General features: G+C 29.4%; 46 protein-coding genes, 16 tRNA genes, 2 rRNA genes and 1 riboswitch (2 of these 65 cut by a window edge). Of the genes, 58 read left to right on the top strand and 6 right to left on the bottom strand.

Annotated elements, in window-relative coordinates; genetic code table 11:
* The 15 genes from HH195_RS09320 to HH195_RS09250 form a co-directional block, all read left to right on the top strand.
* A protein-coding gene (locus tag HH195_RS09320) for a tagaturonate reductase (RefSeq protein ID WP_196370930.1) crosses the window boundary here: on the top strand, window positions 1–1,065 show its 3' portion. The gene continues 390 nt to the left of window position 1, outside the view; only the last 1,065 of its 1,455 coding nucleotides appear in the window; its start codon lies beyond the left edge, outside the window; its stop codon occupies window positions 1,063–1,065.
* Window positions 1,066–1,145: 80 nt separating this feature from the next.
* Entirely contained in the window at window positions 1,146–2,633 is a 1,488-nt protein-coding gene (locus HH195_RS09315; RefSeq protein WP_196370929.1) for a UxaA family hydrolase, read from the top strand.
* Window positions 2,634–2,750: 117 nt separating this feature from the next.
* The gene (gene uxaC, locus HH195_RS09310; protein WP_196370928.1) at window positions 2,751–4,151 is read left to right on the top strand and encodes a glucuronate isomerase; all 1,401 of its coding nucleotides are present in this window, start codon (window positions 2,751–2,753) and stop codon (window positions 4,149–4,151) included.
* A 302-nt stretch (window positions 4,152–4,453) separates the two neighbouring features.
* A complete protein-coding gene (locus tag HH195_RS09305) occupies window positions 4,454–5,461 on the top strand; it encodes a LacI family DNA-binding transcriptional regulator (RefSeq protein WP_196370927.1) in 1,008 nt (335 codons plus the stop codon).
* A 287-nt stretch (window positions 5,462–5,748) separates the two neighbouring features.
* Window positions 5,749–6,399, top strand: coding sequence for a bifunctional 2-keto-4-hydroxyglutarate aldolase/2-keto-3-deoxy-6-phosphogluconate aldolase (locus HH195_RS09300; protein WP_196370926.1), 651 nt, complete (start codon window positions 5,749–5,751; stop codon window positions 6,397–6,399).
* A 13-nt stretch (window positions 6,400–6,412) separates the two neighbouring features.
* Window positions 6,413–7,432 (top strand): sugar kinase, encoded by a 1,020-nt coding sequence (locus HH195_RS09295; protein WP_196370925.1) that lies wholly within the window; start codon window positions 6,413–6,415, stop codon window positions 7,430–7,432.
* Between the two features lie 76 nt (window positions 7,433–7,508).
* Window positions 7,509–8,576: a mannose-1-phosphate guanylyltransferase gene (locus tag HH195_RS09290; RefSeq protein WP_196371930.1), complete on the top strand. Its 1,068-nt coding sequence runs from the start codon at window positions 7,509–7,511 to the stop codon at window positions 8,574–8,576.
* 174 nt (window positions 8,577–8,750) lie between these two features.
* Window positions 8,751–9,323 carry a DUF3867 domain-containing protein gene (locus tag HH195_RS09285; protein WP_055260046.1) on the top strand — a complete coding sequence of 191 codons (573 nt, stop codon included), beginning with the start codon at window positions 8,751–8,753 and terminating at the stop codon, window positions 9,321–9,323.
* A gap of 150 nt (window positions 9,324–9,473) precedes the next feature.
* A complete protein-coding gene (locus tag HH195_RS09280; RefSeq protein ID WP_196370924.1) occupies window positions 9,474–10,058 on the top strand; it encodes a zinc dependent phospholipase C family protein in 585 nt (194 codons plus the stop codon).
* 448 nt (window positions 10,059–10,506) lie between these two features.
* The gene (locus tag HH195_RS09275; protein ID WP_055260077.1) at window positions 10,507–11,136 is read left to right on the top strand and encodes a redox-sensing transcriptional repressor Rex; all 630 of its coding nucleotides are present in this window, start codon (window positions 10,507–10,509) and stop codon (window positions 11,134–11,136) included.
* A 363-nt stretch (window positions 11,137–11,499) separates the two neighbouring features.
* Window positions 11,500–12,390, top strand: a complete 891-nt coding sequence (locus HH195_RS09270) for a sulfide/dihydroorotate dehydrogenase-like FAD/NAD-binding protein (RefSeq protein ID WP_196370923.1) — start codon at window positions 11,500–11,502, stop codon at window positions 12,388–12,390.
* Entirely contained in the window at window positions 12,390–13,781 is a 1,392-nt protein-coding gene (gene gltA / locus HH195_RS09265; protein WP_196370922.1) for an NADPH-dependent glutamate synthase, read from the top strand. Before HH195_RS09270 ends, gltA begins: the two co-directional genes overlap by 1 nt.
* Before the next feature lie 108 nt (window positions 13,782–13,889).
* On the top strand, window positions 13,890–14,189 hold the full coding sequence (locus HH195_RS09260; RefSeq protein ID WP_055260050.1) for a hypothetical protein: 300 nt from the start codon (window positions 13,890–13,892) through the stop codon (window positions 14,187–14,189).
* A 20-nt stretch (window positions 14,190–14,209) separates the two neighbouring features.
* Window positions 14,210–14,635 (top strand): C-GCAxxG-C-C family (seleno)protein, encoded by a 426-nt coding sequence (locus HH195_RS09255; protein WP_112365373.1) that lies wholly within the window; start codon window positions 14,210–14,212, stop codon window positions 14,633–14,635.
* Window positions 14,626–15,561 carry a DNA-3-methyladenine glycosylase family protein gene (locus HH195_RS09250; protein ID WP_055260052.1) on the top strand — a complete coding sequence of 312 codons (936 nt, stop codon included), beginning with the start codon at window positions 14,626–14,628 and terminating at the stop codon, window positions 15,559–15,561. Before HH195_RS09255 ends, HH195_RS09250 begins: the two co-directional genes overlap by 10 nt.
* Here the strand turns inward: HH195_RS09250 and HH195_RS12720 are convergent.
* Window positions 15,558–16,199 carry a TIGR01906 family membrane protein gene (locus HH195_RS12720; protein ID WP_196370921.1) on the bottom strand — a complete coding sequence of 214 codons (642 nt, stop codon included), beginning with the start codon at window positions 16,197–16,199 and terminating at the stop codon, window positions 15,558–15,560. The genes HH195_RS09250 and HH195_RS12720 overlap by 4 nt on opposite strands.
* Window positions 16,200–16,605: 406 nt before the next feature.
* Between HH195_RS12720 and groES the strand changes: the two genes are divergently transcribed.
* The 16 genes from groES (at window position 16,606) to HH195_RS09165 (ending at window position 38,592) form a co-directional block, all read left to right on the top strand.
* Complete coding sequence (gene groES / locus HH195_RS09240) at window positions 16,606–16,890, top strand: co-chaperone GroES (RefSeq protein WP_055260054.1); 285 nt, start codon at window positions 16,606–16,608, stop codon at window positions 16,888–16,890.
* Between the two features lie 44 nt (window positions 16,891–16,934).
* Window positions 16,935–18,560: a chaperonin GroEL gene (gene groL, locus HH195_RS09235; RefSeq protein WP_058993824.1), complete on the top strand. Its 1,626-nt coding sequence runs from the start codon at window positions 16,935–16,937 to the stop codon at window positions 18,558–18,560.
* A gap of 437 nt (window positions 18,561–18,997) precedes the next feature.
* Window positions 18,998–20,080 (top strand): TRAP transporter substrate-binding protein, encoded by a 1,083-nt coding sequence (locus tag HH195_RS09230; protein WP_196370920.1) that lies wholly within the window; start codon window positions 18,998–19,000, stop codon window positions 20,078–20,080.
* Between the two features lie 47 nt (window positions 20,081–20,127).
* Window positions 20,128–20,679, top strand: coding sequence for a TRAP transporter small permease (locus HH195_RS09225; protein ID WP_070101207.1), 552 nt, complete (start codon window positions 20,128–20,130; stop codon window positions 20,677–20,679).
* The gene (locus HH195_RS09220) at window positions 20,679–21,974 is read left to right on the top strand and encodes a TRAP transporter large permease (RefSeq protein ID WP_196370919.1); all 1,296 of its coding nucleotides are present in this window, start codon (window positions 20,679–20,681) and stop codon (window positions 21,972–21,974) included. Before HH195_RS09225 ends, HH195_RS09220 begins: the two co-directional genes overlap by 1 nt.
* Window positions 21,975–22,090: 116 nt before the next feature.
* Entirely contained in the window at window positions 22,091–22,855 is a 765-nt protein-coding gene (locus tag HH195_RS09215; RefSeq protein ID WP_196370918.1) for a prepilin peptidase, read from the top strand.
* A gap of 135 nt (window positions 22,856–22,990) precedes the next feature.
* Window positions 22,991–23,413: a type II secretion system protein gene (locus tag HH195_RS09210; RefSeq protein WP_196370917.1), complete on the top strand. Its 423-nt coding sequence runs from the start codon at window positions 22,991–22,993 to the stop codon at window positions 23,411–23,413.
* A 166-nt stretch (window positions 23,414–23,579) separates the two neighbouring features.
* Window positions 23,580–23,677, top strand: a riboswitch (purine riboswitch).
* A gap of 216 nt (window positions 23,678–23,893) precedes the next feature.
* Window positions 23,894–25,348, top strand: coding sequence for an IMP dehydrogenase (guaB, locus tag HH195_RS09205; protein WP_196370916.1), 1,455 nt, complete (start codon window positions 23,894–23,896; stop codon window positions 25,346–25,348).
* Between the two features lie 53 nt (window positions 25,349–25,401).
* Window positions 25,402–26,931 (top strand): glutamine-hydrolyzing GMP synthase, encoded by a 1,530-nt coding sequence (gene guaA, locus HH195_RS09200; protein ID WP_196370915.1) that lies wholly within the window; start codon window positions 25,402–25,404, stop codon window positions 26,929–26,931.
* 276 nt (window positions 26,932–27,207) lie between these two features.
* A complete protein-coding gene (locus HH195_RS09195; RefSeq protein WP_055260062.1) occupies window positions 27,208–28,557 on the top strand; it encodes a glucose-6-phosphate isomerase in 1,350 nt (449 codons plus the stop codon).
* A gap of 371 nt (window positions 28,558–28,928) precedes the next feature.
* On the top strand, window positions 28,929–30,938 hold the full coding sequence (locus HH195_RS09190) for a triple tyrosine motif-containing protein (protein ID WP_196370914.1): 2,010 nt from the start codon (window positions 28,929–28,931) through the stop codon (window positions 30,936–30,938).
* A gap of 114 nt (window positions 30,939–31,052) precedes the next feature.
* Window positions 31,053–31,781 (top strand): pseudouridine synthase, encoded by a 729-nt coding sequence (locus tag HH195_RS09185; RefSeq protein ID WP_196370913.1) that lies wholly within the window; start codon window positions 31,053–31,055, stop codon window positions 31,779–31,781.
* Window positions 31,782–32,166: 385 nt separating this feature from the next.
* On the top strand, window positions 32,167–34,458 hold the full coding sequence (gene pcrA / locus HH195_RS09180; RefSeq protein WP_196370912.1) for a DNA helicase PcrA: 2,292 nt from the start codon (window positions 32,167–32,169) through the stop codon (window positions 34,456–34,458).
* Between the two features lie 14 nt (window positions 34,459–34,472).
* Window positions 34,473–36,473, top strand: coding sequence for an NAD-dependent DNA ligase LigA (gene ligA, locus HH195_RS09175; protein ID WP_196370911.1), 2,001 nt, complete (start codon window positions 34,473–34,475; stop codon window positions 36,471–36,473).
* Between the two features lie 108 nt (window positions 36,474–36,581).
* A complete protein-coding gene (locus HH195_RS09170) occupies window positions 36,582–37,055 on the top strand; it encodes a hypothetical protein (protein ID WP_196370910.1) in 474 nt (157 codons plus the stop codon).
* Between the two features lie 67 nt (window positions 37,056–37,122).
* Complete coding sequence (locus tag HH195_RS09165; protein ID WP_196370909.1) at window positions 37,123–38,592, top strand: ABC transporter substrate-binding protein; 1,470 nt, start codon at window positions 37,123–37,125, stop codon at window positions 38,590–38,592.
* A gap of 225 nt (window positions 38,593–38,817) precedes the next feature.
* Here the strand turns inward: HH195_RS09165 and HH195_RS09160 are convergent, their stop codons facing one another.
* Window positions 38,818–40,281 (bottom strand): hypothetical protein, encoded by a 1,464-nt coding sequence (locus HH195_RS09160; protein WP_196370908.1) that lies wholly within the window; start codon window positions 40,279–40,281, stop codon window positions 38,818–38,820.
* Between the two features lie 293 nt (window positions 40,282–40,574).
* Between HH195_RS09160 and HH195_RS09155 the strand changes: the two genes are divergently transcribed.
* The 18 genes from HH195_RS09155 to HH195_RS09070 all read left to right on the top strand — a co-directional run bounded on the left by HH195_RS09155 (window position 40,575) and on the right by HH195_RS09070 (window position 45,067).
* Complete coding sequence (locus HH195_RS09155; protein WP_196370907.1) at window positions 40,575–41,210, top strand: XTP/dITP diphosphatase; 636 nt, start codon at window positions 40,575–40,577, stop codon at window positions 41,208–41,210.
* Window positions 41,211–41,220: 10 nt separating this feature from the next.
* Window positions 41,221–41,697, top strand: a complete 477-nt coding sequence (locus tag HH195_RS09150) for a metallophosphoesterase (protein WP_196370906.1) — start codon at window positions 41,221–41,223, stop codon at window positions 41,695–41,697.
* 276 nt (window positions 41,698–41,973) lie between these two features.
* Window positions 41,974–42,049, top strand: a tRNA-Pro gene (locus HH195_RS09145).
* Between the two features lie 15 nt (window positions 42,050–42,064).
* Window positions 42,065–42,138, top strand: a tRNA-Gly gene (locus HH195_RS09140).
* A 27-nt stretch (window positions 42,139–42,165) separates the two neighbouring features.
* Window positions 42,166–42,242: transfer RNA gene (locus tag HH195_RS09135), tRNA-Arg, on the top strand.
* A 4-nt stretch (window positions 42,243–42,246) separates the two neighbouring features.
* Window positions 42,247–42,322 (top strand) — tRNA-His (locus HH195_RS09130).
* A 3-nt stretch (window positions 42,323–42,325) separates the two neighbouring features.
* A tRNA-Gln gene (locus HH195_RS09125) sits at window positions 42,326–42,400 on the top strand.
* Between the two features lie 6 nt (window positions 42,401–42,406).
* A tRNA-Lys gene (locus HH195_RS09120) sits at window positions 42,407–42,482 on the top strand.
* Window positions 42,483–42,488: 6 nt separating this feature from the next.
* Window positions 42,489–42,572, top strand: a tRNA-Leu gene (locus tag HH195_RS09115).
* A gap of 23 nt (window positions 42,573–42,595) precedes the next feature.
* A tRNA-Gly gene (locus tag HH195_RS09110) sits at window positions 42,596–42,670 on the top strand.
* A 3-nt stretch (window positions 42,671–42,673) separates the two neighbouring features.
* Window positions 42,674–42,747 (top strand) — tRNA-Gly (locus HH195_RS09105).
* Between the two features lie 27 nt (window positions 42,748–42,774).
* Window positions 42,775–42,851, top strand: a tRNA-Arg gene (locus HH195_RS09100).
* Between the two features lie 3 nt (window positions 42,852–42,854).
* Window positions 42,855–42,930: transfer RNA gene (locus tag HH195_RS09095), tRNA-Pro, on the top strand.
* A 14-nt stretch (window positions 42,931–42,944) separates the two neighbouring features.
* A tRNA-Gly gene (locus tag HH195_RS09090) sits at window positions 42,945–43,018 on the top strand.
* A gap of 43 nt (window positions 43,019–43,061) precedes the next feature.
* Window positions 43,062–43,138, top strand: a tRNA-Arg gene (locus HH195_RS09085).
* Window positions 43,139–43,364: 226 nt separating this feature from the next.
* Window positions 43,365–43,685: a helix-turn-helix transcriptional regulator gene (locus HH195_RS09080; protein ID WP_196370905.1), complete on the top strand. Its 321-nt coding sequence runs from the start codon at window positions 43,365–43,367 to the stop codon at window positions 43,683–43,685.
* 1 nt (window position 43,686) lies between these two features.
* Window positions 43,687–44,286: an ImmA/IrrE family metallo-endopeptidase gene (locus HH195_RS09075; RefSeq protein WP_196370904.1), complete on the top strand. Its 600-nt coding sequence runs from the start codon at window positions 43,687–43,689 to the stop codon at window positions 44,284–44,286.
* 40 nt (window positions 44,287–44,326) lie between these two features.
* Window positions 44,327–45,067 carry a Fic family protein gene (locus HH195_RS09070; RefSeq protein WP_196370903.1) on the top strand — a complete coding sequence of 247 codons (741 nt, stop codon included), beginning with the start codon at window positions 44,327–44,329 and terminating at the stop codon, window positions 45,065–45,067.
* A 41-nt stretch (window positions 45,068–45,108) separates the two neighbouring features.
* Here the strand turns inward: HH195_RS09070 and HH195_RS09065 are convergent, their stop codons facing one another.
* A complete protein-coding gene (locus tag HH195_RS09065) occupies window positions 45,109–45,639 on the bottom strand; it encodes a site-specific integrase (RefSeq protein WP_196371929.1) in 531 nt (176 codons plus the stop codon).
* Window positions 45,640–46,124: 485 nt separating this feature from the next.
* Here HH195_RS09065 and HH195_RS09060 point away from each other — a divergent pair.
* The 6 genes from HH195_RS09060 (at window position 46,125) to HH195_RS09035 (ending at window position 52,071) form a co-directional block, all read left to right on the top strand.
* Window positions 46,125–47,634: ribosomal RNA gene (locus HH195_RS09060) — 16S ribosomal RNA — on the top strand.
* A 93-nt stretch (window positions 47,635–47,727) separates the two neighbouring features.
* Window positions 47,728–47,803 (top strand) — tRNA-Ala (locus tag HH195_RS09055).
* A 3-nt stretch (window positions 47,804–47,806) separates the two neighbouring features.
* Window positions 47,807–47,883, top strand: a tRNA-Ile gene (locus HH195_RS09050).
* Window positions 47,884–47,987: 104 nt separating this feature from the next.
* Window positions 47,988–50,891, top strand: a 23S ribosomal RNA gene (locus HH195_RS09045).
* Together the 16S and 23S rRNA genes with 3 tRNA genes alongside form the textbook arrangement of a ribosomal RNA operon.
* Before the next feature lie 61 nt (window positions 50,892–50,952).
* A tRNA-Asn gene (locus HH195_RS09040) sits at window positions 50,953–51,027 on the top strand.
* A 78-nt stretch (window positions 51,028–51,105) separates the two neighbouring features.
* A complete protein-coding gene (locus tag HH195_RS09035) occupies window positions 51,106–52,071 on the top strand; it encodes an NAD(P)/FAD-dependent oxidoreductase (RefSeq protein ID WP_196370902.1) in 966 nt (321 codons plus the stop codon).
* A 34-nt stretch (window positions 52,072–52,105) separates the two neighbouring features.
* Here the strand turns inward: HH195_RS09035 and HH195_RS09030 are convergent, their stop codons facing one another.
* On the bottom strand, window positions 52,106–52,699 hold the full coding sequence (locus tag HH195_RS09030; RefSeq protein WP_196370901.1) for a GDSL-type esterase/lipase family protein: 594 nt from the start codon (window positions 52,697–52,699) through the stop codon (window positions 52,106–52,108).
* Window positions 52,700–52,790: 91 nt separating this feature from the next.
* Window positions 52,791–53,417 (bottom strand): RusA family crossover junction endodeoxyribonuclease, encoded by a 627-nt coding sequence (locus HH195_RS09025; RefSeq protein ID WP_195926662.1) that lies wholly within the window; start codon window positions 53,415–53,417, stop codon window positions 52,791–52,793.
* Between the two features lie 129 nt (window positions 53,418–53,546).
* On the opposite strand from HH195_RS09025, the gene tsaD reads away from it, so the two are divergent.
* Together tsaD and HH195_RS09015 are read left to right on the top strand one after the other, a co-directional pair.
* The gene (gene tsaD, locus HH195_RS09020) at window positions 53,547–54,566 is read left to right on the top strand and encodes a tRNA (adenosine(37)-N6)-threonylcarbamoyltransferase complex transferase subunit TsaD (RefSeq protein ID WP_055259602.1); all 1,020 of its coding nucleotides are present in this window, start codon (window positions 53,547–53,549) and stop codon (window positions 54,564–54,566) included.
* A 141-nt stretch (window positions 54,567–54,707) separates the two neighbouring features.
* Entirely contained in the window at window positions 54,708–55,868 is a 1,161-nt protein-coding gene (locus tag HH195_RS09015; protein ID WP_196370900.1) for a S1C family serine protease, read from the top strand.
* 70 nt (window positions 55,869–55,938) lie between these two features.
* Here the strand turns inward: HH195_RS09015 and HH195_RS09010 are convergent, their stop codons facing one another.
* Window positions 55,939–57,078: a glycosyltransferase family 4 protein gene (locus tag HH195_RS09010; RefSeq protein ID WP_196370899.1), complete on the bottom strand. Its 1,140-nt coding sequence runs from the start codon at window positions 57,076–57,078 to the stop codon at window positions 55,939–55,941.
* A gap of 119 nt (window positions 57,079–57,197) precedes the next feature.
* Between HH195_RS09010 and HH195_RS09005 the strand changes: the two genes are divergently transcribed.
* A protein-coding gene (locus HH195_RS09005; RefSeq protein ID WP_196370898.1) for a CotS family spore coat protein crosses the window boundary here: on the top strand, window positions 57,198–57,671 show its start. Its footprint extends 519 nt past the window's final position; the window shows 474 of its 993 coding nt (coding positions 1–474); the start codon lies at window positions 57,198–57,200; its stop codon lies off the right edge, out of view.

Here is a 57,671-nt window from a genome sequence, read left to right as displayed (position 1 = left end):
GATAAATTGGAAGATAAACCTCAAAATACTTATCCAGCAAAGTTAACAGCTCTCTTATATCATAGGTTTAAATTTTTTAATGGAAATAAGGAAAAGGGATTAATAATTATCCCATGCGAGCTTATAGATAGAAATGGTGAAAAACTTAAAGAGATGGTTTATAAGTATGTTGATCTTTGGAACTTGGAAAGTGAATTTATAAACTGGCTTGATGAGGCAAATATATTTTGTTGTAGTTTAGTTGATAGAATAGTTCCTGGATATCCAAGGGATAATATTTCTAAAATAACAGAGGAATTAGGTTATGAGGATAATCTTATAGATGTTGGTGAACAGTTCTATCTTTGGATAATAGAAGGACCTAAGGAAATAGAAAGAGAATTTCCAGTGGGAAAAGCTGGCTTGAATATAAAATTTGTTGATGATATGACACCTTATAGAACTAGAAAAGTTAGAATTTTAAATGGAGCACACACATCTTTAGTTCCAGTTGCTTATCTTTGTGGATTAGATACTGTTAAAGATTCGGTTGAAGATAATTTAGTTGGTCAATATTTAAGAGAAATAATATTTGATGAAATTATTCCAACATTAGATTTACCAGAAGATGAATTAAAAGAATTTGCAAATGATGTTTTAGAAAGATTTAGAAATCCGTTTATAAAGCATTATTTAATGAGTATAGCATTAAATTCTATGTCAAAGTTTGAAACAAGAGATTTGCCATCATTATTAGAGTATCTAGATAGAAAAGGAACTCTTCCTAATAAATTATGTTTTTCTTTAGCTGCATTAATAGAATTTTACAAAGGTAAAAGAGGAGATGAAGACATTGCTCTAAAAGATGGACAAGATGTTTTAGGATTTTATGAATCTTTATGGAGTAAATATGATGGAAATGATAATAGCTTAAGAGATATAGTTATAAATGTTTTAGGATATAAAGCAATTTGGAAAAAGGATTTAAATGAAATACCAGGATTAACAGATAAAGTTTCTGATTATTTGATAGATATTGAAAACTTAGGAATTAAAAATGCTGTAAGAAAAGTAATGAATAAATAGAAAGGAGTGCAAGGATAATTTAATTATAGTAATTAAAAATTGTACTGAGTTTTAAAATTATTGATATCCTTGCTAATGTTATGGAAAGTATCATTAAAATAAATGAAAATGACAATGTATGTGTAGCATTAGAAGATTTAAAGAAGGGGGATATTATTGATGTTAGTGGTAGAAAAATATTAATAAAAGATAATATAAAGATGGGGCATAAGGTAGCTATAAAAAGTATTAAGAGCAATGAAAATGTGATAAAGTATGGTTTCCCAATTGGGCACGTATTTTTGGATGTTGAGGAAGGAAGTCATGTGCATACACATAATTTAAGAACTAACTTAACAGGGGTTAGGAATTATAGTTTTCACCCTAAATTAATAGTAAATAATATAAAAAATGAGAATTTAACTTTTAAAGGGTATAAAAGAGAAAAAGGTGAGGTTGGTATAAGAAATGAAATTTGGATAGTGCCAACTGTTGGTTGTGTAAATGGTATAGCTGATAAAATAATGGAGAGATTCAAAAAAGAAATTGGAGAACTAAAGATAGATAACACTTTAGTTTTAAAACATAACTATGGATGTTCTCAGTTAGGTGATGACCATGAAAATACAAGAAATATTCTTAAAGATGCTATTAGGCATCCAAACGCTGGTGGGGTTCTAGTCTTAGGTCTAGGGTGTGAAAATAATAATATAACTGATTTTAAGAAATTAGTTGGAGATATTAATAGTTCTAGAATAAAATTTTTAATTTCTCAAGAGGTTTCAGATGAAATAGAAGAAGGAGTAAAGATTTTAAAAGAAATCTATGAAGTTGTAAAAAATGATGAGAGGGAAGATGTTAGATTATCAGAGCTTAAGATAGGTTTAAAGTGTGGAGGCTCTGATGGATTTTCGGGGATAACTGCTAATCCTCTTTTAGGAAGATTTTCAGATTTTTTAATAGCGCAAGGTGGTACAACTGTTTTAACTGAAGTTCCTGAAATGTTTGGGGCTGAAACAATTCTTATGAATAGATGTAGAGATAAAGAGGTATTTGATAAAACAGTTAATTTAATTAATGATTTTAAGAAATATTTTATTAAATACAATCAACCAATTTATGAAAATCCATCACCAGGAAATAAAGAAGGTGGAATAACAACTCTTGAGGATAAATCATTAGGATGTACGCAAAAGGCTGGAAATGAAAAAATAGTTGGTGTTTTAAATTATGGTGATAGATTAGAGCAAAGAGGATTAAATCTTTTAAGTGCTCCGGGAAATGACTTAGTAGCAGCATCAGCTCTTGCATCATCTGGTTGTCAAATGGTTTTATTTACAACAGGAAGAGGAACTCCGTTTGGAAGTTATGTTCCTACAATGAAAATATCAACTAATTCTAGACTTTATGAGTTTAAAAAAAATTGGATAGATTTTAATGCGGGTGAATTAGTTGAAGGGAAATCTTTTGATGAGGTTTTAAAGGGTTTTATAGATTATATTATAAAAGTTGCAAGTGGAGAATTAGTTAATAATGAAAAAAACGATTTTAGGGAGATAGCTATATTTAAAACAGGAGTTACTTTATAAAACTATAGTATAAAATTAGTGCTGTTCAAAATATAAAAATAGATGAGATAACATGGAATTGTTAGAAGTATAAGAAAAAATGCTAGTAGGCAAGTTAAAATTAGGGGGAATTATATTATGAAAAAATTTATGGATGAAAATTTTTTATTGTCAAATGATACAGCAGTTGAGCTTTATCATAAATATGCTAAGGAAATGCCAATAATAGATTATCACTGTCATCTAAATCCACAAGAAATATATGAAAATAAACAATTTAAAAATATAACAGAGGTATGGTTATATGGAGATCATTATAAATGGAGAGCTATGAGAAGTAACGGTATAGATGAAAGGTTCATGACTGGAGATGCCACAGATTATGAAAAATTCATGGCTTGGGTAAAAACACTTCAAATTGCTATAGGAAATCCACTTTATCATTGGACACATTTAGAGCTTCAAAGATTTTTTGGTATTCATGAACCTTTAAATGAAAAAACAGCAGAGGGCATTTGGAATAAGTCAAATGAAATGTTACAAAGAGAAGATTTTAGAGTAAGAGATTTAATAAAAAAATCTAATGTAAAAGCTTTATGTACGACAGATGATCCTGTAGATTCTTTAGATTATCATATAAAGCTTAAAGAAGATAAAGATTTTGATGTTAAAGTATTGCCAACCTTTAGACCAGATAAAGCTATTAGAATAAATAAAGAAACATTTATTCCTTGGATAAATAAGTTGGGAGAAGTTACTGGAAAAGAAATTCAATCTTATGATGATTTATTAAAGGGTTTAAGAGAAAGAGTTGAATTTTTTCATAGTGTTGGATGTAGAATATCAGACCATGCATTAGATAGTGTATTTTATAAAGAGGCGTCTTATGATGAACTAAATAGAATATTTATAAAGGGATTAAGTGGAGAAGAAGTTTCTAAAGATGAAGAAAAGGCTTATACAACTGGAATTTTAAAATATTTAGGGGAAACTTATTCAGAGTTTGGTTGGACAATGCAATTGCATATTGCTGCAATGAGAGATAACAATACTAGGATGTTTAATAAAAAAGGAGCGGATATAGGTTTTGATTCTATAAATGATGAGGAAATTGCATATCCCCTTTCAAGACTATTAGATTCATTAGAAAGTGAAGATAAGCTTCCCAAAACCATATTATACACTTTAAATCCAAAGGATAATTATGTTATTGGAACTATGCTTGGAAATTTTCAAGGAACTACTGCAAAAGGAAAAATTCAATTCGGCTCAGCATGGTGGTTTGTTGATAACAAACTTGGGATGGAAGAACAAATGTCGACACTTGCTAACTTAGGTCTTTTAAGTAATTTTGTTGGTATGTTAACAGATTCAAGAAGCTTTTTATCATATCCAAGACATGAATATTTTAGAAGAATCCTTTGTAATTTAATTGGAACATGGGTTGAAAATGGAGAATTTCCAAATGATATGGAGATATTAGGAAGGATAATTAGTGATATTTCTTATAACAATGCAAAAAATTATTTTAATATGTAAATAAAATAATTTGATTGTTAGGTGTGTTTGTCTATTTTAAATAAGAATTAAATTTATTTTTAAATATATATAATCATTTAGTAGAAAATAAACGCTATGAATTTATTAATTTACGGTAAATTCATAGTGTTTTATACAATATGTGTATTTTTTATGTAGTTTGATATGGAAAAATGTGATAACATAAGATAAAACTTAGTTTAAAATATATTAGTATTTGTTAAGAATATATAGATTAATAAAATTAAAAATGTATTTAGCTATTAATTTGTATTACTTAAATAATAGAAAGGTGAAGAAAGATGAGTGTAACTATAAAAGATATAGCTAAATTAGCAAATGTATCACATACGACAGTATCTAGAGCTTTAAATAATAGTTCTTTAATAAATGAAGAAACAAAGAAAAAAATAAAAGAAATAGCAAAAGAACTTAATTACGTTCCAAATTATAATGCAAAGAGTTTAGTTTTGCATAAATCATATACAATAGGTTTGTTTTTTACTAGTATAACTCAAGGAACATCTCCTAATTTTTTCTTTGATGCTATAAAAGGGGTAAATAAATCTATTACAGATCAATACAATTTAGTTGTGAGAGCAATTGATAGTTATAAAGAATTTTCATCAATTAATAATAAAAGATTCGATGGAATAATATTAATGAGTCAAAGTGATGATGATAATGCATTTATATATCATGTTATTGCTCAAGGGATACCATTAGTTATATTAGATAGAGATATAGATATAGAATCAAATAATGTAGTAAATATCTTATCTAATGATAAAGAAGCTGTATTTAATGCAGTAGAATATATAATTAAAAATGGACATAGGGATATTGCGATATTAACAGGAAAAAAAGAATTTAAATCAACAGCAAAAAGAAAAGAAGGCTTTGTTAATGCACTCATAAAAAATAAGGTTCAAATAAATGATGAATATATAGTTTCAGGAAATTATAGTTTAGACGGAGGATATAAGGCTATGCAAAAACTTATAAGTTTAAGCAAACCTCCAACAGCGGTTTTTTGTTCAAATGATGATATGGCAATTGGAGCTATCAAAGCTATAATAGATGCCAATTTAAGTATTCCAGAAGATATATCTATAATTGGGTTTGATGATATAAAATTTTCAGCCTATACAACTCCATCTTTAACTACAATAAAGAGAAAAATTGAAAAGATAAGCGAAATAGGTGGAGAAAAAATTTTGGATATGATAGATAAGAAAGACATAGAAAAAGAAAAGATTTTTGTTGAAACTGATTTTATTATTAGAGATTCAGTTTTAGATTTAAGGTAGATATTTTAAAATATTGTTTTGAATTTTATAAGATTGCTAGTTTCTAGGATTTATGTTATTTAAATATTAGAAATTTATAGCAATTTTATTTTTAATATAATAAAAGTAATTAATTTTAATAATAAAAAATTAATAATGTATTAATTCGGTAGTAATATTTTTTTATTACTTGTTCACGTGTGCAAATAATGATATAATAAAAATAGGAAATATTAAATAGATTTACAAATAAAATGAAAGAAAATGTTTAAATCAACACGAAATAATTTAATTTGGAGGGGAAATTAATGATAGAGAAGATAAGGACATTAAATAAAATTACAGATGTTGGAGTTGTAGCAGTAGTTAGGGCAAATAGTATAGAAGAGGCTGAAAAAATATCAGCAGCTTGTATAGAAGGGGGAATATCGGCGATAGAAGTTACATTTACAGTGCCAGGAGCAGATAAAGTTATAGCTAGTTTAAAAGAAAAGTTTTCAGAGAAAGAATTAGTAGTTGGAGCAGGAACAGTTTTAGATAGTGAAACAGCTAGAATTGCAATTTTAGCAGGTGCTAAATATATAGTAAGTCCAGGGTTTGATTTAGAAACAGCAAAGCTATGTAATAGATATCAAATTCCATATATGCCAGGTTGTATGACGATTACTGAAATTATAAAAGCTATGGAGGCTGGGGCTGATGTGATAAAAGTATTTCCAGGAAGTGCTTTTGGACCAAGTATAATAAAAGATTTTAAAGCACCTCTTCCACAAGCACCTATTATGCCAACAGGTGGTGTCGATTTAGAAAATGTTGGTCAGTGGATAAAGAATGGTTGTATTGCAGTTGGTGTTGGTGGAAAATTAACAGCTGGAGCTAAAACAGGAAATTATGTTGAAGTAACTAGAATGGCAAAATTATTTGTAGAAAAAGTTAAAGAAGTTAGGAGAAGTTTATAGGAGGAATTTTAAGGTGAAAAAAGTTGTTACAATTGGTGAAGTTTTATTAAGACTATCTCCACCAGGATATGAAAGATTTCTTCAAGCAAGTACATTGGAAATGGCATATGGTGGAGCTGAAGCTAATGTTGCCATAGCACTTGCAAATTGGGGAATTAATTCTTGTTTTGTTACACAATTGCCTAACAATGATATTGGACAATCTGCAATTAATAATTTAAGGAAATATGGTGTAGACACCAGATATATACAAAGAAAAGGAGATAGGATTGGACTTTATTATTTAGAAAAAGGAAATTCAACAAGAACTTCTAATGTAATATATGATAGGGCTAATTCTGCTATGGTAAACGTAAACCCAGATGATTTTGATTTTGAAGAAATATTTAAAGATGCTGATTGGTTTCATGTATCTGGAATAACTTTGGCTTTAGGGGAGAAGTGTATAGCTTTAGTTGAAAAAGCTATAAATGAGGCTAAAAAAAGAAAGATAGGCATAAGTGTAGACTTAAATTATAGGAGTAAACTTTGGACTTTAGAAGAATTTGAGAATGTATTACCAAGATTTTTGGAGGATATAGATGTATGCTTTGGGTGGCTAAGTAGTATCGAGGGAAAACAAAAGGAATATAATGTAGCTAATTTTGCTAAAGATAAGTTAGATGAAGAGATGTTTACCAACATATTTTCTAAGATGAGAGAAAAATTTCGTATAAAATATGTAGTATCAACTTTAAGAGAAACTTATTCAGCATCGCATAATGCATTATCTGCCATAATTTATGATGGAAATGAACTTTATAAATCTGCAAGATATGATTTTTCGGTTCATGATAGAGTTGGAGCAGGAGATTCTTTTGCGGCTGGGCTTATATATGGATTAGTAAATGGAGAGAATCATAAAGAAGCATTGGAATTTGGAGTTGCAGCAGCTGTTATAAAGCATAGTATAGAGGGAGATGTTGATTTAGTATCAGCAGATGAAGTCTTAGCACTTAAGAATGGAAAAGGTATACAAAGTGTAAACAGATAATGTATATACTGTATATTTCACAAAGCTTTAAGTTGATACATAAAATAAAGAAAAGTATTGAGTGGAGCTGACAAGTGTGATATATGGGCTTATTTTAGCTGGTGGAAAGGGGACAAGGTTATATCCTCTTTCAAGGCAAAAGGAACCAAAACAATTTTTAAAAATTATAAATAACAAAAGTTTTTTACAAAATACTGTTGATAGATTGAGGCTTTTAGTTGATACAGACAATGTATACATTGTTACAAATAGTGATTATCAAGCTAAGATAAAAGATGAAATTGAACATATAAATGAAAAAAATATATTTACAGAACCATTAAATAAAGAAACTGCGACTTGTATAGGATTATCAGCTGTAAAATTTTTAAAAAAGGATAAAGATGCAATCATGGTAATCTTACCATCTGATCATTATATAGAGGAAAATGATAAGTTTATACAAACGTTAAAACAAGCTGTAGAAATAGCTGAGAGAAAAAGAGGAATTGTAACAATAGGGATATCTCCTACTAGACCAGAAACAGGATATGGATATATTGAAATGGGAGAGCGTATAAACGGAAAAATTCCAAGTTATAAAATATCAAGATTTACAGAAAAGCCTAATATAGAGGTAGCTAAAGATTTTTTGTCTAAGGGAAATTATCTTTGGAATAGTGGAATATTTGTATTTAGGGCAGATATAATATTAAGAGAAATAGAAAAGTATATTCCAAAGATGTATAAATCATTAATGGATATATATGTTCATTTAGGCGAAGAAACTGAAGAAGAAATTATTACGCAAGAATATAAAATGATAGAAGGTATATCAATAGATTTTGGGATAATGCAAAAAACTAGAAAAGCTTATGTTATAAAAGTGGATTTTTTTTGGGATGATATAGGTAGTTTTTCAGCATTAAGTAGATTTTTAAATCATGAAGAAAGTAATAATATATCTAAAAAAGTTTTTTTAGAAGAATGTAATAATTGTTCTATATTTGGAGGAAAAAGATTAATTGTTGGTCTTGGAATTGATAATTTAGTTATAGTAGATACAGATGGAGTCTTACTTGTTATGGATAAAAATAGAGAGCAAGAAATAAAACAACTTTTAAAGGATATGGAGAAAAACAAAGAATTAGAAGGGTATTTGTAATATTTAAGCTATAACTCAATTTTAGAGTTATAGCTTATTTTTGTAGCGGATTTCTATGGAAATAAAATAATAATAGTATTATAATTATTTTAATATAAAATTGTATCTAGGGTTTTAGAATTAATAAGATTGGGAATAATAATTTTAGTGTTATTGATGGAGGATATAGATAAAATGGATGATAGAGTAGTTGATTTTAATGAACTTAAAAATAAAGTCAGAGATAAAGATATAGATAAATTTGAATCATATATATATGACCTTTACTATTCAGTAGCAACAGGTGGAATGTCAATGGCTGACTTTACTAAAAAAGTAACAGAATATATGAATGACAATAATATATCTCAAGAAAAATTTTTTAACATTCAAAAAGAAATGTTAAAAAGATATGGTTTTGATTTAGGCGACATAGAGCAACAAATGAAGGGATTTGGTATGAATATGGGAATTCCTAATATGATGCCTTCAGAAGAAAGTTATGAAACATTTAGAAAAAATATCGGTTTTCAAGAAAAATATAAAAATCAATTAAATATAAAAAATATAAATGTTTGCAAAATAAAAAATGATTTAAATGATTTAGAAATATTTCTAAATGAAAAAGAGTTGATTATTAAGAGTGATAAGAAGGTTAATTTTAAAGATTTAGAGTTAAATGATTTTATATGTTCTTATAAAAAAACATTAGATGATGATAAAATTAAAGTAAGAGTATGTGATAGTGAAACAACTTATGAATATTAAATAAATTAGACTCCATTAGGAAAGGAATAAGCTATTTATAGATTTCTTAGTGGGGTTTAAATTTGTTTTTATTGATAAAATTTATATTAATTTTTATTTGATTTTATATTAAAATCTTATAAGCAAAGTGGTTAAAACTAAGGAGAAAAAATGTTAATAGGCACACATATGTTAATGGCAAAAAATATTTTGAAAAACATGAATGAGAATAAAAAGAATATGTTAAGTAATTTCAATTTCATATATGGGAATATAAAACCAGATATATTATCAAAATATAAATTAAAAAAACATTATGCAAAAGAATCTTATTCTATGGTATTAAATAAAATAATAAATCTTTCAAAACTTAGTATTATGGATATAGAGAAAAATATAGCTATTATTAAGTTTAGTCAGGAACTTGGAGTCATTTGTCACTTTTTATGTGATTTTTTCTGTATAGCACATAGTGAAACTTGGAGAGAAAAATATAAAATATTTACGCATATTAGTTATGAAAAAAAACTAGCTAGCAAAGCTAAAAAATTTAATTTTGATAATGCTATAGCTCAAATGCAGATATGTGATATAGGATTATTTATGGAAAATTGTTTTAGGCAACATGAAAAAGAGAGTAATTTTAATAATGATATAAGCTTTGCATATTATGTATGCAGTAATATTATTGATTATATTTTAGAATGTATAATAAATAATAGCTTTAATGGAAAATATATTAGTAAAATAATATAATTTTTATTTTGTTAGCAGGGTATTTTATTAATTAGGCTTAAATAAATATAGTTTTAATAAATAAATAAGTGAAATTTTAATATACATATAAGGAAAAATGTCAAAAGGTGTTGACAGAAAAAATCAGATTTTATATAATAGAAGAGCAAGAATACTTTCAGGCAGAAGTATGGATTGTGGGATTTATTCCCAAGCTTAGATTAATATTCTCTTTTAGAGTAAAAGGCTTTGTGTACGTAGTTATAGTGTTACACCAAGCCTTATTTTTTTAAGAGGTATATATTAATAAGGTGAAAAATTTATAATTATAACATAAAGTTATAAGTAATGTTAAAATATAGATAAATTTTATGTAAATATGATAAAATAGAAATAGGATAAATAAATTTATAACAAAGTTTGCAAAATAAGCTTTATAAAAATAATGTAAAAGAGGTGTTTAATTGTGATAGAGAAAAAGAAAAATATATCTATGGCTGTAATTAAAAGATTACCTAAGTATCATAGATATCTTCAAGAGCTTATAAATAATGATGTTGATAGAATATCTTCGAAAGAATTAAGTGAAAAAATAGGTTTTACTGCATCTCAAATACGTCAAGATTTAAATTGTTTTGGTGATTTTGGGCAACAAGGTTATGGATATAATGTTAAAGACCTATATAATGAAATTGGAGTAATTTTAGGGCTTGATAAAAGGTATAATACAGTAATAATAGGGGCTGGGAATATAGGGCAAGCAATTGCCAATTATACCAAATTTGATAAAGTTGGTTTTGAATTAACAGGTATATTTGATGCAAATCCTAAAATGCTTGGAATTAAAATAAGAGATGTCGCTATAAGAGATATTGATGATTTACCAAAGTTTTTGGAAGAAAATAAAATAGATATAGCTATAATATGTGTGCCTAGAATTAGTGCTCAAAGGGTTTGTGACGAGGTATTAAGAGGTGGAATAAAAGCTATATGGAATTTTGCCCCTGTTGATTTAGATGTTCCTGAAGATGTTACAGTAGAAAATGTTCATTTAAGTGAGAGCTTATACACATTAGTGTATCAATTAAATGATAAATAATTTCGTTGAATTTAACATAATATATTTTTAATGAAGTATTATACAAAATACTTCATTTTTTTTTGTTTATTTTGTTAACTTTATAACTAAAAATTAAAAAAATATTTATATAAATAACTAAAAAAATAAAAATATAGATATTTTAATAAAATAAATAGTGAATTTAATTAATTAAATTAAAAGTAAATTTTAAAATATAAACTAAAATAAATTGTAATTATTATCTAAATGAATTAATAGAGTTAAGTAGAGTTATCAGTTTTTAAATTTTGTGGAGTTTAAATGTTTGCTGAAAAATATTTATTGTACTTTAAATTTTTATAAAATAAAGTATTAGCTTGTGAATTATTTGGAGGGAATTGCATGTATGAAATAGTTGAGAAGAAACAATTAGCTGAAAGTATTTATTTTATGAATATAAAAGCTCCTAGAGTAGCTAAAGCTGCAAAACCAGGACAATTTATAATAGCTAAGATAGATGAAAAAGGGGAAAGAATACCTTTAACTATATGTAATTATGATAAGGATAAAAAAATAATAACAATAGTGTTTCAAGTTGTTGGTGAATCAACTAGAAGAATGTCATTGCTTAATAAAGGTGATTATTTTAGAGATTTTGTTGGACCTTTAGGTGTTGAATCACAATTTGTAAATGAAGATATAAGTTGTTTAAAAAATAAAAGGATACTTTTCGTAGCTGGAGGTGTTGGAGTTGCACCAATTTATCCTCAAGTTAAATGGTTAAATTCTAAAGGGATAAAAGCAGATGTCATTATTGGGGCTAAAAATAAAGATATGTTAATTTTTGAAAATGAAATTAAAAATGAGGTAGGTAATCTTTATATTACAACGGATGATGGTTCATATGGAATGAAGGGACTTGTAACAGATAAAATAAATGATTTAGTAAATATTAAAAATAAAGAATACGATTTAGTGGTTGCCATTGGACCTATGGTAATGATGAAATTTGTAGCACGTCTTACAAAAAAATTGAATATTCCTACGGTTGTGAGTTTAAATCCAATAATGCTTGATGGGACAGGTATGTGTGGTGCTTGCAGAGTAACTGTTGGAGGAAAGGTTAAATTTGCATGTGTTGATGGTCCAGAGTTTGATGCTCATAAAATAGATTTTGATGAAGCAATGAAAAGACAAAGCATATATAAAACTGAAGAAGGAAAAAAATATTTAAAAAATATTGAGGGAAAAACTCATAGTGGGGGATGTGGAATGTGTGGAGGTGATAAATAATGATAAATTCTAAAAGAATTCCCTTGAGAGAACAAGATTCTAAAATTAGAGTTAAAAATTTTGAAGAAGTATGCTTAGGGTATAGTAAAGAAGAAGCACTGCTTGAAGCTAACAGATGTTTAGGATGTAAAAAGGCTAAATGTAAGGAAAAATGTCCAGTGAATATAGATATTCCAGAGTTTGTTAAACAAATTAAAATTGGAAATATAGAAGAAGCTGCTAAAATAATAGGGAAATCATCATCACTTCCAGCAATATGCGGTAGAGTTTGTTCGCAAGAACTTCAATGTGAAAGTCAATGTGCTTTAGGATTAAAAGGCGAAGCGCTTGCGATTGGAAAATTAGAAAGATTTGTTGCGGATTATATGATAGAGAATAATATTTCAATAACTTATGATATAAATAAAAATAATAAAAAAGTTGCTATAGTTGGAAGTGGACCATCAGGTCTTACTTGTGCTGGAGATTTAGCTAAGTTTGGATATGATGTAACTATATTTGAAGCCTTACATGAAGCTGGTGGAGTTTTAGTATATGGTATACCAGAATTTAGATTGCCTAAGAATAAGATAGTTAAACGTGAAATAGAGAATGTTAAAAAATTAGGTGTAAAGATAGAAACAAACGTTATTGTTGGAAAAACGGTTAGTATTGAAAAACTTTTTGAAGAAGGATTTCAAGCTGTATTTATAGGGTCAGGGGCAGGACTTCCTAAATTTATGGGAATAAAAGGAGAGAATGCTAATGGGGTTTTTTCTGCTAATGAATTTTTAACTAGAAATAATTTAATGAAAGGTTTTGATGAAAATTATGATACTCCTATAAAAATTGGGAAAAAAGTAGCTGTAGTTGGCGGAGGAAATGTAGCGATGGATGCAGCAAGAACTGCATTAAGGCTTGGAGCGAAAGTTTCAATAGTTTATAGAAGAAGCGAAAATGAACTTCCAGCTAGAGCTGAGGAGATTTATCATGCTAAGGAAGAAGGAATAGACTTTAAAGTTTTAACTAGTCCAATTGAAATAATACAAGATGATAAAGGTTGGGTTAAGGCAATGAAATGTGTAAAAATGAGACTTAAGGGTGCGGATAGTTCAGGAAGAAAAAGACCAGTAGAGATTGAAGGATCTGAGTTTATTTTAGATGTCGATACTGTGATAATGTCCATAGGTACATCACCTAATCCAATTATTACATCTAATACTAAGGGATTAAATGTAAGTAAGGGGCAATGTATTGTAGCGTGTGAAGAAACAGGGCAAACTTCAATAAATGGTGTATTTGCAGGAGGAGATGCGGTAACTGGTGCAGCTACAGTTATATTGGCTATGGGGGCTGGAAAAAAAGCTGCAAAAGCTATAGATAAATATTTAAGAGGAAACGGTATTAAGTAGTTTTTTTGTATATTTGAATAGTGTAATTATTGGTGTATAATATATAAAACATTAATAATTGCATTATTTTTGTTTTATAAACCTATTTTTTTAGGGAGGTTTTATTAAATGGTAAATAAAATTAAAGAAAAATATAATGTTTTAAAAGTTAATACTAAAAAATATATTGATACTGCTAAAGATGTTGTGCATATGGCAAAAGAAACCATAGATACTGCAAAGGTTGGGTATAAAATTGTTAAAGAATTTAATGATTTAAACAATAGAAACATTCATGATAAAGCTAACAGTAATAATTATAATAAGGGTTATTATAAAACAAGAAATTCAAAAAGTGGTTCATACAAGAAAAGTAATATAGATATTAATAATAAAGATGCAATAGATGTTGAATTTGAAGAAGTTTAATATAGAGAAGGAAAAGAAAGATGTTAATAGATTTAATAAATAAATATTGGGATAAAAAATATGATTTAAACTGTGCTGAGTGTATGCTTTATGCTGCTAATGAAGAATACGATTTAGGGCTTTCTAAAAGAGAATTTAAAATAATGGCAGGATTTGGTGGAGGAATGGCGATAGAGGGAGTTTGTGGGGTAGCTTCTGGAGCAGTAGCAACGATAGGTATTATGTTTACAAAGGATAGAGGTCATGAAAGTGTCATAGTTAAAGAACTTACAAAAGAATTTATGCAAAGGTTTCATGAAACTTTAAAAACGTATAAATGCGATGAACTTAAGGAAAGATATAAAAAGAATGATGATAGAAGATGTATTTACATTTTAGAAGAGGCAGGAAAAATTTTAGCAAGGATAATTGAACGTGAAAGGAAAAATATAGTGAAATGGGATTAGATATACACTATTTAGATAACAAAGTAGTAATAAATAATATTAAAAACTTTAATATAAAGCAAATTTGTGAGTGCGGACAATGTTTTAGGTGGAAAAAAGAAAAAGAAAATAATTATATTGGAGTGGCTTATGGAAGAGTTATAGAAGTTCTTCAAGAGGATGATACAGTAACTATATATAATGCAAGTGAAGAAGATTTTAAAAATATATGGATTAAATATTTTGATTTAGAGAGAGATTATTCAAAAATAAAAGACATTTTATCTCAAGATGAAATTTTAAAAGTTGCACTCGAATATGGATATGGAATAAGAATTTTAAATCAGGATCCTTTTGAACTTGTAATATCATATATAATATCAGCTAGAAATAGTATACCTGTAATATCAAAAACGATAAATAATATATGTGAAGCTTATGGGAAAAAATTAGACTATAAAGGAAAGATATATTATGCTTTTCCAACAATAGAAGAGCTTTCTAAAGCTAGTGTAGAGGAAATAAAAAATTTAGGAGGCTCTTTTAGAAGTAAATATATAGTAGATACAACAAATAAGATATATATGTGCAACCTTGCTAAAGAAAAAAAATTGGATGAATCAAAAGAAATTATTGAGGAGTTGCTAGAAAAATATGATTTAGAAAAAATAAAAAATATGTCAGATAATGATTGCCATAAAGCACTTCAAGAATTTAAGGGAATTGGTGCAAAAGTTTCTGATTGTATAATGTTATTTTCTATGCAAAAATATTCTGCATTTCCTGTAGATATATGGGTAAAAAGAGCAATGATTCATTTTTATGGAGCTAATGATACATCATTAAATAAAATAAGGGTATTTGCTAGAGAAAAATTTGGGGAATTGTCAGGGTTTGCTCAACAGTATCTTTTTTATTATGCTAGAGAAAAAGGGATTAAATTTTAAAATCCCTTTTTTATTTTTATCTTATGATAATATAGTTTTAATATAAAAGAAATAAGTAAAATGATTGCTAATATAAAATATACACATATCATAAAAAATTCCTCAGGGAAGATTAATATTACAGAATCTTTTATCGGATTAAAAATCCAGTAATTATTGTTAAATAATATATTATGAAAAATAGTGAAAGATGAAGAAAAATTAGTGAACAAGGAAATAAAAAGGATGAAAATAAATAAAATAATAAAATAAAAATAATAATTAAAATTTTTAATTAAATTCATAAAAAATGATTTTTCATAAAAATAGTAGAGGATTATTGAGATAAAAATAATAATAAAAGCAATTATAAAAATTATTGAAAAAATATTTTTTACTTCTTGAAAATGAATGTAGGCAGTATTACTTATAGAAAAGTAATCTAATTCTAAATTGTTTATCCAAGGAAATCTTAAATAGTTTATAATATTTTTATAATCTGAGCATATATATTTAGAAGGTAAGTTTATTTTTAAGTTTAAATTTGTAGATTTTACAAATAATTTGTGCATAAGTATTGATGAATTCAAAACCCAAATAATAGAAAATAATATTGATGAAGTAAATAAATATATTATAAATCCAATTTTTTTTATCAAAATTAATTCTCCTTTTGTACATAAGATAAATTTATAAATAAAAAATTTTTTATTTAGTAATAATAAATTAATATGATTAGTATAAATAGAAATAGCTGTTAAAGTTTATAAGCTTTTTATGTTTGTTAATATTGTGAAAAATTAATAATAATATTATTGACATAATTTACAAAAAATATAATAAAATTATTAATTTTCTTTTAAATAGAAAAATGGAGTAAAAATAAGATAATAGGAGATAATCAATGGATTTGATTAAAAATAAAGATTTAAATTAATAAAATGCAAATCTTTACTGTTGAAATTAATTCATAAATTGTCTATTATAATATTAAATATTAGCACTATTGATTAGTGAGTGCTAAAAACTTTATGTTTAATTTGTAAATTTGAGGAGGAGTTCTGAATGAATATCAAACCACTTGGAGATAGAGTTGTTATAAAAAAATTAGAAGCTGAGGAGACAACAAAAAGCGGTATTGTTTTAACTGGTGCAGCTAAAGAAAGACCACAAGAAGCTCAAGTTGTAGCGGTAGGGCCTGGAGCTATGTCTGATGGGAAAAGAGTAGAAATGGAAGTAAGAGTAGGGGATAAGGTTTTATACTCAAAATATTCAGGAACAGAAGTCAAGGTAGAAGGTAATGAATATACAATTTTAAAACAAGATGATATATTAGCGATTGTAGAGTAATTAAAATTTAAAATAAAATTAAAGTAAATGGAGGTTTTTTATTTATGGCTAAAACAATATTATTTGGTGAAGAATCAAGAAGAGCTATGCAAGAGGGTGTTGATAAGCTAGCTAATACCGTTAAAGTGACTTTAGGACCAAAGGGACGTAATGTTATATTAGATAAAAAATTTGGTTCACCACTTATAACAAATGATGGTGTAACTATAGCACGTGAAATAGAACTTGAAGATGCATATGAAAATATGGGAGCACAACTTGTTAAAGAGGTTGCAACAAAGACTAATGATGTAGCAGGAGACGGAACAACTACAGCTACTCTTTTAACTCAAGCTATAATGAGAGAAGGATTAAAAAATGTTACTGCTGGTGCAAATCCAATGCTTATAAGAAGTGGAATAAAAATGGCAGTAGATAAAGCAGTAGAGGAGATTAAATCTATATCTAAACCAATAGAGGGTAAAGAGGACATAGCAAGAGTTGCAGCAATTTCTGCGGCAGATGAAAATGTAGGTAAGCTAATTGCAGATGCTATGGAGAAAGTGGGTAATGAAGGTGTTATAACGGTTGAAGAATCAAAATCTATGGAAACAGAACTTGATGTTGTTGAAGGTATGCAATTTGATAGAGGGTATGTTTCAGCTTATATGGTAACTGATACAGAAAAAATGGAAGCTGAATTAGATAATCCATATATTTTAATAACAGATAAGAAAATAACTAATATTCAAGATATATTACCACTATTAGAGCAAATAGTTCAAAATGGAAGAAAACTTTTAATAATAGCTGAAGATATTGAAGGAGAAGCTATGGCAACATTAGTTGTTAATAAATTAAGAGGAACATTTACATGTATTGCTGTTAAAGCTCCTGGATTTGGTGATAGAAGAAAAGAAATGTTACAAGATATAGCTATTTTAACAGGTGGTACAGTAATTTCAGAAGAACTTGGAAGAGATTTAAAAGAAACTACATTGGAAATGCTTGGGGAAGCTGAAAGTGTTAAAGTAACTAAAGAAAGCACAACAGTTGTAAATGGCAGAGGAAACAAAGAAGAAATTAAAAATAGAGTTCATCAAATAAGAATGCAAATAGAGGAAACAACTTCTGAATTTGATAAAGAAAAATTACAAGAAAGATTAGCTAAATTAGCAGGTGGTGTAGCAGTAATAAAGGTTGGAGCAGCAACTGAAACAGAGCTTAAAGAAAGAAAATTAAGAATAGAGGATGCTTTAGCTGCTACAAAGGCTGCGATAGAAGAAGGTATAGTTCCAGGTGGTGGAACAGCTTATGTGAATGTTATAAATAAAGTAGCTGAGTTAACTTCTGATGTAGCTGATGTTCAAGTAGGTATAAATATAATAGTTAGAGCTTTAGAAGAACCAATGAGACAAATTGCTCATAATGCAGGGGTTGAAGGTTCTATTATAATAGAAAAAGTAAGAAATAGTGAACAAGGCATGGGATATGATGCCTTAAGAAATGAATACAAAAACATGATTAAAGCAGGAATAGTTGATCCAACAAAAGTTACAAGATCAGCACTTCAAAATGCAGCATCAGTTGCTTCAACATTCTTAACAACAGAAGCTGCTGTAGTTGATATTCCTGAAAAAAACCCTCCAATGCCAAATCCAGCAATGGGTGGAATGGAAGGAATGTACTAAAATAAAGCGTAGGATTAGTGCATTAAATTAAATAGTAGTGTTAATAGCATATCTTTTCAAGTATTTAGGTTTTCTAAAACTTTAAAAGATATGCTTTTTTAATATAATTTTTTAATTTGATTGATAGACAATAGAATTGTTATATAAAAATAATATATGATTTAAGCATTTATAATAATAAATTGTGAAATATTTGTCGATAAGAAAGTATGTAAATGTTTTTGAAAATATAATATAATTTACTTATAAGTATTTAATATACATTTATAAAGGGGGAGGATTAAATATAAAATGTTTGATGTTAAAAGTCAATGTTTTATGTAAAGGTTGACAAAATGATATTAATAAATAATTGGGTTTATATTCTTTTAATTTATTAACTAAAAGGGTATTAGGTAAGTTTTTGAAAATAACATATTGTTTTAAAGGGGAAAGTTATGAAAAAAAGGGGATTAATAGCTAAGTTATTAATTATTAGTGTAGTTAGTACATTTTCATTAGGATTTGTAGGGTGTCAAACGTCTAGTACGAATGCTGAAAGTAATACAGCTAAAAGGGTTGTTAGGGTAGCACATGTTCAAAATGAAAATCATCCGATACATGGTGCTTTACTTGAATTAGAAAAGTATATAGAAGAAAAAACAAATAATAATATAGACGTTCAAATATTTCCTAATGAATTATTAGGCCCACAAACACAAACGATTGAACTTACACAAACAGGAGCAGTAGATATGGTTGTTGCGGGACTTGGAGCTCTTGAAGCATTTAATAGTGCATATACAGTGTTTAATCTCCCATATATAATGGACAGTATTGAGCATTATCATGCTGTTATGAATGATGAAAATATTATGGGGGAAGTATTTAATTCAACAGAGAGTAGTGGATTTGTAGGATTAACTTGGTTCGATGCAGGGGTTAGAAACATTTATACTAAAAATAAAGTTATACAAACACCAGATGATTTAAAGGGATTAAAGATAAGAGTTCAAACAAGTCCAACGAATGTAAAAATGTTGCAAGCGTTAGGAGCATCACCAACACCAATGTCATTTGGAGAGGTTTATACAGGTTTACAACAAGGTGTTATAGATGGAGCTGAAAATAACGAGTTAGCTCTTGTTAATAATAAGCATGGCGAAGTTGCTAAGGTGTATTCATACAATATGCATGCTATGTTGCCAGATATTTTAATTATTAGTACAAGTCTACTAGACAGGCTTACTGATGAAGAAAAACAAATATTTACAGAGGCAGCAAATATTGCAAATGAATGGGAAATTAAAAAATGGGAACAGAGTGTAGAAGAGGCTAAGGTTACAGCAGAAAAAATGGGCGTTGAATTTTATTATCCTGATGTAAAACCATTTCAAGATAAAATGGCTGATTTACATGCAGAGTATACTCAGGATGAGAATATGAAGGTTATATACGATAAAATAAAAGCAAAGGGAATTGAAGTTGCAAAAGCCAAAGAATATGAGGAGGATAGTGTTTTAGAAGAAACAGAAGAATAAAATAATCATAAATAAAATTTTAATTAATTATTAAGGGGAGAAATAAAATGAGTGGTTTAAGAAAAATTCTTGATAAATTTTTAGAAACTATTTGTTGTACATTATTAGTTCTAATGACACTTACTGCATCATGGCAAGTAATATCACGTTATATTTTAAATAATCCAAGTACTGCTACAGAAGAATTAACGCTTATAGCATTTGTTTGGACATCTCTATTTGCAGCAGCTTATGTTTTTGGTAAGCAAGATCATATGAAAGTTACTTTTATTCTTGATAAATTTAGTGAAAGTAATAAAATAAAGTTAAAAATTTTTGCTGAAATTGTGATTTTAGGATTTTCAGCACTTGTGTTAATTTTTGGTGGGTTTAAAATGTGTAGTTTATCTATGGCACAAGCATCATCATCATTACAAATTCCTATGGGGTATATATATTTAGCATTACCATTCTCAGGATTGTTTACGTGTGCATACAATTTATTAAATTTGATAAGCTTAAAAAAAGACTTTACTAATCTTAAAAAGAAAAAATCTAATTTAATAAATTTAAAGGTGAAAGGGGTTAAAAATGAGTTGTTAGTAGGAGGTAAAAAGTAATGAGTTTAGCATTAACAACTGGATTATTGCTTTTAGTAGTATTTGCTGTATTACTTATTGTGGGAGTGCCGATAGCTGTAACGATAGGAATATCTTCGGTCATAGGTGTCTTAGCAGCACTTCCATGGGAAAATGCTGTATTTACAGCATCTCAACGTATATTTACAGGAATAAATTCATTTTCACTTCTTGCAATTCCTTTTTTCGTTCTTGCAGGAAATATAATGAATTCAGGAGGGATAGCGATACGACTTGTAAATGTAGCTAAATTACTTGCAGGAAAACTTCCGGGTTCTTTGGCACATACAAATGTTGTTGGAAATATGTTATTTGGTTCTATAAGTGGTTCGGGTGTTGCAGCTTGTGCAGCAATTGGTGGAACGATGGCTCCTATTGAAAAAGAAGCGGGCTATAGTGCAGCTGTTAATATATCATCAGCTCCTACAGGACTATTAATACCTCCAAGTAATTCATTAATTGTATACTCGCTTGTAAGTGGAGGAACATCAGTGGCAGCTTTATTTATGGCTGGATATATTCCGGGAATTCTTTGGGGTGTCAGTGTTATGGTTGTTGCTTACATTTTAGCTAAGAAAAATAACTATACAGTAAAAAGGGATAAATTAACGGCAAAAATAGTTGGTAAGGTTCTTTGGGATGCAATTCCTAGTTTATCGTTAATAGTTATAATTTTAGGTGGAATTTTAGGTGGAATTTTTACAGCAACAGAAGCTGCTGCAATAGCAGTTGTATATTCATTTTTATTAGCATTTGTATTTTATAGAACAATAAAATTAAGAGATATAAAGGGAATACTTATGTCATCAGTTCAAATGACGGGAACAATAATATTTTTAATAGCAGCTTCATCAATAATGTCATGGGTTCTTGCTTTTACTAATATTCCAACTATAATAACAGAGTTTATTTTGGGAATTTCAAGTAGTAAAGTGTTGATATTATTAGCAATGAATATTTTATTGTTAGTAGTAGGAACATTTATGGATTTAACTCCAGCTATTTTAATATTTACACCCATATTATTACCAATAGCACAAAATTTTGGAATGGACACAGTGCAATTTGGTATAATGCTAGTATTTAATCTTTGTATAGGAAATATTACACCGCCTGTTGGAAATACATTGTTTGTAGGATGTAAAGTTGGAAAAACTAAGATAGAAAATGTAATAAAACACATGTTACCTTTTTACGTAGCTATAGTTACAGTTTTAATGTTAGTAACATTTATACCACAAATAAGTTTATTTATACCTAATATTTTAGGATTATAAAATTTATAAAATAATGTTTGCAAGAAATGTATTGCAAGCATTATTTTTTTATGGAGTGAATATGAAATGATATATGTGTCAATATTTAATATAAAAGAGATAAGAGGAGAATTCTTTTGAAATATATATTTGTATTTTATTATGGAATGGTTTTGGGAAATTTTTTTAGTACTTGCGTAGATAGAATACCACAAGAAAAAAGTGTCTTATATCCTAATTATTGTTGTAATAATTATAATAGTAAGTTAAAATATTACAATTTAATTCCATTATTAAGTTTTTTAAATTTAAGAGGAAAGTGTAAGAACTGTAATAAAAACATAGGGATACAGCATGTCATAATAAAAATTTTAACAGGAATTATGTTTGTAGTATTGCTTAAATATTTTAATTTTTCATTAAATTTTATTAAATATGGCTTATTGTTCTCGATTCTCATGGTGTCGTCTTTTATTGATTACAATACTCAATACGTTTTTTTTAATGTTTCAATAATTGGGATAGTTAGTGGAGTATTGTTTTTTATTTTAGATATTTTAAATGGTAAAGAAATATTATCAATGTTTTTAAAAGTAATAATTCCATTATTTCTAATATACGGGATTATGTTTATAGTTAAAAAGGTAAAGAAAATCGATGGAATTGGTTATGGAGATTTGGAGATATTTTTGATTTTAAGTTTGTATTTAGAATTGAGAGTAGTGTTTTTAAGTATGTATCTATCAATATTATTAGTATCCTGTGTAGCTATTATAAAATATATTAAAAAAAATAGGCAACAATATGTTGCATTTGTTCCATATATGTCTATAGCGACATTTGTATCTGTCATTTTTTATGAAGATATAATTAATTATTATTTATCTTTGCTCACCTTTTAACTAAGATAATGTATTACTTGAAATTAATGTCTATAAAACATAAATAATTTAATTTTATATAAAGTATAAAGCAATATTATAGTTAATAAATATAAAATTTATGAAATTAAAATCACTTTGGTATGGGAGGTTTATATGAAAAATATTAATTTAATAAAAAGAAAGAAAGGATTTACTTTAGTTGAACTTATGGTAGTTTTGGCTATAATAGCTACAATGACATTTATTGCAGTTCCTAATTTTACATCTATTAAAACTAGTGTTAATGAGAAGGTAGATAAACAAAGTTGTGAGGCAATAAAAAGAATTATAACTACCTTTGTCATAGATGAAACTATAGACGCGTCAAAGCAAACAGTAAACTTAACTTATAATGCGACTGGTGAAAATAAAGGTATTAATGGAATAGATAAAAATTCAGACAAAATTAAGACTTTAAATAGTGCTTTAAATGATGTAAAACCTCCTAGAAGTAATAATGATGAGTTATATAAAATTTCTGTTAACAAAGGAGGAAGTAATATCGTTGTAAGTGTGGGTAATATATGTACTGATTAATAATATTAGGTAAAAATTAATAAAAAACATAATAAAAATTATAATTTTTATTAATTGTATATAAAAAACGAGTGATTAAAAATAAATTTATACAAATATTATGAATATAAATAAATACAATTACAGTCGTTGACAACTTTTATATCATGAATTATAATTAAAAAAATTAATGATAAAATAAATCGCTCGTATAAACCCTGAATATGGCAGGGTGTCTCTACCGGAAACCTTAAAATTCCGTCTATGAGTGAATTTAATATAGTCTAAAGCGTTTTGAATAGTTTTGGGCGTATTAACTTCACTATAGAGTTAATGCGTCTTTTTTGATTTTTTAATATTTATTTTATGTAATAAATATTAAGTTAATAATAAAGATGATTTAGCAAAAGACATTGAGTTTATAATTTTATTAAAATCGGTAATATTATCTATTCTTTTAACAAATATGGATATTAAAAATAGTAATGGAGAGTGAAAAAAATGGCAAGAATATTAAAACAAGCTTATACCTTTGATGATGTATTATTAGTTCCTAACAAATCTGAAGTTTTACCTAATGAAGTAAGTTTAAAAACTAAATTAACAAAATCTATAACATTAAACATACCTCTTATGAGTGCAAGTATGGATACTGTAACAGAATCTAAAATGGCTATAGCAATTGCAAGAGAAGGTGGTATAGGTATAATCCATAAAAATATGACTATAGAAGAACAGGCTAAAGAAGTTGATAGAGTTAAAAGACAAGAAAATGGAGTTATAACAGATCCAATATCATTAACTGCAAATCATACAGTTAATGAGGCTTTAGACCTTATGGCACAATATAGAATATCAGGTGTTCCTGTAACTGAAGGAAATAAATTAGTTGGAATTATAACTAATAGGGATATCGTTTTTGAAACAGATTATACTAAAAAAATTTCAGAGGTAATGACAAAGGCACCTTTAGTAACTTCTAAAGAAGGAACTAGTTTAGAAGAGGCTTTACAAATTCTTAGACAACATAAAATAGAAAAATTACCTTTAGTTGATGATGATAATAACTTAAAGGGGCTTATAACAATAAAGGATATAGAGAAAGCTAAAGCGTTCCCAAATGCTGCAAAAGATGCTAAGGGCAGATTATTATGTGGAGCATCAGTTGGTATAACAAAAGACATGATGGAAAGGGTTGATGCCTTAGCAAAAGCTCAAGTTGACGTTATAACTTTAGATACAGCTCACGGACACAGTAAAGGGGTTTTAGAAGGAGTTAAAAAGATAAAAGCTAAATATCCAAATCTTCAAATAATAGCAGGAAATATTGCTACAGCAGAAGCAGTTAGAGATTTAGTAGAGGCCGGAGCAGACTGTGTAAAGGTAGGAATAGGACCAGGTTCAATTTGTACTACAAGAATAGTTGCAGGTGTTGGTGTGCCACAATTAACAGCAGTTATGGACTGTGTTGAAGAAGCTAGAAAAACAGGAACTCCAGTAATTGCAGATGGTGGTTTAAAATATTCAGGAGATATAGTTAAGGCATTAGCAGGTGGTGCGCAAGTTGCAATGATGGGTTCATTATTTGCAGGTTGTGAAGAGGCGCCAGGAGAAATGGAAATTTATCAAGGAAGAAGTTATAAAGTTTATAGAGGTATGGGTTCTTTAGGAGCTATGGAAAAAGGTTCAAGTGATAGATATTTCCAAAATGGAACTAAGAAATTTGTTCCAGAGGGAGTTGAAGGAAGAATAGCATATAAAGGTCATGTTGCAGATACAATATACCAATTACTTGGAGGAATAAGATCAGGTATGGGATATTTAGGAGCGGCTACTTTAGAAGATTTATATGAAAATGCTACTTTTGTTACACAAACATCTTCAGGAATAAGAGAAAGTCATCCTCATGACATAAATATAACTAAAGAAGCGCCAAACTATAGTGTAAATCAATAGCCTATGTGGTAAGATAAATTAGATAAAATTTTAAAATTAACGGAGGATACACTTTGAGAGATTTAGTATTAGTTATTGATTTTGGTGGACAATATAACCAACTTATAGCTAGAAGAGTTAGAGAATTTGGTGTTTATTGCGAGATAGTACCATATAACTATGGAATAGAAAAAATAAAAGATAAAAATCCTAAAGGAATAATATTTACTGGAGGTCCTAACTCAGTTTATGGAGAAGATACACCTCAAATAGAAAAAGAAGTGTTTGAATTAGGTGTACCTGTTCTTGGAATATGCTATGGACAACAATTAATGTCTCATATTTTAGGTGGTAGAGTTGATACTGCACCAGTTAGAGAATATGGAAAAAGTCATGTAAATTTAGATAATTCATCTAAATTATTTAAAGGAATAGAAAAAGAAGAAGTTTGTTGGATGAGTCATACTGATTACGTAGCAGAGGCACCAGCAGGATTTAAAATAATAGCACATACAGATGTATGTCCAGTAGCTGCTATAGCTAATGAAGAAAAGAAACTTTATGGAGTTCAATTCCATCCAGAAGTTGAGCATACTCCATTTGGTAAAGATATGTTAAGAAATTTCGTTCTTAATATATGTGATTTAGAACCATCTTGGTCAATGGCATCTTTTGCAGAAGAAAAGATAGCTGAAATAAAAAGAGTTGTAGGAGATAAGAAGCTTATTTGTGCTTTATCTGGCGGAGTTGATTCATCAGTTGCTGCTGTTTTAGTTCATAAAGCAGTTGGAAAGCAATTAACTTGTATCTTTGTTGATCATGGTCTACTTAGAAAAGATGAAGGAGATCAAGTTGAAAAGATATTTAGAGAAGGCTTTGATATGAATCTTATAAGAGTAAATGCTCAAGATAGATTCTTAGGAAAGCTTGCAGGGGTTTCTGATCCAGAAAGAAAGAGAAAAATAATAGGTGAAGAGTTTATAAGAGTATTTGAAGAAGAATCAAAGAAATTAGGGCAAATAGACTTCTTAGTTCAAGGAACTATATATCCAGACGTTGTTGAAAGTGGAACAGGAACTTCAGCTGTTATAAAGAGTCATCACAATGTTGGAGGACTTCCTGAAGATATAGAATTTTCTTTGATAGAACCTTTAAGAGAATTATTTAAAGATGAAGTTAGAGCAGTTGGTGAAGAACTTGGAATACCTCATCACTTAGTTTGGAGACAACCGTTTCCAGGTCCTGGATTAGCTATAAGAGTTTTAGGTGAAGTTAATGAAGAAAAACTTGAAATAGTTAGAGAAGCAGATGCTATATTTAGAGAAGAAATAGCTTTAGCAGGACTTGAAAGTGAAATATGGCAATACTTTGCAGTTTTACCTAACATACAATCAGTTGGTGTTATGGGAGATGAAAGAACTTATTGTCATACTGTAGGATTAAGAGCTGTAACATCATCAGATGGTATGACATCAAACTTTGCTCATATACCATATGAGGTTATAGATAAAGTTTCTAGAAGAATAGTTAATCAGGTTAAAGGAGTTAATAGAATAGTTTACGATGTAACTTCTAAACCACCAGCAACTATTGAATGGGAATAAAAAATAATTTAGCCAAAAAAATCACATTTATATAAATAAAGGTCTAGTATATCTATGATTAGGTGTACTAGATTTTTTATGTTTAAAATTGTATTGACGAGGTATACTGTATTTATATGTGAATAGATTGAAAAATAATATAATTAACTACTTAGTAATAAACATGCATAAAAATTTATGATATAATATTCTTATGGAAAAAATGTTTTCCTAAGCAATAATATACTGATTATTAATAAAAATATTTAAATTTTATATTTTGGAGGGCAACATCTAATGAGAAAAGGATTAACTATTGATTTATCAAAAGCAGATTTAAGTTTAAAGGATCATGAAATAGCTTATATGCAAGAAGCTGTGAATATGGCACATGATAAGATACACAATAAGACAGGTGCTGGAAATGATTTTTTAGGATGGGTTGATTTACCTGTAAATTATGATAAAGAAGAATTTGCAAGAATAAAAAAAGCAGCTAAGAAAATACAAGATGATTCAGATGTTTTAGTGGTTATAGGAATTGGTGGATCTTACTTAGGAGCTAGAGCTGCAATTGAAATGTTAACTCATAACTTCAATAATATGTTATCTAAAGCAGAAAGAAAAACTCCAGCTATAGTATATGCAGGAAACAATATAAGTTCAACTTATTTATCTGAATTATTAGATGTTTTAGAAGGAAAAGATATAAGCTTAAACGTTATATCTAAATCAGGAACTACAACAGAACCTGCTATAGCATTTAGAGTTTTAAAAGAATACATGGAAAAGAAATATGGAAAAGAAGAAGCTAAGAAGAGAATATATGCAACAACAGATGCTAAAAGAGGTGCATTAAAAGGTTTAGCGACTGAAGAAGGTTATGAAACTTTTGTTATACCTGATGATGTTGGAGGAAGATATTCAGTTTTAACAGCTGTAGGATTACTTCCAATAGCAGCAGCTGGAATTAATATAGATGAAATGATGGAAGGAGCACAAGATGCAAGAGAGGAATACTCTAATCCATCATTAAAAGAAAATGTTTGTTATAAATATGCAGCAGCTAGAAATGCATTATATAATAAAGGAAAAGCTATAGAAATATTAGTAAATTATGAGCCAAGCGTTCATTTCTTTAATGAGTGGTGGAAACAATTATTTGGAGAATCAGAAGGAAAAGATGGTAAGGGATTATTCCCAGCAGCTGTAGATTTTTCAACTGATTTGCATTCAATGGGACAATATATCCAAGAAGGAAGAAGAAATCTTTTTGAAACAGTAATAAATATAGAAAAAGCTTCAAAAGAAATAGTAATAGAAAAAACTGAAAATGATGCTGATGGATTAAACTTTTTAGCTGGAAAAACTATTGATTTCGTAAATAAAAAAGCATTTCAAGGAACACTTTTAGCACATTCAGATGGAGAAGTTCCAAATTTAGTTGTTAATGTTCCAGAAATAAGCCCATACTACTTTGGTAGATTAGTTTATTTCTTTGAGAAAGCCTGTGGTGTGAGTGCTTATATAATGAATATAAACCCATTCAATCAACCAGGAGTTGAAGCATATAAGAAAAATATGTTTGCTCTTCTTGGAAAACCAGGATATGAAGATTTAAAGAAAACTTTAGAAGATAGACTTTAATTTAATATTAAAGAAGTTTATAATTTAATATGTTTTAAAAACTATATCAAGATTTTTGGTATAGTTTTTGTTTTTATAAATAAATACTTTTAAATATATAAAATTAAAAGGCTAGAGCTATAAATAGTATCATAAAAGGTAATTAGAAAGCCTCAAAATAATTTGAGGCTTTTATGGTTTATTATATGGATATAATAAAATTAGGAGATTTATAGTGTTATAACACTTTACTATTATTAACAATAAAGAACACTATTATACATTTAGGAACAAATAAATTAAAAAACATTTATTTTTATTTACATAATATGGCAAATAATATATAATTTATAATATATGTATCGATTGTTAACAGTTGGGGGAGGGTATACATGGGAGATTTGCTATTAGAAATAGAAGAAAAAGGTATAATAAAAGATAATAAATGGGTAGATATAAAAGTTACTAATAATACTAAGGATGCTTTAACATATAAAATTTTAGCAGGTAAAGATGGAATTTGGGATACTATAAGTGATTTTGATAAAAATGAAAATGGACATATAGAATGGGTTCCAAAGGAAGAAGGAAATTATATGATAATAGCTCAAGCAAGGAGAAAAGATTCTAAGAAGCCATTTGATTATAAGGTGTCTCAAAGTATAACTATAGGAGATTATGATGATAAGCTTATAAAGGATTTATATATTGAAAAGAATAAGTTTAAGATAGGTGATAAAATAACAATTAAAGTCGAAGGATATAAATCTCCTCTTATGTTTAGGTATTTTATCGGTAGTAAACAGGATTGGAAGCTTATAAAAGATTATACTGCAGAGGATACAATTACGTATACGGCTAATAGAAGTGGTGAATTTGAATTTTTAGTTGAATGTAAAATTCCAGAATCAACTCATAATTTTGATGATTTTAGAACAATACCATTTAAAGTTTGTGATTTTGAAAGACCAGAGATAACGGATTTTAAGTGTCTTACAAAAGAGATGGTTGCAAACAATCAATTGACATTTGAGGTAAAGGGTAGTTTTGAAGATGATAGAACAGCACTTTATAAGTTTGTAAAAATAAATTCTGATGGAAAGGGATGTAATATTCAGGATTATTCATCAAAAAATACTATATCTTTTGAAGAAGAAGTTCCAGGGAAATATAAATTGCTTTGTCTTATAAAAGATATGTATTCAAATAGAGAATATGATGATAGGGCTGTTATGGTCTATGAAGTAAAGCCGTATAAAGCAATAAACTTAAAAACTTTTGATACAGATTTAAATTCACCACAGGTTATAGGGTCTAACATACTTATAAAAGCTTTAGCAAAAGGAGGAAAAAATCTTTTATATAGATTTAAAATAGATGGTCCGATAGGTGAGGATTCAGGTTTTAGTAAAAATACCACATTTCTTTGGGAAGCAAAAGCAGAGGGAGAATATTTAATAACTCTTTTGGTTAAAGATGAATCATTTAAAGGTGAATACGAAACTTTATCTCAGATAAATTATGTTATAGATAAGAAAAGAACCAAACCTATAAAAATAGCTGATATAGTTTTTAGTAAAGAAAAAAATTATATAAAAAATGAACCTATAAATGTTAAAGTTATTACAGATGGGGGAAAAAATACTAGATATTCATTTGAAGTTACAAGAGATGAAATAGTGATAGCAAGTACAGCTTATAGCGATAAAAATTGGATTGAGTTTATTCCGAGGGAAGAGGGAGAATATAAGTTAGAGATAAAAATAAAGGATAAGTATTCAGAGAAAGAATATGATACTCATACTAATTCATATTTTAGGGTAAAGGAATATTTAGAAGCTAATATAGAACATATATTACTTCCATCTAATGGTTATTTTTTAGTGGGAGATAAGGTGGATATAGAAATAATAACCGAAAATACTAAAGATACATTAATAAAATATATAACAAAAATAAATGAACAAGTAGTTGAGGAGACTGATTATGAGATTAGCAAAAAAATAAATATTATACCTAAATGTTCAGGGAAATATACTGTTGAAATTTATGCTAAAAATAAGAAGTGTATAACGGAATATGATAGTAAAAAGGAAGTAAAATTTTATGTTAATGATTGTCTGCCTATAACCTCAACGAGATTGATTTCAGAAAAGAAAGAATTTAAGTTAAATGAAGAAATTACATTTAATGTAGAAAGTGATGGCGGAACTGAGGTTTGCTATGAATATTATATTATGAAAGATGGAGATTGGAATTTAGTTCAAAATTATAGTAGAAAAGATTATTACACTTTTAGAGCACTTAAAGAAGGAGATTACAGAGTTTTAGTTTTAGCGAAAAGTCATTATAAAAAATGTGCTTATGAAGATTACGATATGTTTGAATTTAAAGTTATATAATTATCGTTTAAAAGCTCCTTTAATAAGGAGCTTTTTACAAAATATATTCTTTTGTTTTATAAATTTTGAATATAAGATAAAATTAATAAGTAAAAGAACTTTAGGAGGAATTTTATGGAAAGATTAGATAAGGTATTATCAAATTTAGGATATGGAACAAGAAAAGAATTAAAACAAATAATAAAAAAGAAAATGGTGACTGTAAATGGGCTATTAGCAAAAGATAGTGGCATACAAGTTAATCCTGAGAAAGATAAAATAGTTATAAATGGAGAAGAAATATTTTATAGAAAATATATATATTTATTAATGAATAAGCCTCAGGGAGTAGTATCTGCAACATTTGATAATAGAGATGAAACAGTTATTGATTTGCTTTATGCAGAAGATCAGGCATTTCAACCATTTCCTGTTGGAAGATTAGACAAAGATACGGTAGGGCTTCTTATTTTAACTAATGATGGGGAACTTAATCACAAACTTATCTCTCCCAAAAATCATGTAGATAAAGTGTATTTTGCCCAAATTAATGCACCTATTAACGAGAAAGATATAAAGGCTTTTAAAGATGGTATAACTTTAGATGATGGGTATAAGTGTATGAGTGCAAAACTTGAAATAATAAATAATTTTGAAGACTCATCAGAGGTAAAAGTTACAATTCAAGAAGGGAAATTTCATCAAGTAAAAAGAATGTTTATAGCTAGAAATAAAAGAGTTGAATATCTTCAAAGAATAAAATTTGGTGAATTAGAATTAGATGAAAGTTTAGAAGAAGGGGAATACAGAGAGATAACTGCAGAAGAACTTGCAAAATTAACAAGTGTTTTTAACAAAAATTAAAGAAAAATAGGATTGATATTGTTTTCAAAGATGATATGAGAAAGTTTTTTAAAACTATTGCAATTTTTTTTAGCATTTAATATAATTATTATGCAAGAATAAATAAAAGGAAGAATAGCCCCCTTTTTATTTATTGCTTATTGCTTTAACGTAACCTGGCCCCAAGGGTTACGTTTTTTATTTTATATAAAAGTACATAAATAAAAACTAAAAAAATAAGTAAAAAAGACTATTTATAAAATATACAAATAGTCTTTTTTATTATTGGGTTTTAAAATTGGGATTTGAAGAGATAATTATAATAATGAGTATTAATATAGAGTTAAGGAAAATGTAAAGTAGTATGGTATAATGTCTATATAGATAAAATTAAGGAGTGGTTTGAGTGGATTTAAAAAGCTTATTAAATAAGGAGCAATACATTGCAGCCTCTACAATTGAAGGACAGGTGCTTATATTAGCAGGAGCAGGGTCAGGAAAAACTAGAGTTTTAACTCATAGAATAGCTTATATGGTTTCACAGCTTAACATAAGACCATACAATATATTAGCTATAACTTTTACAAATAAAGCGGCAAAAGAGATGAAAGATAGGGTTAGGGCTTTAGTTGGTGATGAGGCTGATAATATGTGGATATCAACTTTCCATTCATCATGTGTAAGAATTTTAAGAAGAGAAATAGATAAATTAGGATATAAAAAAGATTTTTCAATATATGATACTTCAGATCAAAAAACTCTTATAAAGCATGTAATGAAAGAACTTAATATAAATGAAAAAGATATAACTGATGGAGAAATATTGGCAACAATAGGGAAAGCTAAGGATATGCTTATAACTCCTAGTACCTTTAAACGAGAGAATGAAGGGAATTTTAGAAAAAATAAGATAGCAGATGCTTATGTTTTATATCAAAAAAAATTAAAAGAAAACAATGCATTGGATTTTGATGATTTGATATTTAAGACTGTAGAGTTATTTAGGAGATATCAGGATATATTAGAATTTTATCAAAATAAGTTTAAATATATAATGATAGATGAATATCAAGATACGAATAAGGCACAATATGAACTTGTAAAACTTTTAGCTGATAAATATAAAAATATATGTGTAGTTGGCGATGATGACCAATGTATTTATGAATGGAGAGGCGCAGATATAAGAAATATATTGGATTTTGAAAAGGACTATCCAGATGCAATTGTAGTTAAGCTTGAGCAAAATTATAGATCAAAGAAAAATATACTAGAAGCAGCTAATAGTGTTATAAAAAATAATAGTGAAAGAAAACAAAAAGTTTTAAGGACTCAAGAAGATAACGGAGAAAAAATAGGGATTTATAGAGCTTATTCTGATAAATTAGAGGCTGAGTTTGTAGTATCTAAGATAAAGGAACTTGTAAAAGAAAAAGAATTAAAGTATAGGGATTTTGCAATTCTTTATAGGACTAATGCACAATCTCGTGTATTTGAGGAGGTTTTGAGAAGGTCAGCTATTGCATATAAAATATTTGGAGGGCTTAAGTTTTATGACAGAAAGGAAATAAAAGATATTTTAGCATATCTTAAGGTTTTAGTTAATCCTCAAGATTCTATAAGTTTAAGAAGAATTATAAACACTCCAAAGAGGAGTATAGGTGATGCTACTATAGAAAAAATTCAAAAACATGCAGATGAGATTGAGAGTACATTGTATAATGCATTACTTGATGTTGATTTTATACCTGGATTAACAACAAGAGCTATAAATCCAATAAAAAGATTTATAGAGATAATTGAAGACTTAGTGGTTATGTCACAAACACTTTCAGTTTCAAAACTTATACAGTATGTTTTAGAGAAAAGTGGATATTTAAAATCCCTTGAAGAGTCTAAAAGCTTAGAAGATGAGAGTAGGATTGAAAACTTAAAGGAATTGGTATCAGATGCTGTAGATTTTGAAAAAAATAATGAGGATAAATCATTATCTGCATATCTAGAAAGAGTTGCATTAGTTCAAGATATGGATTCTATGGATGAAGAGAATAATTGTATTATGCTTATGACAGTTCATAGTTCAAAAGGATTGGAGTTTCCAGTTGTATTTATGGTTGGAATGGAAAATGGAATGTTTCCAAGCATGGGATGCTTTGACAAGATAAAAGAAATGGAAGAGGCTAGAAGGCTTTGTTACGTTGGGATAACAAGAGCTAAAGAAAGGCTATATATGACATCAGCTGAGAGCAGAATGGTTTTTGGTAGAACCGTTTCATATCAAGAATCAGATTTCTTAAAAGAAGTACCTGAAGCTTTAAAAAATATGATAATGAATGAAACAAACAAGCAAAAACAAAATAAAGCAACCTCAAAGGTTGATAAGGTTAGAAGTAGATTAAATAGTGCATATTCTAATCCTCATAGCATAAGAGGCAGTCATTATAATAAATATAATAGTAAATCATCTTTGGCTGTTGATAAAAAACTTAAAGAAATTTTATCTGATGAAGAGGATAAACAAAATTTATGTACAGCAGAAACAGCTACTCCTGGAAGAAAAGTAAAGCATTCAAAATTTGGAGAAGGAACAATAATCACTGCAATGAAAGTTGGATCAGATTATAAGATAACAATAGCTTTTGATAATCAAGGAATAAAAAACTTAATGTTAAGTTTTGCCCATTTAGAATTGTTATAGTTTAGGAGAAAAAAGTGGATAAAAAAATTATAATAGAAAATTTAGTTAATGAATTAAATAAATATGCTAATGAATATTATGTTCTTGGAAATCCATCAGTTTCGGATAAAGAATATGATAAAAAGTATGATGAACTTGTAAACTTAGAAAGAGAAACAGGATATGTGATTCCTTATTCACCAACTCAAAGGGTTGGTGATAAGATACTTCCTGAATTCAAAAAATATGCTCATAAAGGAAAACTTTTTAGTTTAGATAAGGCTCAAAGTATAGAAGAAATAAGAGATTGGCATGTTAAAAATTTGAAATTTATAGATGAATATAACAGAGTAAATCCCGATAAAAAACTTCCAAGCTTAAAGTATATAGTTACTAAAAAATTTGATGGACTAACAGTTAATTTGTCATATGATGAAAATGGGGTTTTGCTAACTGGAGCAACAAGAGGAACTGGAACTATAGGAGAGGATGTAACAGCGCAAATTAAAACAATAAAATCAATTCCTTTAAAGATAGACTTTGATGATTTTATTGAAGTACATGGAGAAGCTCTTATGACTAAAGAAGCTTTTGAAAAATACAATAAAGATGCTCTAATTCCTCTTAAAAACTTAAGAAATGGTGCGGCAGGAGCTTTAAGGAATTTAAATGTAGCAGAAACTGTTAAAAGAAATTTATCAACTTTTTTTTATGACATAGGATATAGTAAAAATACAAAGTTTAAAACATACAAAAGTATGTTAGAATTTTTAAAGTTTAAAGGGTTTCCAGTGGATTCATACATAAGGGTATGCACATCTTTAGATGATATTAAGAAGGAAATAGAATATATAGAAAATATAAGATTTGATTTAAATTATGATATAGATGGATTGGTTATAGCAATAGATGATATAGAAACTAGAGAACTTTTAGGTAATACTGTGAAATTCCCTAAGTGGGCAATAGCTTATAAATTTGAAGCACAAGAGACAACAACAACGCTTTTAGATGTAGAATGGAATGTTGGAAGAAGTGGTAGGGTTACACCAACTGCTATATTAGAACCAGTAGAATTAGCTGGAGTAACAGTTAAAAGGGCAACTTTGAATAATATAGATGACATATCTAGAAAGGGTATAAAAATAAATTTAAGGGTATTTGTACGAAGAAGTAATGATGTTATACCAGAAATTATGGGAATTTCACAAGATAGTTTTGAAAATGGAATAGATATAATTCCACCGAAAGTTTGCCCAGCTTGTGGCTCTCATCTTATAAAAGAAGAAAAAGGAGTTCATATATATTGTGAAAACTCTTTAGGGTGTAAACCTCAAATGGTAAAGGCTATAGTTCATTTTGCTGGCAGAGAAGCAATGAATATTGAAGGGTTTTCAGAAAAAACAGCTGAACAACTTTTTGAGAAATTGGATATAAGAGCAATATCAGATCTTTATAGATTAACTTATGAAGAGTTGTTGAGTTTAGATAAATTTGGAGATAAAAAGGCTAATAATTTATTAAATGCAATAGAAAGAAGCAAAAATTGTTCATTAGAATCTTTTATATACTCTTTAAATATACCTAATGTGGGGATAAAAACGGCTAAAGATTTAGTGAAACAGTTTAAATCTTTAGATGCCATAAAACGAGCGACTTTTGATGAACTTATACAAGTGGCGGATATTGGAGATATAGTAGCTAATAGTATAATAAACTTTTTTAAAGAAGAGAGAATACTAAAAATTATAGATGATATGATAAATATAGGAGTTACACCTGTATATGAAGAGAAATTTGTAACAAATAACGAATTTGAGGGTAAAACTGTAGTAGTTACAGGAACATTAGAAAACTATTCAAGAACGCAAATAAAACAGAAATTAGAATCTTTAGGGGCTAAGGTTTCAAGTAGTGTAAGTAAAAAGACAGACTATGTGATAGTTGGAAAAGAAGCAGGTTCTAAATATGAAAAAGCAAAATTATTAAAATTAAATATTTTATCAGAAATTGAATTTGAAGATAAATTAAAGTAAAATCATCCCTTCCTTAAGTTTTATATAAATAATTTGTGGATAGAATATATTAAATAATTACTAGTTCTATTCATATAATTAAATATAGATAAAAAGGAGGGGATGATTTTGCATTTTATAGATACTGTTATATTAAAGCTTCATAAAGATAAAATAGAAAAAGGGCTAATATTTTTAAATAGAATTTCAGTAAATAAAATAAATAAAATTATAACAGAAGAATGTCATCAAAAATCCTTGAAATATAGAATAATAAGCAAAAAAAATAATGAAGTTACTTTTAAGATTAAAAGAAGAAAAAAGGTATATATTGTAAAGTATCACAAAACATTAGCTGTTAATAAATTAGATTATAATAATTTTTTGGAAATTTATGATAAAAATAATGCGAAAAAGGCTTATTATATAACTACAGGAGTGTTTCTTCAAGATGTGTATAATATAAATTATAATACTTTTTTTAATAGACCTATAATTCTAGTAGATGGCATAAATTTTGTTGTTAAAGATAAAAAGTTTTATTTAAGTAAAAACTTTAGTTCAAGCAATTTATCTTTTAGAAGATATTTTCCTAAATTTTAAATGTTTAAATATTTTATTAAAGTCAATAATTTTAAGATATTAAAACTATTTAGGAGTTATTACTATTATGCAAAAAAAAATAGGATTAAGTGTTATGCTTATTATGATGGTTTTTGTACTAAGTGGATGTTATAGTGAAGAAACTGTTAGTTATAAAAGTGAAGAAAAGGTACTTGTTTATTCCATAGAAAAAATACCTGAAACTTTAATAAATAGTGAGGAAACAGTTGATAGAGAAAATGATGTTATTTGTTCATTATTTGAAGGGTTAGTTGAAATGAATGAGAGTGGAGATGTAATTCCATCTTTATGCCAAGGTTGGAAAGTGAGTAATGATGGTTTGGAATATATATTTAAGTTAAGAGAGGATATCAAATGGAGTAATGGGGAAAAAATAACATCATTTGATTTTATAGATTATTTTAAATATATTTTATCTCCAGATAATGAGAATTATAAATTAGATGAATTATATACGATTGAAGGAGCTAAGGATTATAAGAATGGTGTTTGTGATTTTGAAAATGTAAAAATACAGGCAACAGACAAGAAAACTATAGTAATAACGTTAAATACTTGTGATGAAGAATTTTTAAAGAAATTGTCAAAGCCTGTATATAGGCTTAGAGATGTAAGTGAACCTCTTAATTATTATAAGGATAACTATTCAAAAATACGATATACAGGTGCGTATACAATATCTAATACATCAGCATCTGATATTACTTTAAAAAGAAATGATTATTATTTAGATGATGCTATAAGTATGGAAGAAATAAAAATAAAAGAGCAACAATCTGTTGAAGCGGATTTTGCATCATATAACTTAGAAAATATAGATATAGTATCATCTCCACCTGTATTGTCTTTAGATAAGGGAGAAATGCATACAGCAGTGGAATATTACCCATCTAATGTGATAAAAGTATTAGTATTTAATAATGAAAATAATATAACATCAGATATTAGATTTAGAAAGGGACTATTTGACGGGATATTTTTAGAAATATTAGATAGCTATATGATTAAATATAATTTAGGTATGTGGGCAGTTAATGATATTGCATATAATGATTTATTAAATAAATCATTATATTTAACTAAAGAGTATGAGGTAAATGAAAAGCCTAAACTAAAAGAAAATGCTAAGAAACTTTTAAATCAACTAGATACTCGAAAAAAAGTAGTGTCGTTAGTAGGAAAAAATATATCTGAAAATAAAATAATATCTGAATTTATAAAAAACATTTTTCAAGATGAATATGATATATCAGTCGAAATAACTCTTTTAGATGATAATGAGTTAGAAAATTATTTGAAAGAGAAAAAATTTGATATATATATAGATGATTTTGATTTAGATACTTATAAGTTAAGTAATGATTATATTCTTGAGGAATTAAATGAAAGCTTAAGAGATGATTATAGCATAATATCTTTATATTATAAAAATTTTTTATGGTGTAAATCTAGTAAAATAGATAATTTATATATTGATGCAAATGGTAATTTAATTCTTAAGTATACTAAAATATAGATTTATATAAAAAGTAAAGTTATTTAAAGTAAATTTTGTTTGCTAATTGTTGATTTTAGATAAGCTAAGCTTTAAAAAATAACATAGAGTTTAATTATTATCTAAAATCAACATCATATATGTTTAAAGAAATTGATTATTAAGTTAAAGCTATCTATTAAATTAATATTGTTAATTTTAAAATATGACTAAAGTTAAATTCAAATATTTGTACGAGTTTAGTTTTTATGAGTCAATACTTTCGCTAATGTAATCATTAATTATATTATTATCATTGGTCTTATTCGTATCGCTAAGAGAATATGTTGTTTGTTTTATTTTATTTAAAATATTATTATTCTTGTACTTATCTAGTATGTGGAGTGATAAGAAAATTAAGAACATATTTATAGAACTATCAAAAGTAATATTTGAATTTGAAAGTGTATTTTTTTTGGTGGAGTAAACTATATTTTTTGTAAATATTGGGGCTAATCCACTTAGATTAGGACTTAGAGTATTGGTGATTCTAAACATAGCTTCATCAAGTAAGTCGTCTGATTTTAATGAAAAATTTTTATATCTTTCATTAGAGTCAAGTGGTGGAGCATCTGGAAAACTTGTTATTAATCCTGAGTCAGAGAAATATTTTTTATAAAAAGTAGATACGATATTATTTAATTTACTATCAGTATTTTCATAAGAGAATACGATAAGATTTATTAAAAAAGGTACTAATTCTTTAGAATAATATTTTATATCTTTTTTATTGCTAGTTTTTTTAAGATTAGATTTCTCCTCATCATAAAGATTTTTTAAAAGTATACTTATATCATTAAATGAATCTTTAAATAAAGAAATATTAGTATTTTTATAAGTTAGAAGCATATTGAGAGAAAGCAGAGTGATGTTTTCTATGTTGGATAGAGAAATTGTACTTTCTGTATGTTTTGAAAGAGTAAATTCACTTAAGTCTATAAGTAGGTTTTTACATCTTTCATTCTTCGAATATTCATACATAATATTAAAAATCAAGCATAAATTGCAACAGTTATTAAAAGATTCAGAGTATAAATTTTCTTTTAGATTGAAAAACATATCTAAAATTTCTAAAGAGAAACTTTTAAATTCAGCACTATCTTTATTATTTTTACAAGTAATAGAATATAAATAATAAGACAACATCATATATCCTTGATCTATAAAGCTAAAACTAGCATCTTTTTCTGAAAAGTTAAATTCTTTTGATTCTGTTTGGCGTTCATCCTTTTTATTTACAAAAAAACCTTCAGCATTTCTTAAATGATTATAATAAAAGTCTAATTGAATTTTACTTAAATCTTTATATAATTTTGAAATATTATAAATAGAGCTATTTATTCCTTGAAATCTATCGTAGTATTTAGTAGTTTCTAGCATAGATAAAGTCATAAGAGCATTTGGAAGAATTAATACGTCTTTTTTAAAAGTACTCATGTCCCAACTTTTAGAATACTTAGATGAATATATGTTGGGTTTACCTTTTTTATATATACAAAGCAATGGTGTATTGTTTTTGAAATTTTCTATATAATTATCAGATGCTAAGGGTTTTAAGGTTTTATAATTTATGCAAATTCCACACCTAGATTCTAAAACTATATGTTTTAAGGATTCTCTACAAAAAAATAAAAGTTGTGATTCTATTTCTTCTATTGAGAGTGAATTCATTCTGAAAAATTGTCCAATATATTTCAAATTATCAACCTCTTAAAAATAATTCTTGATATTATTAATATGAAATTGAGTTTTAAATATTGCTAAATAATAATATATAGATAAATATTATTTTGTAAAAATAATTTGACTTATTTTATAAAGATTAAAATTTATAAATAATTCATTTTTAAATATTTGTTGGAGATTTTTAATAATATTATGATAGTGGTATTACCCCTAATATGCTATGATGAAAATAGTAATAATTAAGTATAAATATTATTATATTTGAGGAGGAAGAGAATTTGAAGATAATAGTAGCAAGTAATAACCAACATAAAATAAGTGAAATAAAAAATATATTAAAAGATTTAAATTTAAGTATATATTCTCTAAGAGAATGTAACATAAATATAGATGTTGTAGAGGATGGGCATACTTTTAAAGAAAATGCTTATAAAAAAGCAGAAGAAATAAGAAAATATTTAATAAATATAGGTGAGAAAGATTTTATAGTTATGGCAGATGATTCTGGGCTAGAAGTTGAATATTTAAATAAAGAACCAGGAGTTTTTTCAGCAAGGTATGCAGGTGAACATGGAAATGATGATAAAAATAATGAAAAGCTTCTTGAAAAATTAAAGGATGTTAAAGAGAATGATAGAAATGCGGAATTTATATGCTCTATCGCTTTAGTAGATTGGACAGGAAAAGAATTATTCATAGAGGGGAGATGTAAAGGCATTATTGCTGAAAAAAAACAAGGTAATGATGGATTTGGGTATGACCCATTGTTTTATATACCTAGATTGAATAAAACTTTTGCACAGCTAACTCCTGAAGAAAAAAATAGGATAAGTCATAGAGGAATAGCACTTAAAGAATTGAAAAATAAAATAAATATTTTTAATTTAGATAATAAAATAGAAAAGACGAAGTAGGGAGAGAGAAATGTTAATAGCGGTTGTAAGTGATACTCATGATAATGAAAATACTATTTTAAAAATAAGAAATGAAATTAAAGAAAGAAACGTAAAATATATGATTCATTTAGGTGATAATATAGACGATGCAGAAAAAATAGTAGATGGACTTGATTGTACATTTTATGGGGTAAAAGGAAATTGTGATTTAGCTAATTTCCCAGATGAATTAATAGTGAAAATTGAAAATAAAAAATTTTTTATAACTCATGGACATAAATATGGAGTTAAAATGGGGTTAAATAACATATTTTATAAAGGTAAAGAAGTGGAAGTAGATGCTGTGTTATTTGGACATACTCATATAAAAATTATTTCAAAAGAAGATGGATTATGGATTATAAATCCAGGGAGTCCATCTCTTCCTAAAGATAGGGTGCCATCCATTGCCTTTATAGAGATAAAAGGTAATGAAATATATCCATCAAGTTTTACAATAAAATAATTTATAAAGATGTTGATTTTAGGCTAGCTTGGCTTAGATTATTTATAAGCCTAAAATTAACATCTTGTTGTTTTTAAATAAAAGTTAGAAAATTTGACTTTTAAAATTATTAATAGAGGTTTAAAACACGTAAAAAACAGTGTAATTATAGAAATTAAACTTATATTAAATAATATATATATAAAAATATAAAAAAATTAATAAAAAGTGTTGACATAATATCGGTGATGATGTAGAATAACTATTGTCGTCAGCAAGAGGTTGCTAGATGAGCCTCGGGGTGTGGCGCAGATGGGAGCGCGCGTGGTTTGGGACCATGAGGTCGCAGGTTCGATCCCTGTCACCCCGACCATTAAATTTAATATATGCGGGTGTAGTTCAATGGTAGAATGTCAGCCTTCCAAGCTGAATACCCGGGTTCGATTCCCGGTACCCGCTCCAATAAAGCAATAAAATGTTTTACAATGTGTATCTTTAGCTCAGCTGGATAGAGCAACGCCCTTCTAAGGCGTGGGCCTGGGGTTCGAATCCCTAAAGGTACACCATATGGTGGACGTAGTTCAGTTGGTAGAGCACCAGATTGTGGCTCTGGTTGTCGTGGGTTCGACTCCCATCGTTCACCCCATGTTGGGGTATCGCCAAGCGGTAAGGCAACGGACTTTGACTCCGTTATTCGTAGGTTCAAATCCTGCTACCCCAGCCAAAACTTGGTTCACTAGCTCAGTCGGTAGAGCACATGACTTTTAATCATGGTGTCCGGGGTTCGATTCCCCGGTGAGCCACCATAAGATGCAGATGTGGCGGAATTGGCAGACGCACTAGACTTAGGATCTAGCGCCTTTGGCGTGGGGGTTCGACTCCCTTCATCTGCACCATTAAAATAAAAAAATATAAGTATGCGGAAGTGACTCAATGGTAGAGTGTCACCTTGCCAAGGTGAAAGTTGCGGGTTCGAGTCCCGTCTTCCGCTCCACATGCGGGTGTAGTTCAATGGTAGAATGTCAGCCTTCCAAGCTGAATACCCGGGTTCGATTCCCGGTACCCGCTCCAATAAAACAGTAAAATGTTTTACAATGTGTATCTTTAGCTCAGCTGGATAGAGCAACGCCCTTCTAAGGCGTGGGCCTGGGGTTCGAATCCCTAAAGGTACACCATTTCGGGGTGTGGCGCAGATGGGAGCGCGCGTGGTTTGGGACCATGAGGTCGCAGGTTCGATCCCTGTCACCCCGACCATTAAATTAATATATGCGGGTGTAGTTCAATGGTAGAATGTCAGCCTTCCAAGCTGAATACCCGGGTTCGATTCCCGGTACCCGCTCCATTAAAGACAATCTATATAATAGATTGTCTTTATCATATTTTAAGCATCTATAGCTTAGTTGGATAGAGCGGTGGACTTCGAATCCAAAGGTCGGGGGTTCAAATCCCTCTAGATGCACCATAAAGTAAGTAATAAAGCTATTTTCTAATTGGGAAATAGGCTTTTTTTTATATAAATACAGCAACAGTACAGCAACCGAAAATATAATAGTAAAATATTTAATCTTTTTAACATATATATAGGTATATAAATAATTAATTTGTTAATAATTTAATATAAATGTTATAATAAAAAGTTGATAGAATATTGATTTAATATTAATATTATTATAGTAGGGGTTGATAATATGAATATGTCGTTAAATTACAAATTGAAAGAATGTAGAAATAAATTAAATTTATCTCAAGAATATGTTGCTAATATATTAAACATGGAAAAGACTAAGATTATAGCAATAGAAAATGGAGCTAAAGAAGTAACTAAGGAAGAAATTAATTCTTTTTCAAATTTATATGGTATAAGATTAGAAGAGTTATTGCACATGGAGCAGGAATGTATTAATCAAAAAATGTTTGCTAGAACTTTTTCAAAACTTTCAGATTGTGATAAAAAAGAGATATTAGATCTTCTTGAATTAAAAAAAAGACTAAAATGTAAAGAGGTATAATATGTTTTTGAATACTGAGTTAGATGAATTAAAGAATAGCAAACCAGAAGAATTAGCAAATGAAGTATTAAAAAAAGTTTTTAAAGAAGAAATACCCTCATTTCCAATAGATCCTTTTGTTATATTAGATAAGTTAAATGTAATATATCAATTTAAGGATTTTAAGGATTTAGAGGGTATTTATATTGTGCCAGAAAATGAAGATGATATAGCTATAATTGGTATTAATATTAATAGGCCAATTACAAGACAACGATTTACAGCGGCGCATGAACTTTGTCACCATTTAAAAGATAGAATGGAATCGAGTATTTGTCCTATAGATGGAAGACAAAAAAGTCCTATAGAGAAGTTTGCTGATAGATTTGCAAGTGAATTATTAATGCCGACTGAATATTTAGAAAAAGAAGTTAAAAAGTATGAGATTGATGGGTACGTATCATTTGATGATGTGTTGAACATATCTGATGTTTTTGGTGTTAGTTTTGAATCATGTGTTTTTAACATAGCATATAAATTGAACAAGATATCTGGAAATATAGATTCTAAGCAACTAAAAAAAAGAATTTCTAAATATAAACCTACCAAGAAAAAGGAATAAAAAGGAATAAAAAGGATTAAATACATCTGATAAGAAATTAATGATAAATATAATAAATTCTTATAAGTTTGTTTTTGATAATAAAAGTGATTTAATATGGTATAAGTTTAAAAATGATTTTATATATAATGAAAATAGGATAGAAGGAGTAAAACTTTCTATAGGAGAGGTATCAGAAATAGTAACCGATTTAAGAATGAAGAAACAAGATAGTTCTTATTGTAATAGTGAATATAAAGACATAATAGAAGTTTTAGGACATGCATCGGTTTATGATTATGTAATGACTACTCAGGAAAATATAACAGCATTTAGTTTATTAACGTTGCATAAAAAATTATATCAATATGCACCTTATCCAGAAGAAGGTGGTAAAATTAGATCTAGTAATAATTATGTTACTGAGGCAAAATTTGAAACAGCAGATTATAAGCAAATACCTATAGAACTACTTAATTTAAATGATGAAATTAAGAGTTTAATATCTAAGAAAGATAAATATTGTATTTCTGAATATATTGATAGAGCTATTAAGATTCATTATAAAATAACAGTTATGCATCCATTTCATGATGGAAATGGTAGAATGTCAAGAGTATTGTTAAATTGGCTATTAAGGATAAAAAAATTACCGCCTGTATATTTGAAATATAAAGATAAGGAATTATATTATGAGGCATTACAGAAGGCTGATGTTGAGAAGAATTTTGAATTTTTAAGTGTTATATTTTATAAACAAATATTATTATCTATAATACAATTAAATAGTAGTATAGTTTAATAGAAAACAACCTAAAAATTAGATTTTAGGTTGTTTATTTTTTAAAAATTAAATATTTTATTAAGTTTTTCAACTGCATTATTTTTTACATCACTTGTAACATGAGTATAAATATTCATGGTTGTATTTATATCTGAATGTCCAAGTAATGATTGAACTGTTTTGATTTGTATTCCCTCTTCAAATAATCTAGTAGCATAAGTATGCCTAAGAGCATGAAACTTAATATTATTGATATCGGCTTTTTTTAGTAGTCTACTATATACCTTTCTAAGGTTAGATGTATTTATAGGAGTACCTATTGGAGTAGTAAATACTAAATCACTAGGCATATATAATTCACCATTAGATAATCTTTCTTTGTTTTGAGTTATTTTAAACTGTTTTAACTTTTGTATTATATTACTTGGAATTGGTACAGTTGTTATACTTGTTTCTGTCTTAGGTGGTTGTATGATGGTAGTATACTTACCTTCACCTTTATTGTTAAATATAGTTTCCTGTCTAATGCTTTTATTTACTGATACTGTTTTATCATCAAAATTAATATCATTCCATGTTAAGGCTAGTATTCACCTAATCTTAATTCAGTACCCAAAGCAAATAAAAACAAACATTGTAATCTATGAGCATTTCAAGCCGGTATAAAACGTTTTTGTTTATCAATAGTATAATATATCTTCCTTTTTGATCTTCTTAGGAAGGTTTATAAACATGCAGTAATTCTTTAAATAGTAAAGATAGCTTTTCTATAAAATATTAGTTTACATTAATTTAAACTTAGGAGTTTTATGAATTGCTTAGAATATAGTAAATAGTTTTTTAAAATTACAATACATCTTAAGTTCTTAAAAGATTATTATCAAGTTTTTTTAAAAATATTATTGACATAAAGATAAAACAATGATATTATAAAGAAGTAGCTTGAGGGCGATAGAGAAAAAAGAAAAACAATGATCTTTGAAAATTAAACAGATAATTTAAGTAAACCAGCAATTCTTTTATAAGTAATATGAGTAGATTAAACTCGAATAAAAACTAAGAAATTAGTATATTTTAATTTGAGAGTTTGATCCTGGCTCAGGATGAACGCTGGCGGCGTGCTTAACACATGCAAGTCGAGCGAGAAAAGTTCTTCGGAGCTTTTCTAGCGGCGGACGGGTGAGTAACACGTGGGCAACCTGCCTCATAGAGGGGAATAGCCTTCCGAAAGGAAGATTAATACCGCATAATATTGTTGAAAGGCATCTTTTAACAATCAAAGGAGCAATCCGCTATGAGATGGGCCCGCGGCGCATTAGCTAGTTGGTGAGGTAACAGCTCACCAAGGCGACGATGCGTAGCCGACCTGAGAGGGTGATCGGCCACATTGGAACTGAGACACGGTCCAGACTCCTACGGGAGGCAGCAGTGGGGAATATTGCACAATGGGGGAAACCCTGATGCAGCAACGCCGCGTGAGTGATGAAGGTCTTCGGATTGTAAAGCTCTGTCTTTAGGGACGATAATGACGGTACCTAAGGAGGAAGCCACGGCTAACTACGTGCCAGCAGCCGCGGTAATACGTAGGTGGCAAGCGTTATCCGGATTTACTGGGCGTAAAGGGAGCGTAGGCGGATATTTAAGTGGGATGTGAAATACCCGAGCTTAACTTGGGAGCTGCATTCCAAACTGGATATCTAGAGTGCAGGAGAGGAGAATGGAATTCCTAGTGTAGCGGTGAAATGCGTAGAGATTAGGAAGAACACCAGTGGCGAAGGCGATTCTCTGGACTGTAACTGACGCTGAGGCTCGAAAGCGTGGGGAGCAAACAGGATTAGATACCCTGGTAGTCCACGCCGTAAACGATGAATACTAGGTGTAGGGGCCCCAAGCCTCTGTGCCGCCGCTAACGCATTAAGTATTCCGCCTGGGGAGTACGGTCGCAAGATTAAAACTCAAAGGAATTGACGGGGACCCGCACAAGCAGCGGAGCATGTGGTTTAATTCGAAGCAACGCGAAGAACCTTACCTAGACTTGACATGTCCTGAATTACCAGTAATGTGGGAAGTTCCTTCGGGAACAGGAACACAGGTGGTGCATGGTTGTCGTCAGCTCGTGTCGTGAGATGTTGGGTTAAGTCCCGCAACGAGCGCAACCCTTATTGTTAGTTGGTACCATTAAGTTGATCACTCTAGCGAGACTGCCCGGGTTAACCGGGAGGAAGGTGGGGATGACGTCAAATCATCATGCCCCTTATGTCTAGGGCTACACACGTGCTACAATGGCAAGTACAAAGAGAAGCAATACTGTGAAGTGGAGCAAAACTCAAAAACTTGTCTCAGTTCGGATTGTAGGCTGAAACTCGCCTACATGAAGCTGGAGTTGCTAGTAATCGCGAATCAGAATGTCGCGGTGAATACGTTCCCGGGTCTTGTACACACCGCCCGTCACACCATGAGAGTTGGCAATACCCGAAGTCCGTAAGCTAACCGTAAGGAGGCAGCGGCCGAAGGTAGGGTCAGCGATTGGGGTGAAGTCGTAACAAGGTAGCCGTAGGAGAACCTGCGGCTGGATCACCTCCTTTCTAAGGAAGAACATCTTAGGAAAACTAAGATGATAATAAAGAATGCTTCTTAAATATCTGTTTAATTTTGAGAGATTAACTCTCAAAACATATGGGGGTATAGCTCAGTTGGGAGAGCACCTGCCTTGCACGCAGGGGGTCAAGGGTTCGAATCCCTTTACCTCCACCATATGGGTCTATAGCTCAGCTGGTTAGAGCGCACGCCTGATAAGCGTGAGGTCGATGGTTCGAGTCCATTTAGACCCACCATGTTCTTTGAAAATTACACATAAGTATTAATAAATAGAGTAAAGCCAATTAAATTTACTATTCTTTGTAAAATTGATTGCAACTATCTAAAAGATAGAAACAAAGGTCAAGCTACAAAGGGCGTATGGTGAATGCCTTGGCATCAGGAGCCGATGAAGGACGTGATAAGCTGCGATAAGCTTTGGGTAGACGCACATAGTCTGAGATCCAAAGATTTCCGAATGAGGAAACTCACATGGAAAACCCCATGTATCGTTAACTGAATAAATAGGTTAACGAGGGTAAACCTAGGGAACTGAAACATCTAAGTACCTAGAGGAAGAGAAAGAAAAATCGATTTTCTAAGTAGCGGCGAGCGAAAGGGAAAGAGCCCAAACCGGAAACTTGTTTCCGGGGTTGTGGATAGAACATAACGAGAAACTATAACTAATTGAAGAGAGCTGGAAAGCTCTACCGTAGAAGGTAATAGTCCTGTAAGTGAAAGTTAGAGTAATCAAGTTCTAATCCAGAGTACCACGAGACACGTGAAACCTTGTGGGAAGCAGGGAGGACCACCTCCCAAGGCTAAATACTACCTGATGACCGATAGTGAAGCAGTACCGTGAGGGAAAGGTGAAAAGAACCCCGGGAGGGGAGTGAAATAGAACCTGAAACCATATGTCTACAACCGATCAAAGCACCTTATGTGTGCGATGATGTGCTTTTTGTAGAACGAGCCAACGAGTTACGATATGTAGCAAGGTTAAGTACTTAAGGTACGGAGCCGAAGGGAAACCAAGTCTTAATAGGGCAACTAGTTGCATGTCGTAGACCCGAAACCGGGTGACCTATCCATGGCCAGGTTGAAGCGAGGGTAAAACCTCGTGGAGGACCGAACCACGTTGCTGTTGAAAAAGCATGGGATGAGCTGTGGATAGCGGAGAAATTCCAATCGAACTCGGAGATAGCTGGTTCTCCTCGAAATAGCTTTAGGGCTAGCGTCGAATATGAGTAATGGAGGTAGAGCACTGAATGGGCTAGGGGGCATAGCGCTTACCGAACCTTATCAAACTCCGAATGCCATATACTATAAGTTCGGCAGTCAGACTACGAATGATAAGATCCGTGGTCAAAAGGGAAACAGCCCAGATCGTCAGCTAAGGTCCCAAAGTGTAAGTTAAGTGGAAAAGGATGTGGGATTTCTAAGACAACTAGGATGTTGGCTTAGAAGCAGCCACTCATTAAAAGAGTGCGTAATAGCTCACTAGTCGAGAGATCCTGCGCCGAAGATGTTCGGGGCTAAAACTTACCACCGAAGCTACGGGCTTGAATTTATTCAAGCGGTAGAGGAGCGTCGTAATCGGGCTGAAGTCATACCGTAAGGAGTGGTGGACTGATTACGAGTGAGAATGTTGGCATTAGTAGCGAGATGTAGGTGAGAATCCTACAGGCCGAATACCTAAGGTTTCCTCAGGAAGGCTCGTCCGCTGAGGGTTAGTCGGGACCTAAGCCGAGGCCGAAAGGCGTAGGTGATGGACAACTGGTTGATATTCCAGTACCACTACCATCGTTATTATCGATGGCGTGACGCAGGAGGATAGTGTGTGCTAGCTATTGGATGCTAGTCTAAGCATTTAGTCAGTTACAATAGGCAAATCCGTTGTAATAATGATGAGATGTTATGGGGAAGGTTCTACGAAACCGAAGTACATGATTCCACGCTGCCAAGAAAAGCGTCTAGAGAGAGAAGTAGTGCCCGTACCGCAAACCGACACAGGTAGGTGAGGAGAGAATCCTAAGGCCGGCGGAAGAATTGCAGTTAAGGAACTCGGCAAATTGATCCCGTAAGTTAGCAATAAGGGATGCCTATGAGAGTAGGTCGCAGAGAATAGGCTCAAGCAACTGTTTAGCAAAAACACAGGTCTCTGCTAAAGCGTAAGCTGATGTATAGGGGCTGACGCCTGCCCGGTGCTGGAAGGTTAAGGGGAACACTTAGCGTAAGCGAAGGTGTGAACTTAAGCCCCAGTAAACGGCGGCCGTAACTATAACGGTCCTAAGGTAGCGAAATTCCTTGTCAGGTAAGTTCTGACCCGCACGAATGGCGTAATGACTTGAGCACTGTCTCAACTGCAAATCCGGCGAAGTTGTAGTACCAGTGAAGATGCTGGTTACCCGCGATTGGACGGAAAGACCCCGTAGAGCTTTACTGTAGCTTAGCATTGAATTTCGGTATTGTCTGTACAGGATAGGTGGGAGACTGAGAAACTAGGGCGTCAGCCTTAGTGGAGTCGACGTTGGGATACCACCCTGATAGTACTGAAGTTCTAACTGGCGGCCATGAATCTGGTCACAGGACATTGTTAGGTGGGCAGTTTGACTGGGGCGGTCGCCTCCTAAAAAGTAACGGAGGCGCCCAAAGGTTCCCTCAGAACGGTCGGAAATCGTTCGAAGAGTGCAAAGGCAGAAGGGAGCCTGACTGCGACACCCACAAGTGGAGCAGGGACGAAAGTCGGGCTTAGTGATCCGGTGGTACCTCGTGGGAGGGCCATCGCTCAACGGATAAAAGCTACCTCGGGGATAACAGGCTGATCTCCCCCAAGAGTCCACATCGACGGGGAGGTTTGGCACCTCGATGTCGGCTCGTCGCATCCTGGGGCTGAAGTAGGTCCCAAGGGTTGGGCTGTTCGCCCATTAAAGCGGCACGCGAGCTGGGTTCAGAACGTCGTGAGACAGTTCGGTCCCTATCCGTCGCGGGCGTAGGAAATTTGAGAGGAGCTGTCCTTAGTACGAGAGGACCGGGATGGACTGACCTCTGGTGTACCAGTTGTTCCGCCAGGAGCACAGCTGGGTAGCTAAGTCGGGAAGGGATAAACGCTGAAAGCATCTAAGCGTGAAGCCCACCTCAAGATGAGATTTCCCATAGCATAAGCTAGTAAGACCCCTTGAAGAACACAAGGTTGATAGGTCAGAGGTGTAAGTATGGTAACATATTTAGCTGACTGATACTAATAGGTCGAGGGCTTGACCTAATTAACTTTATCTTAATGCTTAGTGTAATTTTGAAAGAATATATCTTTCAAATACTAATATTCCTCTGTAGCTCAATGGTGGAGCACTCGGCTGTTAACCGATAGGTTGGAGGTTCGAGCCCTCTCGGAGGAGCCAATTTGATATTTAAGCTTATAGTAGAATCTATAAGCTTTTTTTATTATATTATTTATCAATTATCAAGGGAGAATACTTATGAGTAATGTTTATTTTGAGTATGATTTAGTAGTGATAGGCGGTGGACCAGCTGGAATGGCATGTGCTATATCTGCTGATAATGAAAATATTAAAAATATACTTTTGATTGAAAGAGAAGAATATTTGGGGGGAGAATTAAACCAAACAATTCATTGTGGCTATGGAGAAGATATATTTGGTCATAGTGTAACTGGAAGTGAATATGCTCAATATTTTATAGATAGTATAAAATTTTCTGATATTCAAGTTAAATTAAATACTACAGCACTTACTATAAAAAATGGAAATGTGATTTATTATGTAAGTCCAAATGAAGGAATGAAAATTATTAAAGCTAAGGTTATAGTATTAGCTACTGGAAGTAGAGAAAAATTTAATTGCAATATTGATATTCCCATTAATAAAATAGCAGGGGTTTATACAATAGGAGCTGCTCAGAGGTTTATAAATGCTCAAGGATATTTACCGGGTAAAAAAATAGTGATATTAGGTTCTGGAGATAAAGAGATTTTAATAGCTAGGCGTTTGCTTGTTGAAGGTGCTGAGGTTATAGCTATTATAGAACCATCAAATAAATTAAATTGTAGAACTGATAAAAGTATAAAAATAATAAAAGATTTTAATCTATGTATAAAATTAAATCATAATATTATAGATATACTTGGTGATGAGAGAATTAGTGGAGTTGTACTTGCAAGTGATGACAAAATTATGGAGTCTATAGAATGTGATTCATTATTAATTTCTTTAAATAGAAGTTCAGAAAGTGAACTTGCTAAAGAATTAAGTTTAGAGATAAATAAAGAAAATGATAGTATATTAGTTAATGAAAAATTTGAAACTAGCAGAAAAAATATACTTGCGTGTGGAAATGCGATTCATTGTGATGAATTATCAAAAAAATGCGTAGAAGAAGGTATGAAGGTTGGGAAATTTGTGAAAGAATATTTAATAAAAAATTGATATAATTAGTACTTATCCCCTATAAATATTAACGCTATTTATAGGGGAAGTTAGTGATTAATAAATTTTTTATTTCATTGAACATTAAATAATTTCCATATTTACTTAAATGAATTCCATCGTTAAAATATATATTTTCTTCTTTAATTAAATTGTAAATATCTAAAAAATATATGTTATTTAAAATACATAATTTTTCAAGTTCTTTGTTAAGCAAATTTAAATTATTATTTATTTTAATATAATTTATAGAGTCATCCCAAAGCTTTTGTGCTAATGATTTGAAAGTTTTAGGAGGAGAAAGGATTATAGGGATTATATTATTAAGTAAACAGTCCTTTATCATAATATTTATGTTATCTATGATAGAATTCACGCTCCTATTAGATAGGATATCATTAGTTCCACACATTATAATGCAAATTTGTGGTTTGTTTGTTAAAACATCTTTAAAAAATCGAGATAAAAGACCTATTGATGTATCACCGTTTATTCCTTTATTTATAAGATTTAGCTTTAAATCTTCTTTTAATAAATGTGTCCAACTTTCCTTTTGGGGGATGCCATATCCAAAGGTTAGTGAATCTCCAATGCACACTATTTTACAAGAATTATTCAAATAAATCATTTATTAGTAACCTCTCTTTAATTATTGGTCAAAGTTAAATTAATATGTAGTAGTTTGCATATAATTTAAATTTCATATTTTTATAATGTTTTTAAAAAGTTTTAGATAAGCATTTTCTACATATCACCGTTTTTCCCTTATTAGCTGTTATAAAATCATTAGATTTTATTGTTTTACCACAAATGGAGCAAGTTTTGTTAGTATCATCTATAGGCTTAGTAATAGTATTTTTATTTGTATTTTTTGAAGAAGTTATTTTTTTATTAGATGAATAAATAGTTTTAGGTTTTATAGTAGAGTTTTTTACTATTTTATAATCTATAGAATATTCGCTTTCACCAAAAAGCTCCAATTCAAATCTAGGATTTTCTTTATCATAAAATTCTTCTATAATTATTCGTCTAATTTGAACATCATTTACTATTAATCCGCTTTTTTCAATACCGTCGAAAATACTTTTTGTTATATTATTTGTGTCTGGATGGCGTTTTTCACTTTTGTAATAAACTTTTAAAATAGCAATTAATGCTTCATCTAATACTATGTTTGGATTTTGTATTCTAGCTTCGTAAGATATTTGTTCTTCATAATTGGCATATCTATCATGATATTTCCCAGAATTATTAGGAAGGATAGCACGCCCTTTAGAATTAAACATTTTAAAATTTGATTTGGAAATAGGAGAGCCTTTAATTATAACTCTTGCGTAACAACTCATAATTTCTCCTTTATATAAAAATTTATAATAATTATAACATATTATTTAAGCTTATACTTTATTGAATGTATAAACACTATGAAGTATAATACAAATTACATAATAAATATAGTTTACGAGGTATAAAAAATGGAAAATAAAATAATTTTAGCTATTGAAAGCAGTTGTGATGAAACATCAGCAGCTGTAGTAGTTAATGGTAGAGATGTTTTGTCTAACATTATAGCATCTCAAATAGATACACATAAAAAATTTGGAGGAGTAGTTCCAGAGGTTGCATCTAGAATGCATATAGAAGTTATAAATTCAGTAGTTAGTGAGGCTTTGAAAGTTGCTAATAAAACTTTAGATGATATAGATGCTATTGCAGTAACTTATGGGCCAGGTCTTGTTGGGGCGTTATTAGTTGGTCTTCAGTATGCTAAGGGGCTTGCTTATTCTTTAAAAAAACCTTTGATTGGGGTAAATCATATTGAAGGACATATAAGTGCAAATTTTATAGAACATAAGGATTTAAAACCGCCTTTTGTATGTTTAGTAGTCTCAGGAGGACATACTTTTATAGTTCATGTAAAAGATTATGGAAATTATGAGATTATAGGAGAGACTAGGGATGATGCAGCAGGAGAAGCGTATGATAAGGTTGCAAGATCTTTAGGACTAGGATATCCTGGGGGACCTAAAATAGATAAATTATCGAAAGAAGGAAATGAAGATGCTATTAAGTTTCCAAGAGCAAATTTTCATGATAATACTTTAGATTTTTCCTTTAGTGGGGTAAAATCTGCTGTCCTTAACTATCTAAATAAAATGGAGATGAAAAATGAAAAAATAAATAAAGCAGATGTAGCAGCTAGTTTTCAAAAAGCTGTTGTTGGTGTTTTAACTGATAATGTAATAAAAACGTGTAAAATAAAGAAAATAGATAAAATAGCTATTGCAGGAGGTGTTGCATCAAATTCTGCTTTAAGAGAAAGTTTAATTAAAGAGGGAAAAAAGAGAAATATAAATGTTCTTTTTCCAAGTCCTATTTTGTGTACGGATAATGCAGCTATGATAGGAAGTGCGGCTTATTTTGAATTTTTAAGGGGTAATGTAGCTAGTATGGATTTAAATGCTAAACCTAATTTGAGATTGGGGGAAAGATAATAGGGTTATTTTATATGGTATAAAAATAAATGGAATAAAATAATAAATATGACATAAAAATGTCATAAATTACTGATAATATATAATTAAAGAAAAGAGTTAGTGTAAGGAGTTTAATTAGTGTTTTAGGAGGATTATATTATGAGTAAATTCCACAATAATAATGAAAATAATTGTTTAGATAAAAATAGAAAATTTAAAAAATCAATTTCTTTTATTGCTGGTGGTTTAGTATGTGCTATGTTAGGTGGAGTAACTGGAGGATATGGAGTTTACTATATGGTTAAATCTGATACTGAAATAAGTGATGGATCTAATAAAAGTAGCGTATATGGTTCAGGAACAAATTCAACTACTACTAATACATCAAAGGAGTTTACAAGTTCAAGTGGTTCTTTAACGATTGCAGAGGTTGTAAAGATGGTTGCACCTGCTGTAGTTGGTGTTGATGCTACAATAAACTCAACATCTGGGACTTCTAACAGCTTAGGATCAGGTTTTATAATAAGTGAAGAGGGTCTTGTTGTAACTAATTATCATGTTATAGAAGGGGCAACAAGTGTTAATGTAGTATTAAGTACTGGAAAGGAAGTAAGTGCAGAGGTTGTAAACTACGATTCTACTGAAGATTTAGCAGTACTTAAAGTGACAGATGATATAGAAATGCCAGGTGTTGCGAATCTTGGAGATTCTTCATTAGTTGAAACTGGGGAAGAGGTGATTGCTATTGGAAATCCTCTTGGAAAAGAATTTAGTGAAACTGTAACTAGTGGTATAGTAAGTTCTGCAAATAGAACGATAACAAAGAATGATTCAAGTACAGTTGAATATATTCAAACAGATGCGGCTATAAACTCAGGAAATAGTGGAGGTCCACTTATAAATTCGCAAGGTCAAGTTATAGGTATAAATACAGCAAAAGAGGTAGGGGAAGGCATAGAGGGTATAGGTTTTTCAATTCCTATAAATGTTCTTACAGAAAAATTGGAGGATTTATCTAAACCAATGCTTTTATTAGGTATAACCGGAAGAACTATAGATGAAACTACAGCTAAGTTTAGAAATTTGCCAAAAGGAGTTTATGTAGTTACAGTATCAGAATATAGTGCAGCTGAAAAGGCAGGGCTACAAAGTGGTGATGTAATAACAAAATTTGGAGGGAATGAAATAACAAGTATAGATGAATTAAATACGTACAAACAAAATTATAGTAGTGGTGATACTGTAAGCATGACTGTATCAAGAAATGGAAAAAATATTACATTAAATGTGGTGTTAGAAGCTAGTGCCAATTTAAATTAATGAAGAATATAAAATAGATTATTAAATAAAATTAAAGCCATATTAAATTTATATTAATATGGCTTTAATTTTATTTATCTTTTTTACCTAATTTATAAAATGTTTTATAAGAATTTAAGGTTTTTTTAGCTGTTTTTTCCCAAGTGAAATTTTTACTGTTTTCAAAGCCTTCGTTTCCTAATGCATGTCTTAATTTATCATTATTTAAAAGCGTAACTAGTCTATTTTCTAAATCGTGTTTATTATTTGGTTCTATTAGAACATAAGGGTTTTTAACCACTTCAGGGATAGATGTTATATTGGTGCTTATTATTGGTGTTTTACAGCTCATAGCCTCTAAGGGAGGAAGTCCAAACCCTTCATAAAGTGATGGATAAACAAATAGTTCTGAAGCGTTATATAATACTGGTAAGAAACTATCTTCTACAAAACCAATAAATTTAATATGGTTTCTTCCTTCTAAATTGTTTGAGTATTCTTTTAACTTTAGTCCTTCATCTTTTAAAGAACCTGCTATAACTAAATCAAATTCTCCGTTTAATGATGAAAAGATATTGTTAAATACATCTATTAAAAGTTTAACATTTTTTCTTAGACTAAAACCACCAAGATATAGTACAAATGGGTTGTTTATATTAAATTTATCGACCATTTCTTGTTTACATTTTCTTTTATCTAGGGGTTTAAAATTTTTGTTTGCGGCAAGTGGTGTTACGATTATTCTTTCACTTGGAAATGAAGGAAAAAATTTTAATATATCTTTTTTTGAGTATTCTGACACAGTAAGTATACCATCTGCATTATTTATTATAGCAGGCATATCTTTTAGAAAGTTTTTTAGATAGTTTTTCCCTACTGTTTCTGGAAGAACATATGGAATTAAATCATGAATAGTTACGATTTTTAAAAAATTTCCTTTTTCATTTAGTCCTATTCCATTTTGAGGAACATGGTATAAATCAATAGATTCTTTATTTGCATAAAGTGGAATATAATAATCTTCAAAAAAATGTTGATGTTTTTTTGAAGACATAATAATTTTTGTATTATCTTTATTAAAAGCTTCTTCTTTTCCTCCAGAGCAAAATAAGTGAAACTTATCATTAGAATTATTTATATTAATCATAGATTCTATTAGATTGAAGGTATATGTACCAATACCAGTACCATTATACCAAGATGCACCTCTAGCATCTAAGAGTATTTTCATAAGGTAAACATCTCCAAAAATATTCATATAATAAATAATATTATAAAAAGATGTTAGATGTGAATATAAGTAATATAAAAAAATATATAATATAATGAATCAATATTTAAGGATAGTATATGGATTATGTTTATATTAAAAACTTAGTTGAGGAAAAATATAGTATTAATGTACAAAGTGTAGAAAAGATAAAAAATGTTTATAAAATAATAGATAATAGTAATTCTAAATTTTGTTTAAAGGTAATAGGATATGAATATCCTCATTTTTATTTTATAATTTCAGCAATGGAACATTTAAAAAATAATAATTATAAGAATATATTAGAAATAATAAATACTACTGATAATAAAAATTATATTAAAATTAAGGATAAATTTGCTTATTTAACTAAATGGATAGATTCTAGAGAATTAAATTATGATAACCCTGTGGACTTAGAGATGGCAACGATAAATTTAGCCAAGCTTCATAGGGGGAGTGAAGGGTTTTCAATAAATTCAAAGATGAAGCCGAGAATTTATTGGGGGAATTGGATAAAAAATTTTCAAACTAGAGGAAATGAAATATTAGATTTTAAAAAAAGAATATAT

Source organism: Candidatus Sarcina troglodytae, from assembly GCF_015708635.1.
Classification (GTDB): Bacteria; Bacillota; Clostridia; order Clostridiales; family Clostridiaceae; genus Sarcina; species Sarcina ventriculi.
This window is presented reverse-complemented; position numbering and strand designations above follow the sequence as displayed.

Bases quoted from the DNA above. Each gene is read 5' to 3' on its own strand.
- HH195_RS09315 (WP_196370929.1), top strand. From the start codon at position 1,146: ATGGAAAGTATCATTAAAATAAATGAAAATGACAATGTATGTGTAGCA.
- uxaC (WP_196370928.1), top strand. From the start codon at position 2,751: ATGAAAAAATTTATGGATGAAAATTTTTTATTGTCAAATGATACAGCA.
- HH195_RS09305 (WP_196370927.1), top strand. From the start codon at position 4,454: ATGAGTGTAACTATAAAAGATATAGCTAAATTAGCAAATGTATCACAT.
- HH195_RS09300 (WP_196370926.1), top strand. From the start codon at position 5,749: ATGATAGAGAAGATAAGGACATTAAATAAAATTACAGATGTTGGAGTT.
- HH195_RS09285 (WP_055260046.1), top strand. From the start codon at position 8,751: ATGGATGATAGAGTAGTTGATTTTAATGAACTTAAAAATAAAGTCAGA.
- HH195_RS09280 (WP_196370924.1), top strand. From the start codon at position 9,474: ATGTTAATAGGCACACATATGTTAATGGCAAAAAATATTTTGAAAAAC.
- HH195_RS09270 (WP_196370923.1), top strand. From the start codon at position 11,500: ATGTATGAAATAGTTGAGAAGAAACAATTAGCTGAAAGTATTTATTTT.
- gltA (WP_196370922.1), top strand. From the start codon at position 12,390: ATGATAAATTCTAAAAGAATTCCCTTGAGAGAACAAGATTCTAAAATT.
- HH195_RS09260 (WP_055260050.1), top strand. From the start codon at position 13,890: ATGGTAAATAAAATTAAAGAAAAATATAATGTTTTAAAAGTTAATACT.
- HH195_RS09255 (WP_112365373.1), top strand. From the start codon at position 14,210: ATGTTAATAGATTTAATAAATAAATATTGGGATAAAAAATATGATTTA.
- HH195_RS09250 (WP_055260052.1), top strand. From the start codon at position 14,626: ATGGGATTAGATATACACTATTTAGATAACAAAGTAGTAATAAATAAT.
- groES (WP_055260054.1), top strand. From the start codon at position 16,606: ATGAATATCAAACCACTTGGAGATAGAGTTGTTATAAAAAAATTAGAA.
- groL (WP_058993824.1), top strand. From the start codon at position 16,935: ATGGCTAAAACAATATTATTTGGTGAAGAATCAAGAAGAGCTATGCAA.
- HH195_RS09230 (WP_196370920.1), top strand. From the start codon at position 18,998: ATGAAAAAAAGGGGATTAATAGCTAAGTTATTAATTATTAGTGTAGTT.
- HH195_RS09225 (WP_070101207.1), top strand. From the start codon at position 20,128: ATGAGTGGTTTAAGAAAAATTCTTGATAAATTTTTAGAAACTATTTGT.
- HH195_RS09220 (WP_196370919.1), top strand. From the start codon at position 20,679: ATGAGTTTAGCATTAACAACTGGATTATTGCTTTTAGTAGTATTTGCT.
- HH195_RS09210 (WP_196370917.1), top strand. From the start codon at position 22,991: ATGAAAAATATTAATTTAATAAAAAGAAAGAAAGGATTTACTTTAGTT.
- guaB (WP_196370916.1), top strand. From the start codon at position 23,894: ATGGCAAGAATATTAAAACAAGCTTATACCTTTGATGATGTATTATTA.
- HH195_RS09195 (WP_055260062.1), top strand. From the start codon at position 27,208: ATGAGAAAAGGATTAACTATTGATTTATCAAAAGCAGATTTAAGTTTA.
- HH195_RS09190 (WP_196370914.1), top strand. From the start codon at position 28,929: ATGGGAGATTTGCTATTAGAAATAGAAGAAAAAGGTATAATAAAAGAT.
- HH195_RS09185 (WP_196370913.1), top strand. From the start codon at position 31,053: ATGGAAAGATTAGATAAGGTATTATCAAATTTAGGATATGGAACAAGA.
- HH195_RS09165 (WP_196370909.1), top strand. From the start codon at position 37,123: ATGCAAAAAAAAATAGGATTAAGTGTTATGCTTATTATGATGGTTTTT.
- HH195_RS09160 (WP_196370908.1), bottom strand. From the start codon at position 40,281: ATGAATTCACTCTCAATAGAAGAAATAGAATCACAACTTTTATTTTTT.
- HH195_RS09150 (WP_196370906.1), top strand. From the start codon at position 41,221: ATGTTAATAGCGGTTGTAAGTGATACTCATGATAATGAAAATACTATT.
- HH195_RS09080 (WP_196370905.1), top strand. From the start codon at position 43,365: ATGAATATGTCGTTAAATTACAAATTGAAAGAATGTAGAAATAAATTA.
- HH195_RS09075 (WP_196370904.1), top strand. From the start codon at position 43,687: ATGTTTTTGAATACTGAGTTAGATGAATTAAAGAATAGCAAACCAGAA.
- HH195_RS09070 (WP_196370903.1), top strand. From the start codon at position 44,327: ATGATAAATATAATAAATTCTTATAAGTTTGTTTTTGATAATAAAAGT.
- HH195_RS09035 (WP_196370902.1), top strand. From the start codon at position 51,106: ATGAGTAATGTTTATTTTGAGTATGATTTAGTAGTGATAGGCGGTGGA.
- HH195_RS09030 (WP_196370901.1), bottom strand. From the start codon at position 52,699: ATGATTTATTTGAATAATTCTTGTAAAATAGTGTGCATTGGAGATTCA.
- HH195_RS09025 (WP_195926662.1), bottom strand. From the start codon at position 53,417: ATGAGTTGTTACGCAAGAGTTATAATTAAAGGCTCTCCTATTTCCAAA.
- tsaD (WP_055259602.1), top strand. From the start codon at position 53,547: ATGGAAAATAAAATAATTTTAGCTATTGAAAGCAGTTGTGATGAAACA.
- HH195_RS09015 (WP_196370900.1), top strand. From the start codon at position 54,708: ATGAGTAAATTCCACAATAATAATGAAAATAATTGTTTAGATAAAAAT.
- HH195_RS09010 (WP_196370899.1), bottom strand. From the start codon at position 57,078: ATGAAAATACTCTTAGATGCTAGAGGTGCATCTTGGTATAATGGTACT.